Source organism: Gemmobacter denitrificans, assembly GCF_036964905.1.
In the GTDB taxonomy this organism is placed as follows: domain Bacteria; phylum Pseudomonadota; class Alphaproteobacteria; order Rhodobacterales; family Rhodobacteraceae; genus Gemmobacter; species Gemmobacter denitrificans.
On sequence record NZ_JBALHR010000006.1, the window covers coordinates 1 to 56,401 of the forward strand.

Annotated in this window: 55 protein-coding genes and 3 pseudogenes (1 of these 58 cut by a window edge); 15 read left to right on the forward strand and 43 right to left on the reverse strand. The window is 61.9% G+C overall.

Annotated elements, in window-relative coordinates; translation table 11 throughout:
• From V6590_RS11230 to V6590_RS11250, 5 genes are all read right to left on the reverse strand, one after another.
• Positions 1 to 2,333 (reverse strand): VirB4 family type IV secretion system protein (locus V6590_RS11230; protein WP_335422971.1); only part of this gene is annotated, 2,333 nt, incomplete at its 3' end.
• The gene (locus V6590_RS11235) at positions 2,323 to 2,589 is read right to left on the reverse strand and encodes a VirB3 family type IV secretion system protein (protein WP_335422973.1); all 267 of its coding nucleotides are present in this window, start codon (positions 2,587 to 2,589) and stop codon (positions 2,323 to 2,325) included. The genes V6590_RS11235 and V6590_RS11230, both read right to left, overlap by 11 nt.
• Before the next feature lie 15 nt (positions 2,590 to 2,604).
• A complete protein-coding gene (locus V6590_RS11240) occupies positions 2,605 to 2,904 on the reverse strand; it encodes a TrbC/VirB2 family protein (protein WP_335422975.1) in 300 nt (99 codons plus the stop codon).
• Between the two features lie 12 nt (positions 2,905 to 2,916).
• Positions 2,917 to 3,525: a lytic transglycosylase domain-containing protein gene (locus V6590_RS11245; protein ID WP_335422977.1), complete on the reverse strand. Its 609-nt coding sequence runs from the start codon at positions 3,523 to 3,525 to the stop codon at positions 2,917 to 2,919.
• Positions 3,506 to 3,847: a hypothetical protein gene (locus V6590_RS11250; protein ID WP_335422979.1), complete on the reverse strand. Its 342-nt coding sequence runs from the start codon at positions 3,845 to 3,847 to the stop codon at positions 3,506 to 3,508. The genes V6590_RS11245 and V6590_RS11250 overlap by 20 nt, the downstream gene beginning before the upstream one ends.
• 401 nt (positions 3,848 to 4,248) lie before the next feature.
• Here V6590_RS11250 and V6590_RS11255 point away from each other — a divergent pair, with 401 nt between their 5' ends.
• The 3 genes from V6590_RS11255 (at position 4,249) to V6590_RS11265 (ending at position 6,145) form a co-directional block, all read left to right on the forward strand.
• Positions 4,249 to 4,449, forward strand: a complete 201-nt coding sequence (locus tag V6590_RS11255; protein ID WP_335422981.1) for a hypothetical protein — start codon at positions 4,249 to 4,251, stop codon at positions 4,447 to 4,449.
• Positions 4,446 to 5,084: a hypothetical protein gene (locus tag V6590_RS11260; protein ID WP_335422983.1), complete on the forward strand. Its 639-nt coding sequence runs from the start codon at positions 4,446 to 4,448 to the stop codon at positions 5,082 to 5,084. Before V6590_RS11255 ends, V6590_RS11260 begins: the two co-directional genes overlap by 4 nt.
• A gap of 218 nt (positions 5,085 to 5,302) precedes the next feature.
• A complete protein-coding gene (locus tag V6590_RS11265; protein ID WP_335422985.1) occupies positions 5,303 to 6,145 on the forward strand; it encodes a hypothetical protein in 843 nt (280 codons plus the stop codon).
• Positions 6,146 to 6,489: 344 nt separating this feature from the next.
• Here V6590_RS11265 and V6590_RS11270 read toward each other — a convergent pair whose 3' ends face one another.
• The 3 genes from V6590_RS11270 to V6590_RS11280 all read right to left on the reverse strand — a co-directional run bounded on the left by V6590_RS11270 (position 6,490) and on the right by V6590_RS11280 (position 9,014).
• Complete coding sequence (locus tag V6590_RS11270) at positions 6,490 to 6,753, reverse strand: hypothetical protein (RefSeq protein WP_335422987.1); 264 nt, start codon at positions 6,751 to 6,753, stop codon at positions 6,490 to 6,492.
• A 34-nt stretch (positions 6,754 to 6,787) separates the two neighbouring features.
• Positions 6,788 to 8,164 (reverse strand): aldehyde dehydrogenase family protein, encoded by a 1,377-nt coding sequence (locus tag V6590_RS11275; protein ID WP_335422989.1) that lies wholly within the window; start codon positions 8,162 to 8,164, stop codon positions 6,788 to 6,790.
• A 76-nt stretch (positions 8,165 to 8,240) separates the two neighbouring features.
• Positions 8,241 to 9,014, reverse strand: coding sequence for an SDR family oxidoreductase (locus V6590_RS11280; protein WP_335422991.1), 774 nt, complete (start codon positions 9,012 to 9,014; stop codon positions 8,241 to 8,243).
• A gap of 98 nt (positions 9,015 to 9,112) precedes the next feature.
• On the opposite strand from V6590_RS11280, the gene V6590_RS11285 reads away from it, so the two are divergent.
• Positions 9,113 to 10,072: a LysR family transcriptional regulator gene (locus tag V6590_RS11285; RefSeq protein ID WP_335422993.1), complete on the forward strand. Its 960-nt coding sequence runs from the start codon at positions 9,113 to 9,115 to the stop codon at positions 10,070 to 10,072.
• A 316-nt stretch (positions 10,073 to 10,388) separates the two neighbouring features.
• Here the strand turns inward: V6590_RS11285 and V6590_RS11290 are convergent, their stop codons facing one another.
• The 9 genes from V6590_RS11290 to tnpB (V6590_RS11330) form a co-directional block, all read right to left on the reverse strand.
• Complete coding sequence (locus V6590_RS11290; protein ID WP_335422995.1) at positions 10,389 to 13,025, reverse strand: molybdopterin-dependent oxidoreductase; 2,637 nt, start codon at positions 13,023 to 13,025, stop codon at positions 10,389 to 10,391.
• Complete coding sequence (gene nirD, locus V6590_RS11295) at positions 13,025 to 13,360, reverse strand: nitrite reductase small subunit NirD (protein WP_335422997.1); 336 nt, start codon at positions 13,358 to 13,360, stop codon at positions 13,025 to 13,027. Before nirD ends, V6590_RS11290 begins: the two co-directional genes overlap by 1 nt.
• Positions 13,357 to 15,783 (reverse strand): nitrite reductase large subunit NirB, encoded by a 2,427-nt coding sequence (nirB, locus tag V6590_RS11300; protein ID WP_335422999.1) that lies wholly within the window; start codon positions 15,781 to 15,783, stop codon positions 13,357 to 13,359. The genes nirD and nirB overlap by 4 nt, the downstream gene beginning before the upstream one ends.
• Before the next feature lie 5 nt (positions 15,784 to 15,788).
• Positions 15,789 to 16,589 (reverse strand): ABC transporter ATP-binding protein, encoded by an 801-nt coding sequence (locus tag V6590_RS11305; RefSeq protein ID WP_335423001.1) that lies wholly within the window; start codon positions 16,587 to 16,589, stop codon positions 15,789 to 15,791.
• Between the two features lie 6 nt (positions 16,590 to 16,595).
• A complete protein-coding gene (gene ntrB, locus V6590_RS11310; RefSeq protein ID WP_335423003.1) occupies positions 16,596 to 17,480 on the reverse strand; it encodes a nitrate ABC transporter permease in 885 nt (294 codons plus the stop codon).
• A gap of 11 nt (positions 17,481 to 17,491) precedes the next feature.
• Positions 17,492 to 18,781, reverse strand: a complete 1,290-nt coding sequence (locus tag V6590_RS11315) for a CmpA/NrtA family ABC transporter substrate-binding protein (RefSeq protein WP_335423005.1) — start codon at positions 18,779 to 18,781, stop codon at positions 17,492 to 17,494.
• 270 nt (positions 18,782 to 19,051) lie between these two features.
• On the reverse strand, positions 19,052 to 20,227 hold the full coding sequence (locus V6590_RS11320) for a CmpA/NrtA family ABC transporter substrate-binding protein (protein ID WP_335423007.1): 1,176 nt from the start codon (positions 20,225 to 20,227) through the stop codon (positions 19,052 to 19,054).
• Positions 20,224 to 20,805: an ANTAR domain-containing response regulator gene (locus V6590_RS11325; protein WP_335423010.1), complete on the reverse strand. Its 582-nt coding sequence runs from the start codon at positions 20,803 to 20,805 to the stop codon at positions 20,224 to 20,226. Before V6590_RS11325 ends, V6590_RS11320 begins: the two co-directional genes overlap by 4 nt.
• Before the next feature lie 313 nt (positions 20,806 to 21,118).
• Complete coding sequence (gene tnpB / locus V6590_RS11330) at positions 21,119 to 21,505, reverse strand: IS66 family insertion sequence element accessory protein TnpB (protein WP_335423012.1); 387 nt, start codon at positions 21,503 to 21,505, stop codon at positions 21,119 to 21,121.
• Between the two features lie 242 nt (positions 21,506 to 21,747).
• Here tnpB (V6590_RS11330) and V6590_RS11335 point away from each other — a divergent pair, with 242 nt between their 5' ends.
• The 3 genes from V6590_RS11335 (at position 21,748) to tnpC (ending at position 24,090) form a co-directional block, all read left to right on the forward strand.
• On the forward strand, positions 21,748 to 22,122 hold the full coding sequence (locus V6590_RS11335; protein ID WP_335423013.1) for a transposase: 375 nt from the start codon (positions 21,748 to 21,750) through the stop codon (positions 22,120 to 22,122).
• Entirely contained in the window at positions 22,119 to 22,472 is a 354-nt protein-coding gene (gene tnpB, locus V6590_RS11340) for an IS66 family insertion sequence element accessory protein TnpB (protein ID WP_335423016.1), read from the forward strand. The genes V6590_RS11335 and tnpB (V6590_RS11340) overlap by 4 nt, the downstream gene beginning before the upstream one ends.
• A 79-nt stretch (positions 22,473 to 22,551) precedes the next feature.
• Entirely contained in the window at positions 22,552 to 24,090 is a 1,539-nt protein-coding gene (gene tnpC / locus V6590_RS11345; protein ID WP_335423018.1) for an IS66 family transposase, read from the forward strand.
• Positions 24,091 to 24,102: 12 nt separating this feature from the next.
• On the opposite strand, the gene V6590_RS11350 is transcribed toward tnpC, so the two are convergent.
• From V6590_RS11350 to V6590_RS11365, 4 genes and pseudogenes are all read right to left on the reverse strand, one after another.
• Positions 24,103 to 24,366: a transposase gene (locus V6590_RS11350; protein WP_335423020.1), complete on the reverse strand. Its 264-nt coding sequence runs from the start codon at positions 24,364 to 24,366 to the stop codon at positions 24,103 to 24,105.
• 276 nt (positions 24,367 to 24,642) lie between these two features.
• On the reverse strand, positions 24,643 to 25,326 hold the full coding sequence (locus V6590_RS11355) for an NnrU family protein (protein WP_335423022.1): 684 nt from the start codon (positions 25,324 to 25,326) through the stop codon (positions 24,643 to 24,645).
• A gap of 70 nt (positions 25,327 to 25,396) precedes the next feature.
• Positions 25,397 to 25,642, reverse strand: a pseudogene (locus tag V6590_RS20940) (transposase); the annotation flags it as partial.
• Between the two features lie 207 nt (positions 25,643 to 25,849).
• Positions 25,850 to 26,618: pseudogene (locus V6590_RS11365) on the reverse strand (transposase).
• Between the two features lie 29 nt (positions 26,619 to 26,647).
• On the opposite strand from V6590_RS11365, the gene V6590_RS11370 reads away from it, so the two are divergent.
• Entirely contained in the window at positions 26,648 to 26,872 is a 225-nt protein-coding gene (locus V6590_RS11370) for a cytochrome D1 domain-containing protein (RefSeq protein WP_335423024.1), read from the forward strand.
• 260 nt (positions 26,873 to 27,132) lie between these two features.
• Here V6590_RS11370 and V6590_RS11375 read toward each other — a convergent pair whose 3' ends face one another.
• The 22 genes and pseudogenes from V6590_RS11375 to V6590_RS11480 all read right to left on the reverse strand — a co-directional run bounded on the left by V6590_RS11375 (position 27,133) and on the right by V6590_RS11480 (position 48,077).
• The gene (locus tag V6590_RS11375; protein WP_335423025.1) at positions 27,133 to 27,876 is read right to left on the reverse strand and encodes a cyclic nucleotide-binding domain-containing protein; all 744 of its coding nucleotides are present in this window, start codon (positions 27,874 to 27,876) and stop codon (positions 27,133 to 27,135) included.
• 76 nt (positions 27,877 to 27,952) lie between these two features.
• Positions 27,953 to 28,378: a transposase gene (locus tag V6590_RS11380; protein ID WP_335423375.1), complete on the reverse strand. Its 426-nt coding sequence runs from the start codon at positions 28,376 to 28,378 to the stop codon at positions 27,953 to 27,955.
• A gap of 286 nt (positions 28,379 to 28,664) precedes the next feature.
• Positions 28,665 to 28,899 (reverse strand): annotated as a pseudogene (locus tag V6590_RS11385) (IS5/IS1182 family transposase); the annotation flags it as partial.
• Between the two features lie 532 nt (positions 28,900 to 29,431).
• Entirely contained in the window at positions 29,432 to 29,836 is a 405-nt protein-coding gene (locus V6590_RS11390; protein ID WP_335423027.1) for a c-type cytochrome, read from the reverse strand.
• A gap of 11 nt (positions 29,837 to 29,847) precedes the next feature.
• On the reverse strand, positions 29,848 to 30,753 hold the full coding sequence (locus tag V6590_RS11395) for an FAD:protein FMN transferase (protein WP_335423029.1): 906 nt from the start codon (positions 30,751 to 30,753) through the stop codon (positions 29,848 to 29,850).
• Between the two features lie 4 nt (positions 30,754 to 30,757).
• Positions 30,758 to 31,330: a nitrous oxide reductase accessory protein NosL gene (locus V6590_RS11400; RefSeq protein ID WP_335423030.1), complete on the reverse strand. Its 573-nt coding sequence runs from the start codon at positions 31,328 to 31,330 to the stop codon at positions 30,758 to 30,760.
• A complete protein-coding gene (locus tag V6590_RS11405; protein WP_335423032.1) occupies positions 31,327 to 32,148 on the reverse strand; it encodes an ABC transporter permease in 822 nt (273 codons plus the stop codon). The genes V6590_RS11400 and V6590_RS11405 overlap by 4 nt, the downstream gene beginning before the upstream one ends.
• Positions 32,148 to 33,047 carry an ABC transporter ATP-binding protein gene (locus V6590_RS11410; RefSeq protein WP_335423034.1) on the reverse strand — a complete coding sequence of 300 codons (900 nt, stop codon included), beginning with the start codon at positions 33,045 to 33,047 and terminating at the stop codon, positions 32,148 to 32,150. The genes V6590_RS11405 and V6590_RS11410 overlap by 1 nt, the downstream gene beginning before the upstream one ends.
• Positions 33,013 to 34,341, reverse strand: coding sequence for a nitrous oxide reductase family maturation protein NosD (locus V6590_RS11415; protein WP_335423035.1), 1,329 nt, complete (start codon positions 34,339 to 34,341; stop codon positions 33,013 to 33,015). Before V6590_RS11415 ends, V6590_RS11410 begins: the two co-directional genes overlap by 35 nt.
• Before the next feature lie 2 nt (positions 34,342 to 34,343).
• Entirely contained in the window at positions 34,344 to 36,287 is a 1,944-nt protein-coding gene (nosZ, locus tag V6590_RS11420) for a TAT-dependent nitrous-oxide reductase (protein WP_335423040.1), read from the reverse strand.
• Between the two features lie 29 nt (positions 36,288 to 36,316).
• Complete coding sequence (locus tag V6590_RS11425; protein ID WP_335423377.1) at positions 36,317 to 38,506, reverse strand: 4Fe-4S binding protein; 2,190 nt, start codon at positions 38,504 to 38,506, stop codon at positions 36,317 to 36,319.
• Positions 38,506 to 38,973: a hypothetical protein gene (locus tag V6590_RS11430; RefSeq protein ID WP_335423042.1), complete on the reverse strand. Its 468-nt coding sequence runs from the start codon at positions 38,971 to 38,973 to the stop codon at positions 38,506 to 38,508. Before V6590_RS11430 ends, V6590_RS11425 begins: the two co-directional genes overlap by 1 nt.
• Positions 38,974 to 39,073: 100 nt before the next feature.
• Positions 39,074 to 39,313 (reverse strand): hypothetical protein, encoded by a 240-nt coding sequence (locus V6590_RS11435; RefSeq protein WP_335423043.1) that lies wholly within the window; start codon positions 39,311 to 39,313, stop codon positions 39,074 to 39,076.
• Positions 39,297 to 40,874, reverse strand: a complete 1,578-nt coding sequence (locus tag V6590_RS11440) for a cytochrome D1 domain-containing protein (protein ID WP_434063254.1) — start codon at positions 40,872 to 40,874, stop codon at positions 39,297 to 39,299. The genes V6590_RS11435 and V6590_RS11440 overlap by 17 nt, the downstream gene beginning before the upstream one ends.
• A complete protein-coding gene (gene nirJ / locus V6590_RS11445) occupies positions 40,849 to 42,063 on the reverse strand; it encodes a heme d1 biosynthesis radical SAM protein NirJ (RefSeq protein ID WP_335423044.1) in 1,215 nt (404 codons plus the stop codon). The genes V6590_RS11440 and nirJ overlap by 26 nt, the downstream gene beginning before the upstream one ends.
• 3 nt (positions 42,064 to 42,066) lie before the next feature.
• A complete protein-coding gene (ahbB, locus tag V6590_RS11450; RefSeq protein ID WP_335423046.1) occupies positions 42,067 to 42,552 on the reverse strand; it encodes a siroheme decarboxylase subunit beta in 486 nt (161 codons plus the stop codon).
• On the reverse strand, positions 42,549 to 43,022 hold the full coding sequence (locus tag V6590_RS11455) for an Lrp/AsnC family transcriptional regulator (RefSeq protein WP_335423048.1): 474 nt from the start codon (positions 43,020 to 43,022) through the stop codon (positions 42,549 to 42,551). Before V6590_RS11455 ends, ahbB (V6590_RS11450) begins: the two co-directional genes overlap by 4 nt.
• A complete protein-coding gene (gene ahbB / locus V6590_RS11460; RefSeq protein ID WP_335423050.1) occupies positions 43,019 to 43,996 on the reverse strand; it encodes a siroheme decarboxylase subunit beta in 978 nt (325 codons plus the stop codon). Before ahbB (V6590_RS11460) ends, V6590_RS11455 begins: the two co-directional genes overlap by 4 nt.
• A gap of 4 nt (positions 43,997 to 44,000) precedes the next feature.
• Complete coding sequence (locus tag V6590_RS11465) at positions 44,001 to 45,140, reverse strand: cytochrome D1 domain-containing protein (protein WP_335423052.1); 1,140 nt, start codon at positions 45,138 to 45,140, stop codon at positions 44,001 to 44,003.
• On the reverse strand, positions 45,137 to 45,451 hold the full coding sequence (locus tag V6590_RS11470) for a c-type cytochrome (RefSeq protein ID WP_335423055.1): 315 nt from the start codon (positions 45,449 to 45,451) through the stop codon (positions 45,137 to 45,139). The genes V6590_RS11465 and V6590_RS11470 overlap by 4 nt, the downstream gene beginning before the upstream one ends.
• Positions 45,444 to 46,235 carry a uroporphyrinogen-III C-methyltransferase gene (gene cobA / locus V6590_RS11475; protein WP_335423057.1) on the reverse strand — a complete coding sequence of 264 codons (792 nt, stop codon included), beginning with the start codon at positions 46,233 to 46,235 and terminating at the stop codon, positions 45,444 to 45,446. Before cobA ends, V6590_RS11470 begins: the two co-directional genes overlap by 8 nt.
• Positions 46,236 to 46,313: 78 nt before the next feature.
• Positions 46,314 to 48,077, reverse strand: a complete 1,764-nt coding sequence (locus tag V6590_RS11480) for a cytochrome D1 domain-containing protein (protein WP_335423059.1) — start codon at positions 48,075 to 48,077, stop codon at positions 46,314 to 46,316.
• Positions 48,078 to 48,207: 130 nt separating this feature from the next.
• Here V6590_RS11480 and V6590_RS11485 point away from each other — a divergent pair, with 130 nt between their 5' ends.
• The 7 genes from V6590_RS11485 to V6590_RS11515 form a co-directional block, all read left to right on the forward strand.
• Positions 48,208 to 50,229 (forward strand): 4Fe-4S binding protein, encoded by a 2,022-nt coding sequence (locus V6590_RS11485; RefSeq protein WP_335423061.1) that lies wholly within the window; start codon positions 48,208 to 48,210, stop codon positions 50,227 to 50,229.
• Positions 50,226 to 51,425, forward strand: coding sequence for an NnrS family protein (locus V6590_RS11490; protein WP_335423063.1), 1,200 nt, complete (start codon positions 50,226 to 50,228; stop codon positions 51,423 to 51,425). Before V6590_RS11485 ends, V6590_RS11490 begins: the two co-directional genes overlap by 4 nt.
• Positions 51,422 to 52,312: an FAD:protein FMN transferase gene (locus V6590_RS11495; RefSeq protein WP_335423066.1), complete on the forward strand. Its 891-nt coding sequence runs from the start codon at positions 51,422 to 51,424 to the stop codon at positions 52,310 to 52,312. Before V6590_RS11490 ends, V6590_RS11495 begins: the two co-directional genes overlap by 4 nt.
• A gap of 75 nt (positions 52,313 to 52,387) precedes the next feature.
• Positions 52,388 to 52,843, forward strand: coding sequence for a c-type cytochrome (locus V6590_RS11500; RefSeq protein ID WP_335423068.1), 456 nt, complete (start codon positions 52,388 to 52,390; stop codon positions 52,841 to 52,843).
• Positions 52,844 to 52,854: 11 nt separating this feature from the next.
• Positions 52,855 to 54,219 (forward strand): cbb3-type cytochrome c oxidase subunit I, encoded by a 1,365-nt coding sequence (locus tag V6590_RS11505; RefSeq protein WP_335423070.1) that lies wholly within the window; start codon positions 52,855 to 52,857, stop codon positions 54,217 to 54,219.
• Between the two features lie 5 nt (positions 54,220 to 54,224).
• A complete protein-coding gene (locus V6590_RS11510; RefSeq protein ID WP_434063255.1) occupies positions 54,225 to 55,031 on the forward strand; it encodes a CbbQ/NirQ/NorQ/GpvN family protein in 807 nt (268 codons plus the stop codon).
• A gap of 8 nt (positions 55,032 to 55,039) precedes the next feature.
• Positions 55,040 to 56,401: the 5' portion of a nitric oxide reductase activation protein NorD gene (locus V6590_RS11515; RefSeq protein WP_335423075.1), read on the forward strand. It continues 597 nt past the right edge of the window; 1,362 of the gene's 1,959 nt are visible here — the first part of the coding sequence; the start codon lies at positions 55,040 to 55,042; its stop codon lies off the right edge, out of view.

Sequence of the window (56,401 nt, forward strand, 5' to 3'; positions counted from 1 at the left end):
AATCTGGGCCGCGCGGCATACTCCGTGCCGAAGGCATTGAGCCCCGCCTGACCGCCGCCAAGCGCCGTCAGCAAAGACCCGAGCGCCTTCAGATCGACATTGAGAACGGTCGAGCCGCGTGGTGACCGCGACAGGACCAGACGCTGGCCCGGGATTGGGTTCAGGACGAAATCCAGCTCGCCATCTGTCAGCCGGAAACTGTCATAGTCGCTCGATGCCGCTTCGCCATTCGGGAATAGGATCTGGTTCGGCAGCGCTTCCAGGATCGACCGGGCTTTCGAGCCGCGGATCTGGCTCGGGAACTGGGTCATCATCACGACGACCACGTTCTTCTTCCGGGCCGTCACCAGCCATTCGGCGAGCTTCTTCGCGAAATACTCGTCGTCGAGAACCTTCCAGGCCTCATCGATCAGGATCAGCGTCGGGCGTTTTTCTTCGATCAGCATTTCGATCCGGCGGAAAAGATAACCGAGGATCGCGGTACGTTCGGTTCCAAGATCGAGGATCTCCGTCAGATCGACGGCCGTCACATCATGGCTGGCGAAATCCACCACCGGCTCTTTGGCCTCGCCGAAAATCCAACCATAGCGGCCGTCCGGCCCCCATTCGCGGAGGCGCTGTGCCAGATCGAGGCCGTCACCGACATCGCCGAAAAGTTCCTGGAACGATTGGAAGTTGCGCAAGCCCTCGCGAGCCTTGCCGTTCTGGGCGATGGCGGATTTCAGGGCCTCGGATTGCAAGGGTGTCATCGGACCGGAGCGGGATTCAAGAAGGGCCACCAGCCAGTCGAGAAGCCAGGCTTCCCCGCGCTCTCCGGCCTCGGTCGCGAGTGGGTTCAGACCCGTCGGGCGGCCCGCGCGCACCTCGGCATAGCGGCCGCCAAGGGCATGTACGGCCATTTTGAGACCGGCTTCCTTGTCGAAGATGATCGTTCGCCCGCCTGCCCTTTGCGCTTGGGCGGCAAGGAAGGCGACGGTCGTGGTCTTGCCCCCACCGGATTTGCCGAGAACGAGGGTGTGGCCATTGGTCGGCTCTGCCGTGGGGTCACCCGGTTCATGGAAGCTGAAGCGATGGAGTGAGCCCTGCAGCGTCTGAAACGCCGCAATCGGTGTCGCCCAGGGCAGACGCGCCTTTTCCGTACCAGTATCGGCGGCATGAAGGGCCGCCATGTCCGCGAAATTGATCGACGACACTGTCATGTCGCGCGCACGGTAATCCATGTTACCGGGATGCATGGCAAAGAAGGCCGCTTCGAGCGCGGTCACTTCGCGCACGAGCCGCATGCCATTCTGATGTGCGATACCGCGAATGCGGGCAACCTCGGAGTCGAGCGCCGCTTCTGTTTCGGCAAAGACAGTGATGGTCATTTGATGGAGGCCAAAACCCAGCGTACCGCTTTCGGCCTTGTCAGCAGCTTCAAAAAGCTGTGCTTCGATTGTCGCGGCGATGTCCTCGGAGGCCCGCATTTGCGCAACCCGACGCTTTACCCGCTCAGCAATGCTGCCGCGCTCGATGGGCGTGTAGCTGTGGCTGATGATCGTATCCTGCGCGGCCCCAAGTGCGTCCAGCATTCCCGGCCAGGTCGCATTGGCATAGGATTTGACATAGAGGACAGCGGCAAGTTTCGGGTGGTGGGCCGCACCCTCTTCTATCTCGACAACGCCCTTGCCAAATTGCACCGACGCCCCTGCGGCATCTTCCGCCAGAAGGCAATACGGGCTGCGCGGATGTTCCCGCAACTCGCCGGTCAGAAGCGAGGCGTAGAAGCCGACAAGGCGTCCATCACTGATCTTCATCCTGCGTGTCGTGATGCCAAGACCGGTCTCGAGGATGGAGGCCACCTCGCGCAGTTCTTCCAGACGGCGGGCGGTGTCTTCGCCCCAGACCCGGGCCGCAGCCTTGCCGAAGAGCGGAACAGCCAGCGGCGTCCCTTGTCGCCGGACAACAGTCAGGATCAGAACTGAGTCCTGCAGGTTGCGACGAGACAGCTCCTGAACCCAGGCCTTGTCGATGTCGGCCGCAAAGCTCGTCCCCTTGATTGGCACGATCCCGGTTTCCGCGGGTCGCATCATGCGGTGCAGATAGAAGGTGAAACGCTCGTCGAGCGTATCCAGCAGATGCGCGAAGCCGGCACGAAGGGCTGAGACCGCAGCCATACCGGATGTGATGCCGTCGATGCCCGTCACTTCAATCGACAACATCAGCGCGTTGTCCCGCGTGCGGACAACCTCGTCATCAAGCTCGATGACGTAAGGAAGATGGGCATAGATCTTCGGGCTGGCCAGTATCAACCGCCCTGCCCTGCCCCGCGCCCCTTCCCGTTCAAGAAACATGGCGCCGCCTCCGGTTCAGGATGGCCAGCGGCGTCACCTGCATCATGACGGCAAAAACGTGATGCCCGTTCGGGTTCACCTTGGTGGCAATGCGTGCGAGCCCGTACCAGATGGGGGCGGTCAGAAACCACCAGACTGGCTTGAACAGGATGAAAGGCAGCACGGTCATCGCCCCCACTGCCATGGCATAGGGCATTGGCAAGCCGAAGAATTTGGCCTGACGGGAAAGCCCGAGGATGACCGCGCTTTTCTCCAACGCTCCGACCTCGCCTCAGCTGAAAGATGAGCGCAGGTTGGCAACGATGGCGGGTCCCGCGAACACGAGGAAGGCACCGACCACCACCAGCGCCACCCAGGCCCAGGAAATGCGGTTGAAAGCGGCTAGGAAGCCGGTCACCACGAAGGCAATCCCGAAGAAGGCCGTTGCCAGCGTCCCCCGGAACGAGTCCAGCAGACCCGTGGCCACTTTCTCGGCCTTCGCGAATTTTACCTGTGCCAATGCGGGGTCCGCATGGATGGCCAGAGCCAGCCCCGCGGCCAGCGCGAGGAGAACGAGATGGGATTTTTGCATGGGGTCCTTCCGTCAGGTATCCGCAAGTATGCGGTCATAGGCCGCGAAGACCCGTCCGATATGCGTCCGGGTCTCGCGATAAGGGGGGATGCCGTTATACCTGCGGACAGCCTCCGGCCCGGCATTGTAAGCCGCCAGAGCCAGTTCGAGGCTGCCGAATGCGGCCAATTGCTCCAGGAGGTAGCGTGCGCCACCATCGAGGTTCTCGATCGGATGGTCCGGATCGACGCGGAGATATCGTGCCGTGCCCGGCATCAGTTGAGCAAGACCGATGGCCCCGGCATGGCTGACCGCGCCTTGCGTGTAATTGCTCTCGACCTTGATCATCGCCTGAAAGAATGCGGCCCATTCGGCAGGTGACAGATCAACCGCATCAAGGGCAGGGTCATCCTGATACCGGGCGGCGACCATGCGGATGGCCGGCAAGACCTCCGACACCGCCGCGTCGGCCATCAGGCCGGGGGCATTGATTGCCCGTTCCGGCTTCGTGGCAGCTTCCTTGATGTTTCGTCGGGCAGGCACAATGAGCTTGCCCTTGCCATCATAGCGCAGGACGGCGGCATGCGCGGTGCCCAGATCCGTCGCGGACCCCTGCCCCGCCTCATCCGTCCAGCGGATCACTTCCGCCCGGGCGGCTCCGCATGCTCCGCCGGACATCGCCAACGACAGAAGGCACATCGAGATGATCGAGGTTGAGCTTGCCGAAGGCGAGGCCGAACATGCCAATGGGCGAGCTGACGATGCGCTCGCGCGCCAATGCCGTGACCAGCATGAAGCGCTCACCCGAGGCATTGACGACATGAAAGAGCCATTCGCCGGAGAACCGCCCCTCGGGGTCCGGCGCGGATACACACTCGATCTCAACCGTCGCTCCTTCCGTTGCCGCCATCTTGCGGAAATCGCGTTCCAGCAAGACCGGCAGAGTTCGCCTTTTCATCGACATGGGGTCCCCTCGGGTTCGATCCGTCACGGATCGTTGTAGCCGAAAGCTTTCCGTGCAGCGATGCCTAACAGAAACTCTGGCGCATACAATGCGAAAATGACAAACACGATAAAATGGGCAAGCATCGCCATCCACAGCCCGTCTCGGCAGCATGGACGGTTGCGCGCTGGATGACTGCGAAAGGATCAAGGGTGTCAATGAACTCAACTGAGCGGCAGGCCACGCGCGACCCGCAAAACAAGGGTCCATGCGTGATCTCGTGGCCGTCAATCCATCTGCGGTTCACGCATATATCAGGCGCGCTTCGGGTCGTGTCTAAAGCAGCGGCATGCACATTGATCGGATCAGTCGCTGCCCCCGCACAACCTGAGGTGATTCGCTGTCAGCCGCCTGATGCGCCGATGATCGCGCTCCCGGTCGAGGTCCTGGCCGAGTACCGCACAGAGATCGCGGCCGAGTTCGAGGCTTACTTCGCGTCGGTCTCGGTGCATATCGCCTGTCTTGATGAAGAGCGCACCCGCGCAATGGAAGAGGCCCGTTCTGCGACGGAGGCCTACACCCGCCTCCTCAGCTCCCCCCCTGTCAGAAAGGACCTCCCGTGAAACTTCGCCTCCCTGCCCTGCTCCTTGGTCTCGGGTTGTCGATCGTCGCGCCCGCACCGGCCGCGGCCTATCCGGTCGACTGCGCGATCCTCCTCTGTCTCGCGGGGGGCTGGCCGTCCTCGACCCAATGCGCCCATGCGCGCGCGGTCTTCATCCGCCGCATCACACCCTGGCCGATCGAACCGCCGCTGCAAATCTGGAACTGTCCGATGCGGGCGACTGTCCGAGGTGCGGCGAGGCCCTTGGCGCGTCTGTTCGACATCTCTGCACGCGGTGATCCGCTGCCGCGCCCGGCAGAGCCGGGCGCATCTTCGGAGCTACATCTTGCTCTGGATCGGGCAGATATCGACATCTCCGATCCGGCGTTTGACGTTGTACGGTCGATCCGCGTGTTCGAGATCACCCACCAGCAACGCCGCAACAGAGAGGGCGACTGCAAGAGCTGGAGCCGCGTGTATCTGGGCAGTTATGGTGCCCAAGGCGACTACAGCCGCCGCCCGAGCAGCCTGTCCGCTGTTCCGGCAGCCTCAGATCTCGCGATACCGGCAGATTGCTCCAGCTACCGGCACAGGTCCGTCTTCGTCGAGTGGCGCGATCATGAAGGCCGCTACGGGCATGAAGAGGTTCACTACTGAGAACCTGACCTATCGCCACCCCCCGGGAAACCAACGAAAGACCCAGGCCTCAAAAACAGAAACGACGCCAGACCATAGGCCCGACGCCGCACTGATTTCTTCTTGGTCGTAGAAACCTAGCGCGCAGCTTGGACCCGTTCAACCGGCAAATGCCTTTGCCGGATCGAAAACCAGCACGCCTGATGGTCAGGTGTCGGCCCAAGACGGAACGACACATCATGGAACTCACGACCGGTGCCATTCTGCGCCGCATCACCGAAACACCACTTTCCACGGCGGCTCACAAGCTTGCGACGATCATCCTCGACGGCATCGCCTGGAAGGATGGCTACAACGGGCTTGACCGCGGAACGGCCGCCTTCACACTGGCGCATCTGGGCCAAAAGATGGGGGTGTCGCGGCAGCATCTGGCGGCGCTCCTCGCCGAACTTTCGGCATCCAGTCTGGCGCTTGTTCGCTGGAAGCCGAATGGCAAGTTCGCGCCCTGGCTGTTCAGGTTTGGGGGAAAAGACAATGTCGATCCTCAGGCAGATGTCGTGTCAGCCTCAGACGACATATCACTATCTAGTAAGACTAAGAACAAAACTATCTTTGCAGGTAGGATCGAGATTGATTCTGGGACCAACGTCTACAGAACGCCGTGGGCGGATCTGATTAAGGCCGCGAAAGCGTCCCTCGCTTGCTGGAACGTCGATACGCAGGTCATCTGGGACCGCTTCCTTGCCTTCAACAGTGCGCGCGGGAATGCGGCAGTGCCAGCAGGGTTCCTCTTGGGATTCATGCGCAAGTGGCGAACGTCACCAGATGCCGACTGGAAGACAGATAAGCATGCGGTGCCGGAGCGTGCATTGGCGCCGGAAGACTTGGAACTGCATCGGCTGATTGCGGCAGCACCAAGCAAGAATAGAGGGTTCCACGCAGCCGACCTGTGCCGTCGTATCGGGCAGGAATCTTACAATTCACGCGTCCTCGAGACCATGCAACGATTTGGCTGCATGCGGTTCGCGGCGACGCTCGCGGTTCATGGGCAGGCCGTCTTGTCGGGGGAAATCGCAAAATGACGTTTCAAGATCATAACGTGACACTTCAAATGTGACCATCATTACACTATTTTTGCATGCTGCATAGCCCCTGGTAATTAGGCGGTCCCATGGGGTTTTGTGTGTCCTGTGAACGAAAAGTCCAATTCATTTGCATTGAAGTGGTGGTAAGCTGCTTTCATCGCGGCCATAAAGTAAGCAAAAAACAAAAGCGTTAACTCACGTACCGACCGCGCGATAATCTGGTTAGGTTTTGAGGCCCGACGACTGAAGATACTCGGCGGCCTCAAAGCCTGCGAATACTTCTGCAAAATCTGAACATCAGAGCCGACCCGAACCACTCAATGCCAAGAATGAACCCTTCTTCAGCCTTTCGAAAGATACAAAATTGCACCGAAGGCTAGTGCTGTCGGAACCGCGAGTACAATCAGCAAGACCGGCAATTCCTCCGCCATGCTGTACCCCGCTTTAGTCACGCCCACCCACATGTTGGTCAATGAAACGCCTGCCCAGACCGGCATAAACCACTTTAGGGCAAGCGCGATGTCTGCTGCGCCCTGGCCCCAAAGACGCCCGAAGAGGGCAAACACGGCCATAAGCAATGCGCCGCCACACAGAACCATTGCCATATGCATGCAATTTCTCCCTTTGTTGTTTCTGGCATTAGCCGAAGACACTGAGCGACTTGGCAATGTCCTTTCCTGCATAGGGTGGGAAGACATCCAGATCAACATCTGGATTTCCGATCAGCATGGCTTTTCTGTTGCTAAGCGCGTCAAATCCCGCCTTGCCGTAGTATTTCCCCATACCGGATGCACCCACACCACCAAATGGCAAAGTATCGATCCAGCAATGGAGGTTCGTCTGGTTCACGCAACCACCACCAAATGAAAGGCTTCCAAGTATTTTGTCGACCACAGCTTGATCCTTGGAGAAGATATAGGTTGCCAATGGCTTCGGCATCCGCTTGATCGTCATCAGCAAGGTGTCAATATCGTCATAGGTCAGGACAGGCAGAACCGGGCCAAAAATCTCTTGCTGCAGCGCAGGATCGCTCCAATCTGATGGATAGAGAATTGTCGGCTCCACATAACGTGCCGCGATGTCCGATCGGCCGCCAATGACAACCTTGTCGGGTAGAATATAAGACGCAACACGAGCAGCATCATGCGTGGTTATCATCCTCGCAAAATCGGGGCTTTGCTGTGGGTCGCTGCCGTACATCCGCCTAATCGAAGTCTTGAGGTGCTCGACAAACAGGTCTGCCACGCTTTGGTGCACACAGACAAACCCTGGCGCAATACACCATTGCCCGGAAATCGCATTATGCCCCCAAGCAATCCGATCAACCGCAATTTCAAGATTCGCCGTTGCATCCACGATTGTCGGGTTTTGTCCACCCAGTTCAAGGATGACTGGTGTCAGGTGTTCTGCTGCGGCCCGCATCACGACCTTGCCCACGGCTGAACTGCCCGTGAAGAATATGAAGTCGAAGGGGAGTTCGAGAAGTTCTGTTATCTCGGCCCGTCCGCCCGTGACGACTGTCACATTTTCAGGAGAAAAGTATTGCGGAACCAACTTCTGAAATAGCGCCGCAGTTGCTGGTGTGGTGTTGGCCGGTTTCAGGACCACGGTATTCCCCGCGGCTAGTGCAGCAATCGCCGGATCGAGCAACAGCAGGATTGGTGCGTTGAAGGGGCCGATCACGAGTGTGACGCCATACGGTTCCTTGTAAATCACACCTCGATTGCCTGTAGCCTCAAGCCCCTTGGGAATTGCTACCGGTTCGGGTGCTATCAGGCTTGGTAAATTGTCGCGGTAGTATTTTATGACACCGGTCGGTACCGATATCTCGAACATCTGTTCAAAGGGAGGCTTGCCAAAGTCCGCATACAATGCGGCGCACCAGTCATCTTTGTTTTCGAGCAACATACGCTCCATCCGATCAAGTTGCTCGAAGCGCCAATCCAAGGATTTGGTGGTGTCAGACAGAAAATTTTCGCGTTGCGCATCAAGAAGGGATTGGAAGCGGTTTGACATAGGGCACCTGTATTTGCTGATAAAGGGAACATCGGAACAGGGCGGCCAGAACTATTCTCTGACCGCCCTCAGACAATTACTTCGTCGTATAGCCGCCGTTCACTAGGATGGTCTGTCCGGTCATCCACCAACCTTCGGTAACCAGAAACCGCACCCACGGCACGATATCTTCAATATCGGTCAGGCCGGTCTTGGAGAAAGGTGAGAGCGCTGCAGCGGATTTGTGATAGGCTTGTGCCTCCGGCGTTTCCTGACCATAGAAGAACGAGGTATCCATCGGCCCAGGCCCGATGGCGGTGACTGAAATGCCTCTCGCACCGAACTCTTTCGACGCAGCACGTGTGAAATGTTCAACCGGAGCCTTGGTGCCCGCATAGGTGGCATAGAAGGGAGTAAAGGCACCCAGAAGTGACGTGACCAGAGTGCAGACCGCACCATTGTCATTCACGGCCTTGCCAGCTTCCTTCAGGAAAAAGAACGCGGTCTTGCTGTTGACTGCACTCATTTCGTCGAATTCCGCTTCAGTCGTCTCAGTCAACGGCTTTTTCAGAACCTTTCCCACCGTATTGATGGCAATGTCCGGGCGCCCGAAAGCGGCCGTCGCCTTGGCAAAGAGGTCTTCCATGGCATTGGCTGAGGTCAGGTCGGCCTGAATGGCGATGGCATCCGCACCTGCCGCCTTCACGGCAGCCACGGTTTCGGCGGCGGCGGCCTGTGTTGCCGCGCTGTTGAAATGCACGACAATTGCCTTGGCGCCGTGCGCAGCAAAATCGCGTGCGATCAAGCCACCCAGGTTCTTCCCTCCGCCTGCGATCAGAACGGTTTTGCCGGTAATGCTGCGATTGGTCATCGTGATCTCCAGAACATTTAACGATGATCTCAAAGTATTGTGCTCCTGTTCTGGATAAACGTATGTTCTCTGTCATCATATGTCAGAGAATCCGACCAATGGACCGCATTGATCTCTACCGCATCTTTGTTCGTGTCATCGAAGCCCGAAGCTTCACGCGGGCGGCGGACACCTTGCAGTTGCCACGTTCCAGTGTTTCAGCAGCCATTGCAGAGCTCGAAGCCCGGCTGGGCACCCGCCTGTTGCATCGCACAACGAGGACCGTCACTCCCACGGATGAGGGCGAGATGTTTCTGGAGCGATGTCTGCCCTTCCTTGCGGATTGCGACGAGATGGAGACCATGTTTCGAAGCGGCGCCCGAAGGATGGAAGGGCGCATCCGTGTAAATGTGCCCGGACGAATCGGGAGACTGATCGTTGCCCCTGCGCTGTCCGAATTTCTTGAACAATGGCCCGGCCTGCAGATCGAACTGGGAGTAACGGATCGGGCCGTTGATCTGGTCGGTGACGGTGTGGATTGTGCTCTGCGCGTGGGCCCCCTCGCTGACTCGCGGTTACGAGCACGCAAAGTCGGTGACATTCAACAGATCAATGTCGCGAGTCCAGCTTACCTGGCAAGATACGGTAAGCCCCGGTCCCCTACCGAACTGGATCAGCATTGGCAGGTTGCCTATGCATCGCCTTCAACCGGTAGGATCGACGATTGGGAATGGATGGCTGTCGGCAGATTGCACAGCCGACCTGTTCCCTGGAAGGTCAGCACAAACAACGCAGAAGGCTATATCGCCGCTGCACTTGCCGGACAGGGGCTGATCCAGATCCCGGCTTATGATGTGGCGCTCCATCTGGCTGCCGGTGAGCTGATCGAGGTCATGCCTGAGGCGCGTCCAGGACCACTGCCAATGCATTTGGTCTTTCCCGCTTCTCCGCGCACCCCTCCCAGAGTGTCGATTTTTGTCGGCTGGCTGGAGGCAATCTTGAAAAGAAAGCTAATGATAAAAGGACAAAAGACTCAGCAGGACCTTGATGACGGCGCCGCCCAGATCAAGCGGTCTTGAGCTTACAGAATGCGCCGGCAGCGGATGCGTTGGTTGGCCGAAACGATCATCAAACACTTGGCGTACTATTCTACCCCCATCCCCAGTCTACACCACTAGGGTTCCGGTCTTGACCCCTAAGGTTCTCGCTTCATACGAAGCGACGACCCAGCCGCTATACGTATCCTCAATGGCCTTGACGGCGACTGGCGGCCCTAGGCAGCGGACCGTTCGCAGGGTCAGAGAGTCCACCGCATAGGGGCAAGCACCGATCAGAGTGATCTTGCCAAGGTCTCACCTGCAGCCGAGACGATATACGACAGACGGTCTAGAATTTTCATTCTGCTGCCTCGCGTTGGATGTGGCGATGGAGCAGCGCCGCAAGTTCGGGGCGGCAGGAGCCGCAGTTCGTGCCTGCTCCAAGCACCTCTCCCAAGGCTTGCAAGCTCAGCGCGTCGCCCTCCGCGATAGAACGCAAGATGGTGTTCAATCCGACATTCATGCAGGCGCAGACCGTAGGCCCGGGATCGGGCTGATCGGCACCGGGCCGGCCAGCCAGCGCGCCACCTTCTGCGGCCCCCAGCAGGGAGGCAAGATGACCTCGCGCCAGAAGGACCGGGTCACGTGCTACAAAGACGGCACCTTGCAACTGGCCCCTTTGGGCGATGGCAAAGCGATGTGTGCCGCGCGCGAGGTCTGTTAGGGTGGTCGTAGGCGGTGCGCCGAACAACTTTGTAGCCCACGCCGCCCAATCTTCCGGGGCATGGGCCCCGGCGAGTTCCAGTTGCGCTCCACCGTTGACAGAAGCCTTGGCCCAATAGTCGCAAGCGGGCATCAGATCCCGCTGCGATATGGCAAAGCCATACCAAGCCGCAGCAAACGGCCTGATTGCAACCGGGGTGGATTTGCTGGCCGGCTGGCCCGAGACGGGGTCTGTTACCGGTGCGACCAACGCATCGACGCGACCGGAAGGTGCGGTTTCACCCGTCCAGTGCATCGGCGCGAAGGGCTGGCCGGGAGCCACGGCATCGCTAATCATTACTCGCAGGATTGCACGGCCTTGCGGGCTGGTCAGTTCTGCCAGCGTTGCGGGAGCCAGGCCAACACGCGCTGCATCAGCAGGGTGGATTTCGAGATACGGCTCGCCAAGATGCTGCGACAGACGGGGGGCCATGCCAGTTCGGGTCATCGTATGCCACTGGTCACGGATGCGGCCGGTGTTCAGGCGGAAGGGATGAGCTTGCGTCACCTTTGCAGGCAGCCGGGCGGTGACGGGGACCATCCGACCGCGCTCGTCGGGGGTGTGAAACCGCCCGTTGCCAAAGAACCGCCCCCCCTTCTGCGCCGCCTGTGGCCAGACCACAGGGGCCAACTCCTCATAGTCGGCCCCTCGCAGACCCGAGATGTCGAAGTCGCTGCCAAGCGTACCCGCCACACCTGAAAGTGCGGCATGTTCGGCGAAAATCTCGGCAGGCGAAGCCCATTCGAAGCCGGAAAACCCCATCCGCCGGGCCACTTGCGCCAATTGCCACCAATCAGGGCGCGCCTGCCCCGGTGCAGGCAGGAAGGCGCGCTGACGGCTGATCATGCGCTCAGAGTTGGTGACTGTGCCATCCTTCTCTCCCCAGGCTGTGGCGGGCAGCAGGACATCGGCCAGACGGGCGGTGTCGGTCAGGGCGAAGGCATCGCTGACCACCACGAAGTCACAGCCCGCAATTGCTCGCGCCACACGATCTGCATCGGGCATGGAAACGGCGGGGTTGGTGTGCAGGATCCACAGCGCCCTGATCCGGCCGTCCTCGGCCGCGCGGAACATGTCCACGGCCTTTAGCCCCGGCCTGTCGGCCATGGTCGGGCAGGCCCAGAACCCTTGGACCGCCGCGCGATGGTCGGGGTTCTCCAGCTCCAGATGGCAGGCCAGCATGTTGGCCAGCCCGCCTACCTCGCGCCCGCCCATGGCATTGGGCTGGCCGGTGACCGAGAACGGCCCCATGCCCGGACAGCCGATGCGACCGGTAGCTAGGTGGCAATTCAGGATCGCGTTCACCTTGTCGGTACCACTGTCCGACTGGTTGATGCCTTGGGAATAGACGGTGACAACCTTCTCGGTTCCCGCCCACAGCGTGAGGAATTGATCCAGAACTGCGGGCGACAGCCCGGTATCGGTCACGTCGCTGATGCGCGCGGTGGCAAGGGCGGCTTCCAGCCCCTGAACATTTTGCAGGAATGCTGTATTCAGATGGCCATTGTCCGCCAGATGGCTCAAAAGCATGTTGAAGAGATGCGCGTCTGCTCCCGGTGCAAGTGCCAGATGCAGGTCCGCACCTTCGCAGGTTGCAGTGCGGCGTGGGTCAATAACCACGATCTTCGTGCCGCGGGCCGCCTTTGCCGCCATCAGCCGCTGGTGCAGCACCGGATGGCACCAAGCCAGGTTCGACCCGACCAGCACTACCAGATCGGCCAGATCCAGATCTTCATACTGCCCCGGCACCGTATCCGTCCCGAAGGCGCGGCGGTGCCCTGCAACAGATGACGCCATGCACAGACGGCTGTTGGTGTCGATATTGGCGCTGCCGATGAAGCCCTTCATCAGCTTGTTTGCAACATAGTAATCCTCGGTCAGCAACTGGCCCGAGACATATAGCGCCACCGAGTCTGGACCGTGCATCGCAACGGCCTGGGAAAGTCGGGTGGCGATCAGGTCCAGCGCCGCGTCCCATCCGGCTTCTGCCCCGTTGATGCGCGGCGCGAGCAGGCGCCCATCGGTTGCCAGGGTCTCGCCCAAAGCCGTGCCCTTCACGCACAGGCGCCCACGGTTTGCCGGATGATCCGGGTCTCCGGTGACGGTGACGTTGCCCTTGACGTCGGAAGCGACAAGAACACCGCAACCCACCCCGCAATAGGGGCATGTCGTCCGGGTGCCTGACACGCCTTCTTGTCGCGATGTGCGAAAGATCGCGGGAGATACAGGCATTACGCGGCCGACCGCCGCCGAAGAAATTCAGCGTCCAGCAGCACCCGACCAGCTTCGATCCGCACCGCGAACCGGCGCACAGCCCCCTCGTCCACCCCGATCGAGAGACCGGTCGTGAGGTCAAACACCATCGCATGCAGGGGGCAGGTCACTGACGTACCATGCACGATCCCTTCGGACAGCGGGCCACCCTTGTGCGGGCAGCGATCATCGATGGCAAAAATCTGGTCGTCTGCGGTACGGAAAATGGCAACGCAGCCTTGTGGGGTCTTCACCACCCGGGCCCCCTGACGGGGAATGTCGTCCAGCGCGGCAATGTCGATGAAGCCGTTCATTCTGCAGCCCTCAAGGTCAGATCAGCCACCGGGGCCCAGTCGGCCGGGGTTGTGGCGAGTTCGGCCCATGGGTCGGTCTGATAGATCGACTGACTTACCATGAACCGGTCATACAGCGCCCGCCGTGTCACTGGATCAGCAACCTGCTCCTGGCACCAGTCAAGCCCAACCTTGGTGACCCATTTGTAAATGCGGTGCAGGTAGCGGGCGTTTTCGCGGTAAAGCTGCGTGAAGGCCGCTACCACCTCAAGCACCTCGGCCTCACTCGTGGCTTTGTACAAGAACTCGGTCTCCTTCACGTCCATCCCTGCAGCCCCGGCCACGCTGATTTCATAGCCACTGTCCACACAGACGACGCCAATGTCCTTGCACGTCGCTTCGGCGCAGTTGCGCGGGCAGCCGCTGACGCCAAGCTTCACCTTTGCCGGCGTCCACGATCCCCAGAGAAGCTTCTCCAGCCTGATCCCCAGCCCCGTCGAATCCTGCGTGCCGAAGCGGCAGAATTCTGACCCCACACAGGTCTTCACCGTGCGCAGTCCCTTGGCATAGGCATGGCCCGAGACCATACCGGCTGCGTTGAGGTCAGACCAGATCGCAGGCAGGTCTTCCTTGCTGACGCCCAGCAGGTCGATCCGCTGGCCACCCGTCACCTTGACCATGGGCACATTGTACTTTTCCGCCGCATCGGCAATGGCGCGCAACTCGGCCGGGCTGGTCACCCCTCCCCACATGCGCGGGACGACCGAATAGGTGCCATCCTTCTGGATGTTGGCATGGTTTCGCTCGTTCACAAAACGCGACTGGCGGTCATCAATGTATTCGGTTGGCCAGTCCGAGATCAGGTAGTAATTCAGCGCAGGACGGCAGGAGGCACAGCCCCCGACCGTCTTCCATCCCAGCTCCTGCATGACCGCGGGGATGGACTTCAGCTTCATAGACTTGATCAGCCGCCGCACGTCTTCATGTGTGTGGTCGGTGCATTTGCACATCGGCGGATTCGTATTGGCGGTGAACCCGTCTCCCAACGTCAGCGCCATGACCTGCTCAACCAGATTTGTGCAGGTGCCGCAGGATGCACTTGCCTTGGTCGTTGCGCGCACGGCATCCAGTGTCATGGCACCGCCAATGATTGCCTCTATGATCCGGCCCTTGCAAACGCCGTTGCAGCCACAAATTTCCGCCTCAGGCGGCAAGGCTGCAACGGCTGCCAAAGGGTTTGCGGATGCCCCCCCCGCAAAGGCAGGACCGAAGATGAGCGTATCGCGGATATCGGACACATCCTTCTTCTGCCTGATAAGGTCGAAGAACCACGACCCGTCAGCAGTGTCGCCATACATCACAGCGCCGATCAGGTGGTCACCTTCCAGGATCAGCCGCTTGTAAACCCCGCGCCCCGGATCGCGGAAGACAATATCCTCGCGTCCCGGGCCTTCGGCGAAGTCGCCCGCGCTGAACAGATCGACCCCTGTCACCTTCAGCTTGGTCGCCGTCTGCACAGGCTTGAACGCGGCGTCCTGCCCCAGCAGAGTCGCAGCCAGTACCTTGGCCTGATCGTAGAGTGGCGCCACAAGCCCGAACAGCTGCTTGTCATGCTCCACGCACTCTCCCAGTGCAAAGATTGCCGGATCTGAGGTGCGCATCTGGTCATCTACGGTGATCCCGCGCCCAACCTCGAGATGCGCGTCATTCGCCAGACGCACTTCCGGCCGGATGCCCACGGCCATGCAGACCAGGTCAGCCGGATAGACCGTGCCGTCTTCCAAAAGCACTGCCTCGACGTGATCCTTGCCAAGAAGTGCCTTGGTCGCGCCCTTGCAATGAATGCGGATGCCACGGCTTTCGAGGTCCTTCTGCAACAGATACCCCGCCGCCGCGTCCAGCTGACGCTCCATCAGGTGGCCCATCAGGTGGATCACCGTGACCTCGGCCCCTCGTGCCGCCATGCCAGCAGCCGCCTCCAGCCCCAGAAGGCCACCGCCGATAACCACCGCCTTTGCACCTGGATGACTGGCCGCAATCATTGCGTTGGTATCTTCCAGGTCGCGATAAGTGCAGACGCCTTTCAGTTCCTTCCCTGGGACCGGGATGATGAACGGGGCCGATCCCGTGGCGATGACCAGCGCGTCATAGGGAACCCCGCCCTGCGCAGAATACAGCACCCGATTGTCCCGGTCGATCTTGACCGCAGCCTCGCCAAAACGGCAATCGACACCATGGCTTTCGTACCAATCCGCGTCATGCGTGACGATCTGCTCATAGGTCTTCTCGCCCGAGAGCACCGGCGAAAGCATCAAGCGGTTGTAATTCCCGCGCGGTTCGGCGTTGAACAGCGTGACGTCGAAATCACCGCCTGCGTCAAAGATGTGCTCCAACATCCGGCCCGAAGCCATGCCCGCGCCGATCACGACAAGTCTCTGTTTCATATGGCTTACTCCGCCGCTTCGACAAAGCGGTGACGTTCATAGAGGAACCGCAGAACCGCCTCGCGGGCGCGGACGTAATCGGGGTGGCTGGCCAGCGCGATCCGGTCGCGCGGGCGGGGAACTGCGACGGGAAGCACCTCACCGATGGAAGCGGCGGGGCCATTCGTCATCATCACGATCCTGTCTGCCAGCAAGACAGCCTCGTCCACGTCATGGGTAATCATGATCATCGTGTTCTTCAGCCGGGCGTGGATATCCATTACCGCGTCTTGCAGATGCGCGCGCGTCAGAGCATCCAAGGCACCAAACGGCTCATCCAGAAGCAGGATCTTCGGCTCCATCGCCAGCGCCCGCGCGATGCCCACCCGTTGCCGCATCCCGCCTGAGATTTCACCTGGCCGCTTGTCGGCGGCATGGGTCATCTGCACGAGGTCCAGGTTCTGCATGATCCAGTCATGCCGCTCTGGCTTGGACTTGGTGCTGCCAAAGACCTTGATCACCGCCAGCTTCACATTGTCATAGACCGAAAGCCAGGGCAGCAGGCTGTGGTTCTGGAATACAACTGCGCGGTCAGGCCCGGGGGCGTTCACTTCACGCCCCGCCAGCTTGATCGCGCCAGTCGTAACCTCGGTTAGCCCGGCGATTAGGTTCAGAAGCGTGGATTTGCCGCAACCGGAATGGCCGATGATCGACACGAACTCGCCCTTGTCGATCGTCAGGCGGATGTCGGCCAGAACCTCGGTCGTCTTCGTCCCCTTCGAGAAGCTTTTGAAAACGCGATCGATCTTGAGATAGCTTTGATCCATGACCCCTTACTCCGCCGTGCCACGAGAAACGACGCGCCCGATCCAGCCCACCAGCCGATCCAGGATGAACCCAGTCACCCCGATATAGACCAGCGCCACAATAATGTCGGTCAGACGCGAGGAGTTCCACGCATCCCAGATGAAGAAGCCGATGCCCACACCTCCGGTCAGCATCTCGGCCGCCACGATTGCAAGCCAAGATAGGCCGACACCGACGCGAAGGCCGGAAAAAATGTAAGGGGCTGCCGAAGGTATCATGATCTTCCAGAAAAACTCCACCTGGTTCAGCCGCAGAACAGCCGCCACGTTGCGGTAATCCTGCGGAATGGCCCGCACGCCGGCTGCCGTGTTGATGATGATCGGCCAGATCGCAGTGATGAAGATCACGAAGATCGCCGAGGGTCGACTGTCCATGAAGGCGGCAAGACTGATCGGCAACCACGCCAGCGGCGGCACCGTGCGCAGCACCTGAAAGATCGGATCGAACCCCCGCATCATCAGCGCCGATTGCCCCAACACCGCGCCGATCAGCACGCCAACCACCGCCGCAAGGCCAAAGCCATAGGCCACCCGCTCCAGCGAGGTCAGGACACGCCAGCCCAACCCTATGTCCTGGGACCCATAGACGAAGAACGGGTTGACGATAAGCTCGCGGCTCTGCTCCCAGACATCGGTGGGGGCGGGCAGGCCCGAACCTCCGCCGGAGGAGGCGACCTGCCAGATCACCAGAAGCACGATCAGCACCACCACAGGTGGGGCAATGCGTTCAGTAAGGACCCTGCCCGGGGTAGCCAGCCGCTGCCGTGGCCGTGCGGCCACGGGCAGAGATAGGACCTGCCCTGCCGGTGGCGCAGCAGGAACTTCGCGGGGTTTCAGCGCAGTCACAGCCATCGCCCCGCCCCTTATGCCATGGCCTTGATCGACAAGCTGTCGAGATAGGCGTCCGGGTTCGCCGGATCGAAGCTCTTGCCGTCGAAGAAGGTTTCTACACCCCGGCTGTCACCGAACGCAGAGGTGTCGATGCCCAGACCCGCTGCCGCCAGCAGCCAAAGATCGCTGCGGTTAGTCGCATCAACCGTGGCCTTGGTGTCGAGGTCACCAGGGAAATAGCCCCAACGTTTGTTTTCGGTGATGAACCAGCTGTCCAGCGACTTCCACGGGAAGGACGTCGCACCATTGCGCCAGAAGGTCATCGCCAGAGTGGGATCCGAGACCTTCTTGCCGTTGCCATAGTTGAACTCGCCCTTGATCCGGCCGCTGATGTCGTCAACCGGAACATTGTACCACTGACGGCGGCCGATGATCTGGGCCATCTCGTCTTTGTTCGCGGCGTCCTCGCACCAGATTTGCGCCTCCATCACCGCCATCATCAGCGCGATGGTCGCATTCGGATTCGCATCGACCCAGTCGGCCCGCATGCCCAGCACCTTCTCGGGGTGGTTCAGCCACAGCTCGCCCGTTGTCGCAGCCGTATACCCTATCCCCTGGTTGACAAGCTGCTCGTTCCACGGCTCGCCGACGCAGAAGGCCTCCATATTGCCGACCTTCATGTTGGCTACCATCTGCGGCGGCGGCACAACGATCAGGTCAACGTCCTTGCTCGGGTCGATTCCTCCCGCCGCAAGCCAGTAGCGAATCCACAGATCATGCGTACCACCCGGGAAGGTCATCGCCACCGGCACTTCCGCCCCCGAAGCCTTTTTGGCAGCAAACACATCCTTCAGGGGCGCGCTGTCCAGCCCGACACCCAAGTCGGCATAGGCCTGGGTGACCGACAAGCCCTGGCAGTTCTCGTTCAGCCCCAGAAGCGTGTACATCGGCAGCGGCTGGTTATTCTGCATCACGCTGCCGGTGGTATAGAGATGTACCTTTGGCCGCAGGATATGGCCACCGTCGATCCCGCCATTGGCTGCGCCCAAGGCCATATTGTCGCGCGTGGCACCCCAGCTGGCCTGCTTTTCGACCCGCACATCCGGCATCCCGTACTTGGCGTAGAACCCCTTCTCCAGCGCGATGATCAAGGGAGCGCTGTCGGTCAGGGCGATGTAACCCAGCGTGCAACCAGTCACTTCCGGTACGGAGGTCGCAGCCCAGGCACCGCCTGGCAAGGCAAGCTTTGCGGCAGTGACGGTAGCGGCAAGGCCAGTGGCGGATTTCATGAAGCTGCGACGCGAGGGTTGAAGAAGGGTCATCGGGCAAATCCTCTGGCAGGTGCCCCGAAGCGGGGGCTTGGGCTGGGGTCAAACGCAAAAAGCCACCGCAATCGCCGACAATGGTCGGGATCGGTGGCGTCGTTGCCGTGTCGGGTAACCGCATCCTTGCGGTGTCAGGCGCTGCAGGGCTTCGTTGCCTTGCGCTTGATCTGACGGTGCCTGACCTCATCTGGACGGTCAAGCGCTGCAGTGCAGTATCGCGCTTGCAGCATCACATTTCCGCAAGGCAGTCGGGTTATGCCCAATTCTTCAGCGCAAGGCAAAAGGTGGCTCGAAGGTTTCACTATCAAAGAAGGAGTCAGGACCCAGAATCATCTGACCTTTTTCCGAAGCGACAGCGGTCGGATGCGCCATTGCGCCTTCTACCCGTGCCGAGGCTCCGGGCAGATCTGCCCCCGCAGCGCGCAAGTGTTGGCGAAAAAGGTCGGTTCGGAACACGCCCATCGCCGCTTCCATTGCCACCACCTCGTCCAGTCCATGATGTTGTGCGATCCGACGTGCCAATAGCGCCGCAAGGCTTCGCCAAGGGAAGTTCGCGGCCCCGGCATGAAAGCGGATGAAGTCTCGATACTGGCGAACCTCACCGGCTGCACTGATATGCAGCCGATCCATCAGCCCGCGTTCACTGAGTTCCGGCGGAAGATTCAGGTATTCGGGCCTGGACAAAATTTCTGCGGCTGTCGTCCGGTTCTCTGCGCCATCCAGCCAACGGCAGGCCCGCCAAACGGCCCGCATCAGCCTCCCTGTCTCGTCGGGCCGCGCCTCGGCAAAGTCGCGGGTCAGGACAAGACCCTTTTCCGGCGGCGAGGCCCATATCGCACGACCCGCCAGCAGTAGAACCCCTACCCCGCGTTCCACGGCATACGATGCCCAAGGTTCACCGACGCAGAAGGCATCCACCTCGCCTGCGGCAAGGGCATCGGCCATCCGGGGCGGTGGTACTGTGTGGATCGACATCCGCGCTGCCAGTTCGCTGCCCTCCAGCCAGCGCCGCACCAGTTCGGCTTGCGTCGAAAAGGGGAAGGGCACGCCAACGCGCAGCGCTCCGGGAACAGCCCCCGCTAAGGCATTCCGCGCGGCCAATGGGTCACCGAAGCCAAAACCGTGGCCCGCAGCCCGCATAACCTCGGCCAAAGCAGCGCTGACAGCAACAGCCTGACCGCCAACTGACAGCACCATGGCCAGATCGAACCGAGGATAGGCCGGGCCCAGCCCCAGAGCCTGCGCAATCGGCAGGGGCACCAGCATATGTGCCGCTTCGATCCCGCCCATGCCCAGCATGTCCCGACATTGCGCCCAGCTTTGCAGGCGGATCAGATCCAGCACCAATCCTTCCTCTGCGGCAAAGCCCAGTTCGGCTGCGACGAACAGCGGGGCTGCATCGGTCAGCGGCACATAACCAAGACGCAAAAGCTTAAGGCTCATGTCAGAAGCCCCGCTGCCATCACCAACTGCTGGGCGATATCCGCCATGCGGCGGTTTTGGTCCATCGCAGTCTTGCGCAACAGTGCGTAGGCCGCCTCCTCATCGATCCCCCGCGCCTTCATCAATATGGCCTTGGCCCGGTCGATGGTCTTGCGATCCTCAAGCGCCGCCTTGGTGGCAGCCAGTTCCGCGCGCATCTTGTAGAACATGTGGAACCGCGCAATCGCGGCATCGAGGATCGGCTTGATCCGTTCCGGCTGCAGCCCATCGACCACATAGGCCGACACTCCGGCCTCGATCGCTGCACGCGTCAGGTTTTCGTCGGACCGGTCCACGAACATCGCCACCGGGCGTTCCATCGGACCTGAAACCAACGCAAGTTCTTCAAGCACATCGCGCGACGGATCGCCCGCGTCGATCAGAACGATGTCAGGCCGCTGCTCTGCTATCCGCCGGGCTAGACCTGTCTCTTCTGCGATCACCGTGATCGAATGGTCGCCCGAGGACATAAGACCATCCACGATCCGCAAGGCGCGGTCGCGGTCGCGTTCGACAACAATGATGGACAGCCGTGCCATGTCGCAAAACCCTTTCTCCCAGTGCGGTGGCAAGGAACGGCAAGGACGCAACACCCGTCGCGCGCATGACCACGGAATTTGCGACAAGCGCACGATTTACAAGCAGGTGTATCGCCGTATGCAGGTTCTTTGAGCGATACACGAGTCTTGCAGGATCACCGGCAAACTCCATGCTCCGTCTACTCTCCGGCCCGCGTGGATCATGGCCTGCGCAACGCGCAGCAAGTCCGCAAGTTTGGTGTCGCTACAGATGTCGCTACAGATATAGATGTTCAAGGCCACCGACCGCACTCCCTCAAACATCAATCCAGGGTCAAGCTGCGAAGAACTGACTGAACTGATGCGGTGGATGCCTCCCTCTTCTCGGTTCCAACAAAACCACTTTGGCACACTCGATGCCGTCGGGTGGGGGCATCCACCGCATCAGTTCATGGTTCAACATCATGACCCCATCCTTGATCGCGGGCCAGGTGAAGGTCGAATCCTCAAGCCGCTTGTAGGCCATTACCAGGCCGGTGCCGTCCCAGTGGAGCAGCTTCAGCCTGTCCGCCCGGCGCGAGCGAAAGACAAAGACCGTCCCGGTGAATGGATCCTGGCGCAACACAGATGACACCAGCGCTGCCAACCCGTCATGACCCTTGCGGAAGTCGATGGGCTTGGTCGCGACCAGAACCCGCACCAGGTTGGACGGGAACATCATCGGCTGACCACCAAGGCATGCACGACCGAGGCAATCCGCTCCGCCGTGGCACCCGCTTCCAGACGGATCACTACCGCGCCCGCAACAATCTCGGGCCGGACTGCGGTGTCAGTCTCTCCATTCGGGGCTTCACCGTAAGCGCTGTCCTGACCCCACCTTCCTGCTGAATCCGTAAGCTGCGATGCGCCCTCGTGTGGAGATTTGCACGGGAGGTGTCAGTGGGAGTCCATCGGGAGCGCGGTATGGAGGCCGTTGGGTTTGTGGAGTTGCTGGCAGCTCCTGCAGCCAAGCGTCGGTGGTCTGACGAGGCGAAGGGTCGGATGGTGGCTGAGACGCTGGTTCCGGGCGTCACGGTGAATGAGGTGGCGCGTCGGCATGGATTGAAGGCCAACCACTTGTCGTCCTGGCGGACGCTGGCCCGGAAGGGCAAACTTGTTGTGCCCGAGGTTGTGGGAGCAGAGTTTGCAGCACCCGTTGCGTCGCCGATGGTGGTCCCGACAGTGCCAACGATGGCGTTGATTGAACTGATCATGGGGCCGGTGACGGTGCGTTTGGATGCGGCCACGCCTGCGGCACGGATCACGGAACTGGCGATGGCGCTGCGGGCCCTATCATGATCTTCCCGTCGAACCGTGTGCGGGTAATGGTGGCCACGAAGCCCATCGACTTCCGCAAAGGGCACGACAGCCTGGCCGCGATGGTGAAGAATGAGCTGCGCAAGGACCCGTTCACCGGGACGGTCTTCGTGTTCCGCGCGAAGAAGGCGGATCGTTTGAAGCTGCTCTACTGGGACGGCACCGGTCTGGTGATGGCCTACAAGCGACTGGAGGAGCATACCTTCACCTGGCCTGCCGTGACGGACGGGTTGATGCTGGTGAACCACGCGCAGTTCGAGGCGCTGTTTGCGGGTCTGGACTGGCGGCGGGTTCGGGCCATCGCGGCGAAGGCCCCCGAAGCCGTAGAATGAGCCATTCAAGGCTGCGGCAGGATGACTCAGTCGGCTCTTTCTAGAGGCATAGCCCATGGTGGTTTGGTAAAAACCGGCCATGTCGAAGACCGCTGACCTGCTTGAAGAAATTGCTGCGCTGAAGGCGATGCTGATCGCCGCGGACGCGCGCGACCAGCGCAAGGACGAGCGGATTGCACGGCTGGAAAAGCTGGTCGCGGCCTTCAAGCAGGCGATCTTCGGTCGGAAGTCGGAGAAGAGTGATCCGGACCAGTTCGAGCTGGCACTGGAAGATCTGGAAACCGCGATGGCAGTGATCCATGCCGAAGAGGATGCCGAGGATCGTGTGGCCAATCGCCCTGCCAAACCGCGTGCTGCCAACCGTGGATCGCTGCCCAAGCACCTGCCGCGCATCGAAGAGGTCATCGAGCCGGACAGCATGACCTGCGCTTGCGGTGGCTGCCTGCATTGCATCGGTGAGGACATCTCGGAGCGGCTCGACATCGTGCCCGCGCAGTTCCGTGTCATCGTCACCCGCCGCCCGAAATATGCCTGCCGCTCCTGCACGGATGGTGTCACCCAAGCCTCCGCACCGGCGCGGCTGATCCCCGGCGGCATGCCGACCGAAGCCACAGTCGCTCATGTGCTGGTCAGCAAGTATGCCGATCACCTACCGCTCTACCGTCAGGCCCAGATCTACAGCCGCCAGGGCGTCGATCTCGACCGCTCCACCCTTGCAGATTGGGTGGGTCGCGCCGCCTTCGAACTCCGGCCCGTCTACGACGCGCTGATGGCGGACCTGAAGCTATCAACCAAGCTCTTCATGGACGAGACCCGCGCCCCCGTGCTCGATCCGGGGGCGCGAAAGACCAAGACCGGATACTTCTGGGCGCTGGCCCGTGATGACAGACCTTGGGGCGGCGCGTCGCCACCAGGGGTGGTCTTCACCTATGCCCCCGGTCGAGGCGGGCAGCATGCCGAGCGGATCTTGCAGGGCTTTGGCGGCATTCTGCAGGTCGATGGCTATGCCGGATACAACCGACTTATTGCAACGGACCGGATCGGTCCGGGCATCCAGCTTGCCTATTGTTGGGCCCATGCCCGACGCAAACTGATCGAGATCACCCGCACCGGTCCCGCACCGATTGCCGAGGAAGGCGTGGCCCTCATCCGCGATCTCTACGCCATCGAGGCCGAAATCCGCGGCCGAGCCCCCATAACCCGACTGGCCGTCCAGCAGGATCGCTGCGCCCCGATCCTCGACCGCCTCGATGACTGGCTGGCCCACCACCGTGCCCGTGCGTCGGCAAAATCGCCCTTGGGCGAGGCGCTAACCTACATCGCCAAATACCGCGAGGGCCTCGGCCGCTTCCTGACCGATGGTCGCGTGGAAATCGACAACAACTCCGTAGAACGCACCATCCGCCCCATCGCCCTAAACCGCAAGAACGCTCTCTTCGCGGGCCACGACGCCGGAGCCGAGAACTGGGCCGTCATCGCCTCGCTGATCGAGACCTGCAAAATGAACGGTGTCGAGCCTCATGCGTGGCTGTCCGCCACCCTCACCGCCATCGTCCAAGGCCACAAGCAGAGCCAGATCCACTATCTGCTCCCGTGGAGTTACGCCGTCACGGTGTGATCGGCACACCGCTTACGCTTCACCAACCGGGCCGACCATCAGTGCCGCAAACTCAACCGGATCCTCCGGCGCAGGCAGCACCAGCCGCCCTTTCCGCGCCAGCGTTCGCCACGACGACACATGGTTTGCGGGCAAGCCGTGCCGACGCGCCACTTCGTTGACCGTCGCGCCGGGCAGCAGCGTCTCAGCGACCACCCGCGCCTTCACCTCATCCGGCCACTTCCGGTTCCGGCGGCCGCGGCCACCAACCGGGAGAACCTCCAATGTAGCCTCCATGGAGAAACTCCGTCCTTATCTTCACTGTGCTCCAATGAGACAATCAGGACAAAGGCTGGAAGGTGGGCGCCTGGCGCCGCTTACCATTAAACAATGGGTTGACAGCGATCATGAGAGCAGGCTGCTGAAAAAGGATTTTGAACCTGCTCATCGACGAAAAGTGTTTCGGTTTCCGCCCAGAAGAGCGAGAAACCCACGTCCTGCACGGCGTTTCTAGGCGGATTTCCCAAGTTCTGGCATTCGGCCGAGGAGCCCAAGCACTTTTTCAGCAGCCTGTTAGACCCCGGGCCAAAAACCGATCATCTGTTCATGCAGATGCCACAAGACGGCCCAAGTCACCAGCGCAAGCAAGCTGCGCAGCACTGGCGGCGCCCCCTGCGGTCGCCAGCGGCCCCCAATCAGCGCAAGCCCCGGCACAGCACTGGTTCGCGCGGTTAGCCGTGCCCATTCTTGCTGGCCCATGGCAGCGCGGCGGCGGTGCTCCACCATTGAGATGCCAATAAGGGCCATTGCCAGAAACGGCGCAAACAGCATGACATGGGCCAGATCCCCATTCGGCAACAGATGCAGCCCCGCCCAAAGCGCCAGTGACCATAGCAAGGGCTGGCGTGTTAAGCCGGCAACCCCCGGCCTGTCTGGATTGAAACCAGCGGTCCGCCCTTCAAACGCAAATGGATTGGCGGCCCCGATCCCGAAAACCGCAAGCGCGATTGCCAACGGCATGCCAAGATTGATTACCCAGCGGTGCCAAGTCTGCTGATCCCACAATGGTACGAAGGGGGCACGTTCTGCCGCTGAGATCAACCACCACAGCAGCAGCACGGAAATCAGAGAAAATCCGATTGCATAGCCGTGTGGCCCCATCACAGACAAAAGCCGGGCTCTCACGCCAGGGGCCGCTGGAATACGATGCGACGCCAGAAACACTATCATGGCACAACAGAACTCAATCCACTCCATCGCACGCCTCTCCCTTCAGTGGGTGGAGTAGTCCCCCCATTTTTGTGGGAGCTTGGTCGGAGAATTTGTGCGTCAGTTCTCCAGTATTCGCATGCAGCGTCTTCACAACAATAATCAGCTCAAGCTCAGCTTTCAGGGCCTCCGCAAACTCCCTTGTTGGGCCCTCAAGCATCTGATCTCTCCATTACTTGATCTGGTTCAGGTGAGCGTCGAAATTCTGCACCAACTCGATCAACGTCTTCTCGCCCTTGATCGCCACCACCGCCACTTTCGCCTTGAATGCCGGGCTTTGGTTCCGGTGCAATCGTGTTGCCATGGTCTTCTCCTCGCTCGCAGCATCATGCCGCGCTTCCGCAGAAAATCCACTTATCCCGGCTGTTCGGGTTTCCGCAACCATCTCTGTGGGCTGATGTCTTTAGCGGGCCAAACAAGGGGCAGATGCACATCATCGACAAGCAAAACCTTGAGGTGGTGAAGGTGATGTGGCAACCTCCCCATTTTTGACGGGGTGCATTCGTAGAACTTACGCGGCCATCTTCAGTTTCTGGGCGGGTGTGATGCCGCCGATGCCCATGTTCGGGCGGTCGTTGTTGTAAGTCCAGAGCCATTGCGTGGCGAAGTCCTGTGCCTCCTCGATGGTTTCGATGATGTATTGGTCGAGCCATTCACGGCGGACGGTTCGGTTGTAGCGCTCGATGCCGTCGGGTGGGGGCATCCACCGCATCAGTTCAAAATGCGTCTGGCGCGCTTCAGCCGTTTGCGGGGCTTGATCCGCAGGTTCAGTTCCAGCGCGCAATAGATGCGATAGACGCGCTTGTGGTTCCAGGGATGGCCTTTGACGTTGCGCAAATGCAGGAAACACAGGCCAAACCCCCAGGTCTTGCGGGCATCGGTCAGCCCGACCAGCAGGTCAGCGATCTCTTCGTTCTCGTCCTTCAGCTTCGGGCTGTAGCGATAACAGGTCTCGCTGACCCCGAAGGCCCGGCAGGCCAGCGCAATGCTGACCCCGTGGCGCGCCACCGCTTTCTCGGCCATCTCGCTGCGTTGAGACGGCCGCGTCATTTTTTTCCGAGAGCCTCCTTCAGCAGATCGGCCTGCATGCTCAGGTCCGCATGCATCCGCTTCAAGCGCCGGTTCTCTTCTTCCATGGCCTTCATCTGGCTGATCAGGGACGCGTCCATGCCGCCATACTTGGCGCGCCACTTGTAAAACGTCGCGCTGCTCATGCCATGCGCCCAGCTCAGCTCGGCCACCGGCATCCCGCCTTCGGCCTGCCGCAGGATCGCAAGGATCTGCGTCTCAGTGTATCTCCTCGTTCATCTTGGCGAGAAAATTCTACTTTTGCAGCCCATTACTTTCGGGGGGGATTACCCTGTCCCCCAAACCTGACGGGACAGTCGCGCATGCCGAATTCACCCACGATGGTTGCCGCGCGCTGTTCTCGATCTCAGAGATGGACGGGGCAGTGATCGTCTATGATACCGCCACCCAGACCGGGCTGCACCGCCTGCCGATGGTGAAACCAGCAGGAAAAAATAATTACTGACGCAAGGTCAACTTCGAAGATGGCACCGGCAGTTGAGACGCGAAGAATCGCGGAACGGCGCGACGGCTTTGGCTGATCGTGTAGCCCTTTGCCACTACTGCCGCCACTATCAGCCTGTGGCTGCTGGGATTGATGGGCACTAGGCTGGGTCTGCCTGCCGTGTCGCTCGTAGCGGCGATAAGGCATTCACTGCCGCTCAGCCTGCTTGCAACCTTTGCCACCCGAAGCCGGATCTCAGGGTTGATCGCCAAGGCAGAGGTTTAACTCGCAACACCCTGTGGAAGACTGACCCCCGCAGTCGCTCCGCCGGTGTCGGGTCCATCGATCAGCGGATCGGGCGGCACAAATGCCTGCAACCGCGCCATATCGATTATGGTCACCTGCTGCCCCTTTACCTGCACCCCCACCTCGTCCAGCGTTCGGATTGCACGGGACAGGTTTTCAGGAGTCATGCCAAGATAGGATGCGATCAGGCGCTTTTCCACGCTCAGCGTAAAGCGCGCAATTCCCCCAAGATTGCGTGACTGCTTCAGCAGGTAGGCGGCGATCCTCTCACGCGAATTGCGCAGTTTCAGGCACTTGGCATGGCGCACAACTGCCCGGTAGCACCCCGCCAGTTCGGTGATGGTGGACACCGCGAATTCCGGGTCGCGCCGGAACACAGCACGCAGATCAGAAGCTGGCACCAGCAACAGGCGCGATCGTTCGAGCGTGCGCGCCGACATCAGATAGGGGGCATCCTTGATACATGCCGCAAGAATAAATGTGCCAATGGGATTGACGACTGCCATGGTGCATAATCTGTTTTCCCAGTTGGCATAAAGCTCCACCGATCCCTCAAGCACCACATGCAGGAAATCCGCAGGGTCGCCCTGACGGATCAGTTCCATTCCGGCCGGGAAAGTTTGGGCATAGGCACCCTGGACCAGCTGCTCAAAGCTTACTTTAAGCATGTCGCGAAACAGGGGCAGGTGGCGCACCTCTGCTATATCGTGGGGCCTCATCGATATCTCCGTTCAATGGATACACATGTCAATCATCGATGAGAAAATTGTCAATTGAACCGCCCGCCGAACCCGTTCATAAAGTCGAATTGATACTCATTAGCAACTGTATCTGTAAGCCCGTCGCAGCGGTCCATTTTTGACGGCTCTTGCACGGCGCATCAGCGATGGTGACCACCTTTCTGGCGACAGGTGTGATGGTGACCTTGTGCGGTTTTCCAGCCTTGCGGAGGCGATCTGCAAAGGACTTCAAGCTTGGGTTGTGATGTGCCGCGACCAGCGCCGCCTGGAACATTAAATGCCGCAGGGCACGGCGACCGCCTGCGATGGCCCGTTTTACGCGAAGGGTCCCTCTGTCAGGCGCGACAGGTGCCAATCCAGTGAGTGCGGCAGCCTCTTCGTCAATGATGGTACCGATCGCGAGCATTTCAGCGATCAGCAGTGTGTTGGCAACCGGGCCGATTCCTAGGACAGAGCAGAGTATACTGGCGGTCTCCGACAGGCCACGCTGCCCATGGCGGTCAACCGCCCGCCATTGTCTACTTCAACGCAACCCAAACCGATAAGCAGGTGCAGGAAGTAGCTTAAACAACCCCGGAAACTGTCCAATAATTGGGGCTTAGCTCACACATCCAGTCCGACAAACAGCTTCACCCCGAAGTCCTCCCGATAGATTGGATACGGGAATGGCGCCAGCTTGCCCTCAATATTGGAACGGTAACGGGCGCGTCGCAGCGCAGTCCCCGCCGTAGCATTTCGTTCTCGCATCATAGAAAAAACATAATGATTGCGACGCGCCGACAGTCCTTCAGGCGCCCGAACATGATCTCGATGCGGTTGGGGACGTTTCTAGCGGCGCTTGTCGTGCCTGATGGGATTGCCACGAGACTTCCTGACGGGGATGCAGGGCTTGATCCCCTTGTCTTTCAACGCTTCCCTGAACCAGTCGGCATTGTAGTCCCGGTCGGCCAGAAGCCACTCTGCCTTTGGCAGGCTGCCCAGCAGGGCCGCTGCGCCGGTGTAGATGCGCTTCCTTGATTGCATGACGGTGCTTGTGGAAGATGAGGCCGCTGACGTGCCCGCGCTGGTCCGGCAAGAGTGCTAGGACATGCAGGCGCGAATCACCGAGCGCCCCGCGAAACTCAAGGCGCTGGCCAGCCGATCGGACACGGCGCGCCGACTCCAGATCATGCCAGATATGGGACCGATAACGGCCGTCGCGGTCGAAGCGTTTGGACCCGAGATGGCACAGTTCAAGACGGGGCGCAATGTCGCGACTGGGTTGGCTTGGGCGGCCATAGATTCCGCTGTGCAACTGGCCGTCACGAATGATAGCGCACAAGCCGACAAAGCTGGTCGCGATCGCGCTGGCCAACAAGGGACTTGAGTGGTCTCCTTAGGCCATGACCTCGGCAACCGCATGGCCTCTTGATGCCAATACGTCGACCTGCCCGAGCTTGGCGACGATCTCCCTCTCCTCTGGGGCATTCCGTTATCCTCCAGATAGCTCGGGAGCCATACCGCATGGCGACCTACTTTTCAGGAGCAGACCAGTTCACTTCAGTGTCGCTAGGTAAGCAGCCATATCCTCGCCACCCTTGGTCAACTTGAACGTCATCTTGGTTTTCGCCTTGTCGTCGCCCGTGACCCTTCTCAGAAATGCGCCCGGATCGGCCACATACTCGGCGATCTGCGCCTCGTCCCAAACGATGCCTTTTTCCTTGGCCTCAAGGATACCGTCACCGTATTTGAAATCGGCCGACGAGGCGACCGGCTTGCCGACGATGCCGAAAAGGTTCGGGCCGGTCTTGCCGCCCTTCTGGATCTCGGTGCCATCGGCACCGATGATCGAGTGGCAGGCCTTGCATTTCTTGAAGTCAGCCTCGCCCTTGGCGGCATCGCCGGCAAAGGCCGGGACGGTCAGACAAAGGGAAAGAACGGTGGCTACGCGCAACAGCATGGCATTTCCTTTCATGCGGGCAAGAGGGATTCGATTTTGACATCGGCGAAGTGGTCGCAGACGGCGTCTGCCTCGGCCTTGACTTTCGTCAGGCAAAGGGCGGTTGACAGCGCGTCGGCCAGTGCGGCCTGCGGCGCCGTGACGGAAACGGCACGCCAGGCCGCGCGCTCGGGCTGGCCGGTGCGCGGATCAAGGATATGGCCAAGGCGGCCCTCGGGGTCGAAGGTCGTGCCCAGCGGGGCCGATGTGGCCAGTGCCCGTCCCCGCAACCCGACCTCGCCGCCTTGCGCCAGCTTGACGGGCCAGACCCCGCCGTCGGGCTGGCCACCAAGGGCGCGAAACTCGCCCGTATCGATCAGGATGTCGGTCAACCCCTCGGCTTCAAGCAGCGCGGCGACGCGATCGGCCACAAAGCCTTGCGCGATGCCGTTCAGCGTCAGCGCCATGCCCCTCTCCACCGAGACAGCGTCGGCTTCTACGCGCACCCGACCCCACCCGGTCAGCGCCAGTGCTTCTGCAAGCTCGTCTCCGGCGATCCGGCGCCCGGCAATCGCCGCTTCGGCATGGGCCTCCCATAGCCGCTGCACAGTCGGATCGAACAGCCCGCCACTCGCTACATGGACCGACCCGGCCAGCGTCAGACACTCCAGCAACTCAAACGGCGGTGCATCCAGCCGGCCCGTGGCATTCAACCGCGCCAATGCGCTGTCGGGACGATAGAGGCTGAACACCCCTTCCAGGCGGTCGATCTCGGCCGCGGCGCGGGCGGTGATCGCGGGCGCGTCAGGATGGGTGATCCGGATTGTCGCGCGTGCCCCCAAGGCGGCACCGCTCCAGACATGGGGTGAGGCCATCGTCCGGCGCGGAAGCGCGACAGCCGCCGCCGAAATGGTCAGGAATCTGCGCCGGTTCAACATGGTCTTACCCCTCGTTTCGCTGCGACAGGGCGCGCAGGCGGTCTTTGAAATCTTCGTCATCCGCGGAATCACCTACGGGATCGACATCCGCAACCGGTGCGATCACCGCAGAATCCGGCACCTCCGCCAGATCCATCACCGTCCCGCCATGCTGATCTGCAAAGTCTCTCGCGGTGGCGGCATCAGAGAATGGCACCAGTTCGGGCGCGCCCATGCCCCCCTCGCGCGCGGACCCCACGACGAAATGCGCAGTCTTCGCGTCGATCCAGTTCGCGGGTCCGGGCACCTCCCATGTGGCGCCGGGGGCACCCATGTCATTGACCCATATCGCAAGAATGGTGTGGCTTTGCTCAGGCAGGCGCGAATAGGCGATGGCGTCGCGTACTTGGCTGAAGAACAGCGGTGCGCCGGGTAATCCTTCGAGATGCACCTGTGCCTTGGGGCCGGGGTGCTCGTTCAGGTTCATCTGGCAATAGTGCCCGATGGCCTCGTCGGTCAGCGTGATCGGATCGACCGCCTGGGCGACCTCGTCGCGGCAGGCCGCCAGCATCAGCACCAGGATCAGCGCGCGTTTCATGGTGTCACCTTGCGGAAGGCGGCCGTGGCAAGGGCCAGCGCGACCATTGGCCAGGCCAGAATCGACAGCGCCGATTGCCAGATCGGGATGGCCGCAGCCGCTCCGCCGACACCCGAGGCCGCAGCCGTCGCGTCAGATGCCGAAAGGTTGAACAGCCGGAACGCATCGGCCGGATTGGCCAGCAGCGCGACCGGGAACAGATCGGTGGTGAACCAACCGCCATCATCGGCGACGACCGCCGCCAGCAGCCCAAGGTCATAAAGAACCACCAGCCCCAGCCATAGCCCGATTGCCAGCCCCGCCGCCCCCGATGGCCGCCGCGCCAGCGCCGAAAGCGCATAGCCCGCACCAAGGAAGGTGGCCCCCAGAAGGACCGAGGTCCAGCCAAGCCGCCACAGCGCCGGAAGGCCCGCCACCGCAGCAGGATCGACCGCCAGCGCCGCCGCCGCCGCGATGCCATAGCCCACGCCCACCGCCAGCGCGAGGATCGCGACATGGGCCGCGAGCTTGCCCAGAACGATCTCGATCCGTGCGACCGGATAGGTCAGCAGCAGGGGCAGCGTGCCGCGTTCGACCTCTCCGGCGATGGCGTCAAAGCTCATCAGCAGGGCCAGAAGCGGCACCAGATAGACGGAAAGCGAGGTCAGCGAGGCGACAGTCACCGACAGCCGGTCAACGCCCAGACCGCCCGTCGGCGCCGAGCCTGCGGCAGAAAGGACCAGCGCGAACAGCGCCATCAACACAATGGCGATGGCAACCCAGCGGTTGCGCAGCGCAATGCGGAATTCGGTTCCCGCAGTCGCAAGGACACGATCCATCATTGCCCCTCTCTCTGGCTGAAGTGGCTGTAGATGTCTTCAAGGCTGGGCGGGATCACGTCGATATCGACCACATCCGGGCCAAAGGCGGCGATGCGGGCCAGCGTCGAGAGCTTGTCCTCTTGCGCGCAGGTCAGATGCAGCAGGCCGCCCGCGTCGATCCGCGCGCCCGGCAGGCCGGCAGCGATCGCGCTCGCATGGCCGTTATGGGCGGTGACGGTCATCGCGACCGGCAGCGAGGCCACGCGGCGCAGATCGGCCAGAGTACCCTCGGCCACCAGACGACCGCGCGCCAGGATCAGGATATGGTCGGTGCGCGCCTCGACCTCGGTCAGTGCGTGCGACGACAGCAGGATCGCCGCCCCCTCGGCCGCGAGCCCGTCAAGCAGCGCATAGAAATCACGCCGGGAGACGGGGTCGAGCCCGCTGGTCGGCTCGTCCAGAACCAACAGCTTTGGATGCCCGATCAGCGCCTGCGCAAGGCCCACACGCTGACGCATCCCCTTGGAATAGGTGCCGATGCGCCGTCGCGCCGCATGGGCAAGCCCCACGCGATCCAGCAGCGCCAAGGCCTGCGCCGGTTTTTCGCCCCGCAGGCGCAGATAGTAGCGCAACTGCTCTTCGCCGGTCAGCGCAGGGTGGAATGCCGCGTTTTCCGGCAGGTAGGCCACGCCCGCGCGCGCCACGGCCGAACCCGGCGCCGCACCCAGGACCTCGACCGTGCCCGAGGAAGCCGGGATCAACCCGAGGATGATCTTCATCATCGTTGACTTGCCGGCGCCATTATGCCCCAGAAGGGCCACGCGCTGCCCTGGCGCCACCGCCAGCGACACATTGGTCAAGGCAGAAACGCCGTCGAACCGCTTAGTGAGTGACGAGATTTTCAGGGTCGATATCATCATATTCACCTTTTGCCCAACGACCCGCCGCCTCTGCCTCAGGGGCGAGCATTTCGGAGGGCACAGCGATGTCGAGCGGGGTCATCAGCGGGTGACTGTCCGTCACGCCACCGGGGAGTGTAGCGGGAAAGCTGGCTTGCGACCAGCGGATCAGTTGCACCGCTGGGGCGCCCGTGAGCAAGGCGACGGCAGGCTGCGACCACAGAATGTGGTCCATCAGGTCATTCGGGCGGAACACGCCATCGGCAATGCCGTCGCCGTTCAGGTCAAAGGCCGGATGGTCGGACCAAAAGTTCCCGCGCCCTTCGAAACTCCATTCGATATGGCGGGTGCCGACATATTTCACCTGCTCGCGGTTCGACAGGAAGGTGTTCCCGGTCAGCACATTGCGCTCTGACCCGGCGGTGAAATGCACGCCGATCCCACAGTCCTGAAAGCGGTTGCCGTAGATCAGGTTCTTGTGCGCATTGTAGATGAACAGGCATTTCTTCGTGCCCCCGCGTACGAGATTGCCTGACACATCGGCGCCGTTGGCATAGTTCAGCATCAGCCCGTGTTCGCGATCACCCAAAGACAGGTTGTTCAACACCTGCACGCGATCCGAAAACATGATGGCAAAGCCCAGATGGTTGCCGATGCTGATGTTGCCCGAAACCTCGGAGTCATGCGTGTACATGTAGTGCACGGCGAAGCGCAGGTCGCGGAAGCTGTTGTTGCGGTAGGTCCCCTTGCGCGAGGTGTTGGAAAAGATTCCATCGCGGCCAAAGCGGACGGAATTGCCCTCGACCACTGTGCCGGGGCTGTTCCAGATGTAGATGCCGTTGCCACGTTCGTTCATCCGCGCGTTCTGGCGCCCGATGATTTCGTTGTTCGCCACCCGCGCGTCGCGACCGCCATGCACGTCTATGCCGTGCATGTTGTCCTGCAGCAGCAGGTTTTCGATCACCGCACGGTCGGCGCCCTTCAGGATCTTCACGCCGGCGTCAAGTTGCTGGTTCATCGCCCCCGATCCAGTGACGGCAAAGCCCTGCAGCGTCACGTCGGGCGAACTGATGGTAATGACCGTGCCATGCCCCTGTCCGTCCACGATGGCGTCACGCGGTCCTTGCAGGGTCAGCGGCCGGTCGATGGTGACGGGACCAGTATAGGCCCCGTCGGTCAGCACAAGCACATCGCCGGGAGAAGCCCCGGCGATGGCGCTGGCAAGGCTACCCTGCCCCGGCGGGACATGCCGCTCCGCGGCCCCCGCCATCGGGGCGACAAGCAGTGCAAGGGCAAGGGCAAGCCGCTTCATGATCAGGCGCCCTTCGGTTCCACGAACATCCGGCCGCGCATCTCCATGTGCAGGGCATGGCAGAACCACTGGCAGTAGTACCAGTAAACACCCGCAGTTGCCGCAACGAAAGTGACCGACGAGGTCTGCTGCGGCCCGATCTCCATCGCGACGCCGTGGTTGCCCATGGTGAAGCCATGGGTCAGGTCGTCGATGTCGTCGAGGTTGGTGATGACCACCGTCACCTCGTCGCCTTCCTTGACCGTGAACTCCTCCAGCGCGAACTGCGGCGCCTGGCTCGACATATAGACGCGCACCTTGTTGCCGTCGCGGATCACGGTGTCCTGATAGTCATCCAGGTTCACCCCATCGGCTTCGGCCTGCTTGCGGGTTTCGGCCCACATCGCGTCCTGACGGTCCCAGACCGACTTGATGCCGGTCATCTTGCTGGCGTGCACGGCGATGGCGTCATGCGGCTCGGCGAAGGTCGGACCGTCGTGGATGACCACCATCTTGTCGCCCGAAATATCGATCAGCTGATCGTTTTCCGGCTTCAGGGGACCCACGTTCAGGAAGCGGTCCTTCGAGAATTTGCAGAGGCAGACAAGATACTTGCCATCGGCCTCCAGCGTCTCACCCATCGAGGTCTTGAGGTGACCCGGCTGATACTGCACATCGACCTTGTCGAGGATCGGATCGACCTTTTCACCGTTGAACGCCTGAATGGCCTTTTCGATGTTCCACTTGACCACCTGGCTATCGAGGAAGAGCGAGGTATAGACGTTGCCCTTGCCGTCAAAGGCGTTGTGCAGCGGCCCGAGCCCGAGTTCCGGTTCTGCCACAACGGCGCTGCGCGGATCGGCGTTGTCGGTGAACAGCGGATCGAGCTTCGTCACGTCGATCACCGTCACAGTCGGCGAGAGCTTGCCCCCGATGCAGAGGTGCTTCTTGTCCGGCGCCATGTTGCAGCCGTGCGGGTTGTTTGCGATCGGGATATAACGGGTGAACTGGCTGTTCGCCTCTTTCCGGCCGTCCAACACCTTGACGCCGTTCACCTCTTCGAACTTGCCGTCGGCGATGGCCTTTTCGATCTCGGCGATGTTGAACACGACCACATGGTCCATCTCGGAAGCGGTCATGTCCGCGAGGTTCATCCCCATTTCCGAGTTGTACGAGGTCGAGAAGGCCCACTTGCCCTCATAATCGGCATCGCAGTTGTCGAGGTTACCGGAAACCAGCACCTGCCATGCAACGTCCCACTTGTCGGCATCGACGGCGGTAAAGACGTTCACATAGGTCTTCACGTCAGCCATGGTGCTGCCGTCGTTCACCAGCGGCGCTTCATCCTCGCCGTTGCAGAACACATAGTTCGACCGCGGCCATTTCTGCGGACGCATGCCGTGGATGCCCTTGGCGTTCGGGATCTCGAGAATGGCGTCGCATTTCATCACGTCGGCGCGCACACGCGCCACGCGGGTATTGGCCTTGTCGTTCATGAACAGATAGCGACCGTCGTACTTGCCCTCGGTGTAGGACATGTGGACGTGATGCAGGTCGCCGTTGTCGTGGATCTTCTTGCCGTTGGCTTCCAGCAGCTTCTTGGTCTTGTCGGTCATCGTCCGCTGGTGGACACGGATCGATTCATTTGTCTGGCCCCAGCCGGTGGCCGAGCAGCGGTTGAAGACCGGAACGCGCATCAGTTCGCGCATGGACGGAATGCCAAGGATACGCATCTCCCCGGTCTGACCTGAGGACCAGAAGCCGTAGTATTCGTCCAGTTGCCCCGGCGCCACGTTGAAGCTGCCGGTCGAGGCATGAGCAGCACCCGTGCCCGCGACAGTCGCTACACCAAGCGCGCCAGTGCCAAGTGCCAGGCGACCGCCGACCGCGCCGGCGAGTGCCGCACCGCCGGCCGTGGCGCCAAGCAGCATGCGGCGGCTGATCCCTGTCTTGTTTTCGGTTTCCATGATGGAACTCCTTTCAGATGGAAGACTGTTTATCGGGCTGCGTTCGGGTGCCCCGTCGGGGGCTTGCCCAGGATCTCGGGGGCCGCGCCTACCGTCTCGCGCCGTTTCAGGCGTTTGATGACGACGGGGCAGATGGTTTTCGACTGGTAAAGCACCTGGCAATGCAGGCAGTTCACACATTCATTCGGGTTGATCTCGCCGGTCGGATGAATAGCCTGCACCGGGCACTGATTGGCGCAGGATTGGCAGGGGTTGCCACATTCCTTGTAGCGCTTCAGCCAGTCGAACATGCGGATGCGCGCCGGGATCGCAAGTGCCGCGCCCAGCGGGCAGAGGTAGCGGCAATAGAACCGCTCGACGAACAGCCCCGCCAGCAGCAGCGCGGCGGCATAGGCCACAAAGGGCCAGGCCCGCACGAATTTCAGGATGATCGCGGTCTTGAAGGGCTCGACTTCGGCCAGATGCTCAGCCTGCTCCACGCTCATCAGCGAGACGCCGAAAAGCCCAAGGAAGATCATGTACTTGACTGGCCAGAGCCGCTCATGCAGGCCCCAAGGCAGCATCCACTGCGGCACATGCAGACGCCGCGCGATACGGTTGGACAATTCCTGCAGCGCGCCAAAGGGGCAGAGCCAGCCGCAATAGGCCCCGCGGCCCCAGAACAGAAGCGCCGCCGCCACCGCGAACCAAAGGATGAAAGTCAGCGGGTCAAGCAGGAACGCCTGCCAGCTGAAGCCTGTGACCAGCGCACCGAAGAGCGCCATTAGGTTGACGACGGAAAGCTGCGCATTGGCGTACCAGCCAAGAAAGACAAGCGTCACCGTCAGATAGGCCATGCGGAACCAGAAGAAGGCGCGCGCATTGCGGGTCGCAATACTCTGGAAGAAGAACACCACCGTCAGGACCATCAGCATAACGCCCAGCACGACAATCTCGGCCTTGGACCCCAGCCAGATCTTCTTCCACAATTCGGCCTGTGCCGATCCTTCGTCCTGCGCCGCTGCGGCCTGTGCCACCGAAGGCTCGGCTGTGGGTGGCGGGGCGACGGCGCGCAGGTACTGTGGAGGCAGTTGGTAGCCCAGATCAAACGTCGTGAAGACCTTCTCGATCGGCCCGACCTCACGTTGGACCAGAAGTTGCAGACGGAAGGGCTTGGTCGGATCGAACCCGGTCTCGGCGGGGACCTTGAACAGATCCATCTCGGTGAAATCTGGAGTGCCTTCGGCGGCGATGCTGACAAGCCGCCGATGCATCTTGTCGCGGAAGCGCACCGCGACATCATCCTGAATCAGCACGATCCGGTCGAAAATGCCGCCGCGCACATAGCCTGAACCCTTGAAGCTGTAGAGCCCGCGCCCCGCAACCATGATCGCATGGTCGCCATCGGCCAGCCAACCCTGGAGGTTGGCGAAGTCCTGTTCGCCCAGCAGGGCCTTGCCGATCGCTGGCACCGAGACAAGTGCGGTCTGCATCTCGACAAAAGTCGTCTCCGGCGCCTCAGTCATCGCGCGTTCGGCTGCGCGCTTGTCCTCGATCGCCGCGAAGGCAGCGTTCACCTGGCCCACACCCAGCGACAGACGGCGCAGCGTGCCATCCCCCTCCATGGTTATCCAGTCGGACGGAGCCTTGGCCTCGGGGTTGAACTCGAACGCGGGCCCCGCGCTGGCGGCCTCGGGCGCAAGTCCGCCGAGGCCCAGCACGCGCGCCACCTTGAGCCCTGAGCGCACGATCGAATCGTCGATCACCATCACCGTGACTGTCGCGCCCGAGATGATGTCCACCTCATGGCTGGTCCCCCCCGAGTTTGCCTCGGCCACCAGATCGAGCCCGACATAGGCCCCGACCAGCGCCTTGATCTTGGCGTCCGGGATCCCGATCAGGACGATGGGTTCGGAATGCTTGACCAGTTGCACGCCGATGATCTTTGCATCAGCGTCAACGGCAACCATGGTGTGGATGGGTTTGCCGGAATAGCCGGTCGTTCCCACGAAATCTGATGTGATAAAGGCCCAGCTGATGGTCTCGCCGCCCTTCAGGACGGGTGCGACGGCGGCATCCTCGCGGATCGGGCCAAAAGCCTCGGCGCCCGGCACCAGATCGGCTGGCGGCACCTCGGACAGGAATTTGTCCAGAACCGTCGCGGCAACGGCGGGCGAAAGGGTTGCGATGGACAACCATACAGTCGCGGCGAACAGGGAAAGCAGACGGACAAGTTTCATCATCGGGCAACCTCGCTGAAGTGCCCGATGGGTCGCACGATCCATCCACGACTCACTTGACGAAACTCAAGCGAAACGAAGAGAGATCCGGCGACGTCGTCGATCCGGTTCACTTTGGCTTGGGGGTGGAGTGGGGGGCCGCGCGGCATCGGATAGAGCGCGCGATCGGGGCAAACGACTCGCCCGGCACCAAACGTGACAGTATGGGCCGAAAGGTCAGGGGCGGTCAGTGCGAATGCCTGCTGGAGAACAAAGGCATCGACCGCGGCAAGACAGCTTTGACACTTGCAGCATTCAGAGGCGGGCTTTGCGGGATTTCCGGTGACGTCGAGCAGGATCGTCTCGGCCCCGTCATCGCCGCAGATGACCAGTTCGGTCAGCGGACCGGACGCTGCCGCCGGCGTCGCCAGCGCCGCGCCGTATAGCGCAAGCGCCAACGACATCGACAGGGCAAGAAGGGCGCGCATCAAGGTTCGCATGTGGGGTTAGTGGACGGATTCGACTGGACTTGCCTTGACCAAGATCAATTCGACATCTTGAATGTCTATTTTCCGGGCATGGCGCTTATCAACGGGGCTTGCGGCCCTCGGCCTCGCGGATCAGGCTGCGGATCCAGACGGCAAAGCCCCGGGTTGCGGGTATGCCCAAGGGCAGAGACCAGATCAGGGCGCTGACAGGGGTAACGGCTGGCAGGCCCATCGACACGCCGATCAGACCCAGCAGGAACAGGTTGATCGCAACCGCCCCTGTGGCAAACGGCCACAGGATCAGTCCCAACTTCCACAGCGATTCAGTGGCTGGTGCCATCTTCGAAGGTAATCTTGTTCCAGACATTGTATTTCCCCGAAGGCTTGCGCATGGGCAGGCGCATCAACTCGGTCTGCGTTTTGGTGTCGAAGACGATCACGGCGCCATCATCCTCCCAGATGGAGACCAGCGCCCGGCTGCCGTCCTTGGTAAATTCGGTATGCGCGACAGTCTTGCCCGGCTCGGGGGTGATCACCTTGATCACCTCGAGTGTCTTCTTGTCGATCAGGTGCATCTCGCCCTTGTGCGGCCCGGTAAAGACATCGGCCCAAAGGTAGGGCGTTCCGTCATGGCTGCGCAGGAAGAAGCCCGGCCCACTGGTCTCGACCAGCTTCACAAGGCTCCAGTCCGTCATGTCGATGATGCTGATGCGCCCCTCGTTCAGATGAGGCACCGCCATGACCCGCCGCCCGTCGCGCATCCATGAGATGCCAGATCCCAGATGCGGCATACCCGGCAGAGGCAGGGTCGCAATCTCGCGACCGACATCGAGGTTCACCACAACGCCGGTTTCCCCTTCGCGGTTTGCGCCGATCAGGTTACGGTAGTCGGGGTCGAAGAAGAAATCATCAAGCGGGGCCGAGACGTCGATCCGGCGCCGGGCGAACAGGCCCTCTTCGGTGCCAAGCGCCTCTTTCATGTCAGCTTCGTGGCTGTGCACGAATCCGTCGTAAAATGGCCCCGCGACGGGGTTGGTCGCCACTTCCCATATCTCGGGCACGTCCTTCAGCGCCAGCACAAAGGACTGGCGCTCTGGCGCCTGATAGACCGCCGCTACACGAGAGGGTGTGCCGTCACGGCCCGCAACCTCGATCACCTTTGCAACCGACAGATCGTCGGTCGAGAGGATGGTCAGCGTCCTTGGCAGATAGTTGGCCACCGCGAGCCATTTGCCATCATGGCTCATCGCGATGTTGCGGCTGTTCAGCCCGGCACGGACCCGCCCCACCTCGTGCAGCGACCAGATGTCGTATTTCTGCACCCATCCATCGCGCGACATCACAAAGACGTAGCGCCCGTCGGGGCTGAACTTCGGCCCGCCATGGACGGCGAAGGGCGTCTCGAACCGGTCGAGCACCGCAAATGTATCTCCATCCAGCACCGAGATATGGCTGTCGCCGGTTTCGACCGCCAGCGTCACGTTCATCGGATCGGCCATGAACACCGGCGCCGTGGCGGGGGTATAGTCGTCGCGCAGGCTGCGCGTGGCCTCGATCTCGGCCACTCCCCAGACTGGCGCCTTCGCGAGCGGCGCGGATACATAGTCTGCCACAGCCGCGATCTCTGACGCAGACAGCGTCTGCGCAAAGCCCGGCATCTGCGTCATCGGGCGCCCCTTGGCGATCACAGCTTGCAGCTTTTCGCCCTTCAGACGGCCAAGACTTTCAGGGATGAGCGCAGGCCCGGTCCCGCCCAGCCGGGTCTCAGAATGGCATGCGGCGCAAAGGTCGGAAAAGATCATCGCCCCGTCCGGCGCCGCCCCGGCCGCCGCTGAGCAGGCCATCAGGACAAGCGCTGCACCGGTCAGGCGCAGGCTATGAGAACTGGTGCGCCGGATCATGGCTCTTTCCACGGAAGGGGGTGACAACCAGCCGCTCGGCCGCATCAACCCCGATTTCGGCATTGGTCATGTAGCAGGCTGGGTCCTCGGCCCAAGGATCGCCCGAGACCTGCAGCGCGCGGATGCGGGTGTTGCCGCCGCAGATGTCCTTGAAGGCGCAGTCGCCGCAGCGACCCTTCAGCGGGCGGGGCCGCTGGCGCAGGGTGGCAAGCATCCGGTCATCGCCGGTCCAGAGCGCGCTGAACGGGATCTGCTTCACCGATCCCACGGTATAGTCGGACCAGTAGGTGTCGGGATGCACCTTGCCCTGCGGGTCGATATTGGCAACGCCCAGCCCCGAGGAATTGCCCCCCCAGGCAGCCAGATGCGTCCGCACATGGGCGGCGCGTTCCGCATCGAAGTTCCGCTCGACCCATTGCAGGAAATAGACGGCATCGGCGTCGTTGTTGCCAGTCACGATCTCCAGCGGCTGATCCTGCGACACGGCAGACCATGCGCTGTCAATCAGCAGGTCCATCGCGTCGCGCGTGCGCCGGTGGGCGGTATCTTCTCCCCTGTGCTTGTCGCCGCGCCCGGCATAGACAAGATGGCTGAGGTAGAACTTGTCCACCTCCTCGCTGTCGCACAGGTCGATCATCGCGGGCAGCATCGAGGCGTTGTCCTCGGTGATGGTGAAGCGCAGGCCCACCTTCACGCCGCGCGCCTTGCAGGCCCGCACGCCCTGCAGCGCCTCGAAGTAGGCCCCATCGACACCGCGGAACCAGTCATTCATTGCCCCGATCCCGTCGAGCGAGATGCCGATATAGTCGAAGCCCAGCTCTGCAATACGGTCGATATGTTCGGCCACCTTGGTCCCGTTGGTGGAAAGTGACAGGTGGCGGAAGCCCAGGTCGCGCGCGCGGGTGGCAATCTCGAAGAAATCGAACCGGCTGAGCGGCTCGCCCCCCGACAGGATCAGGGCGGGGATGGCGAAACGATGCAGGTCATCCACCACCGCCATTGCCTGTTCATGGGTCAACTCACCCGGAAAGGGCACATCGGCGCTGGTCGTGTAGCAATGCCGGCAGCGCAGGTTGCAGCGGCGCGTCAGGTTCCAGATCACCACGGGCTTGACACCCCCGGCAGCGGCACGGCGGCGAACCGGGGTGGGCGCCACCAGCTCGCGCATGTACTGGGTCAGGCGGAACATGGTTCACGCTCCCTCGGAAAGGCGCATACCCGTCTTCTTCAGGATACGCGTGGAATAAAGCACGTCTGACCCGCGGCAGGATGTTCCAAGCAGGGCGGCGATCCCCGCGCGTTTCACCTCGACCTCGTCGCGGGTCTGGCCGTGGATCATGGCGAACAGGTTATAGGGCCAGTCGGGCAGGCTGCGCGGGCGCAGGTAGCAATGGCTGACGAAGTCGAGCGCGCCGACCCGGGCACCCAGCGTCTCGGCGTCCTGATCATCGACATCCCAGACGCTCATTCCGTTGGCGACCATGCCAAGCGCATAGTGGTTGGGCGCGATTGCGACGCGACGTATGACGCCTGCCTCCTGCATCCGCGTCACACGGGCGATCACCTCGGACTCTGGCAACCCCAGCCAGCTTCCGACCTCGGCAAAGGGGTGCGGCACCAGCGGCAAGCCGCTCGCCGTTGCGGCGATGATCTTGCGGTCGGTAGCGTCGATAATCATGCAGTGACCCGGAACCCGATGAAGAACTCTTTCAGTTTTGGAAAGAGGTGAACGTGCAAACCCGTCTCGGCCTCGATCCGCTTGGCCACCCGGGCGATCCCGTTCGGCTTTTCGCAAGCCAGCACGAACCACATGTTCAGATGGTGCTGACGTTCATAATTATGGGCCACCTCGGGATGAGCATTGACCAAAGTCATGACCTCGTCAAAGCGGGCGGCGGGCACTGCGATGGCGCAAAGGCAGAATGCGCCACCCATGGCAGCCGCGTCAAAGAAGGGCCCGAACCGGGTGATGGCGCCGATCTCGCGCAGGCGGGCGATCCGGGCAATCAGATCTCGCTCTGTCAAGCCAAGTGGTCCGGCCACCTCGTCGAAGGGGCTGTGTCTTATGGGCAGGCGATCCTGCAATGCGTTCAGAACCCTGCGATCCGTATCGTCGAGAGAGCCCGGGGGGAGGGGTGCGCGTTTCATGCGGCCTCCACCAGGCGGGCACCAGATTGCTTGAAACAGCGCGTGGAGAAGAGTACGCGGAGGGCTGCGCCCTGCAAGGCGGGTAAAAGCCGGCCAGCCTCCAGCACCTCAAGCGTCGCGTCGCGGCTCTTTCCGTGGATCATGCAATAAAGTGCATAGGGCCAGACGCCCGGCACGCGGCGGCGGCGATAGCATAGCGTCACACCCGCATGTCCGGCCAGCGCCTGCCCGGCCGCATCGATCCGCGCCTCGGGCAGGTCCCAGACGACCATGGCATTCGCAGTCCAGCCAAGCGGACGGTGACGCACTATCACCCCCAACCGTGTGATGATGCCGGCGGAAACCAGCAGGCCGATACGAGACAGAACCTGCCCCTCGGTCCGGCCAAGACGGTCGGCGAGGGCCGCATAGGGCGTCGGCACTAGCACGAAGCCCTGAGAGAGGGCATGCAACAAGGGGCGATCATCAGGGCGCAGCACTTCGGGCCGCGCCTCGGCGGTCACCCCCATGGCCCGTGGCAGGCCCGACAGGCGAAAGCCGAGATCAATATTGTACGCCCGCTCAAGCCGCAGATCCAGAAGTCGCAATCCCGTGGTCTTGCGGATACGCTCTAAGGATTGCGCCAACGCCCGCTCATCCGCTGCCGTCGCCACGAACCACAGGTTCCAGTCCGCCTCGCGCTGGTAGGAATGGTTCACGCCGGACTCGGCCCCAACAAGGGCCGCCACTTCCTCCAGCCGCCCTTTGGGCACAGCAAGCGCGGCAAGGGTCGAGGCACCGGCCGTGTTAGGACGGACGGTTGCGCCGACCCGCGCCACGGCGCCACCTGCCGACAGGCGGGTCAATCGGTCGAGAACCGCGCCCTCCTCCACACCAAGTTCAAGTCCGATCCGCGCAAAGGGACGCGGCTCAAGCGGGAATCCGCGCTGGAATTCGTCGAGCAGCCGTGTGTCGATAGTATCGAGCGCAATCATGGCCTTACAACCCCGTCTGATGCGCGCGGGCGGTGAAGAAGATACCCGAAGGCGCGACAGCATCGATTTCGGCCAGTTTTTCGCGGGTGCGGGTGTCGTAGACCAGCACCTTGTTGTCGTCGCGCGCGCTGATCCAGACCTCGGCTCCGCGCGGCGCAAACTCCATGTGCAGGATCGCCTTGCCGGGGTTCAGTGTGGCCACAACCTCATGGCTGCGGGAATCGATCACCTGCACCACGTCATTCAGAGGCGTGGCGAAGTTCACCCAGACATAGGGCGAGGCGGGCTGCGCAATGATGAACACGGGCTGGCCATGCACCGGCGTGCTTGCGACCTGCGCCTGCGTGTCGCGATCGACCCAAAGCACCTCGTGCCGGCCAACGGCGGGCAGCGCGTATTGCCCTTCGGTAAAGGCCCAGCTTTGCAGATGCGGCATCTTGTAGACGGGCATATCTTCGCCCGTCTTGCCGTAGCCAGTCAGGAACTTCTGCGGCACCGGCGCATCGGACCAAAGGTCAAAGGCCGTCACGCCCTTTTCGCCGAACAGCCCCACCAGAAAGGTGTGGGCGTCATCGGTCAGCACCGCATCGAACGGGTTGGCGCCCGCAATGCCGATCATGCGCACCGCCGGCTCCGCGCCCGAGAAGTCGCCCAGAAACACCTCGCCCGTGTCCCAGACCGCCCAGGCGAAGCGGCGTCCGGGCACGTCAACCAGGCCCACGGTCTTGCCTGCAGCGGGAATGTCGGCGACCAGTTCCAGCGTCTCGGCATCGAACACCTTGATCCCGCCGGGTTCATAGTTTGAAACCGCCACCAGCCGGCCATCGTCCGAGATCGCCCCGCCGATGGAGTTTCCGGCCTGCACCGTGCGGGCCACCACCTTGCGTTCAAGGATGTCGACCTTGGACAGCCCGCCGTCACGGCCAAAGACATAGGCAAAGCGTTCATCCGGCCCATAGGTCAGCGAGGCATGCGACAGATCGCCCAGCCCCTCGATCCGGCCGATGGCCGCGCGATCAGAGCGGTCAACAACGACAAGGCTTCCGTTGGCGCGTTCAATCACAAGGCCCAGATCACCCGTGGATTGGGCCAATGCGCCATAGGGCAAGCAGGACATCAGAAGGGCCGCGAACGCGTATTTCATTGCTTGGAGTCCTTGGTCTTGAGGTACTGGGCTATCCACAGCGCCTCGTCCTCGGTCAGAAGCGGGCGCCAGGGTGGCATTGCGGTGCCGGGAATGCCGTCGAGAATGATTGTGGCCAGGCCGTCGGGCTCGGCATGGGCCAGCGCCTCGGCGGTTAGCGGGCGTCCAAGCCCGCCCTTCAGCGTCAGCCCGTGGCACGACCCGCAATCCTGTGTCACCAGATGCTCCAGCGCGACCACGCGCTCGGGCGGGACATCGGCAATGGCGGGTGTGCCCAGCATCAAAAGCAGCAGGACCGATGTCCTAGGCATGGACCGCGACCCCCTGGGCCGCCCGTACCATGGCCTCGGGCCGATAAAGCGAGACGACATGGCCGATGATGAACAACACCGGCGCCTCGGGCCGGGCATCCGACACATCAGCGGCGATCGTCGCAAGCGTGGAGAGCAGCCGAGTCTCGCGCGGGGTGGTGGCCGAGGCGATGGCCAGCACCGGCAGATCGGCGGGCAGGCCATGGACCATCAACTGACGCGCGATTTCGGAAATGTTGGCCACGCCCATATAGACGACAAGCGTGGTCTCGGTGCTGGCAAGCGAGGGCCAGTCGAGATCCAGTTCGGCGTCGCGCGCGCGGTGTCCGGTGACATAGCGCAGGCCGGTCGCCAGACCCCGGTGGGTCAGCGGCACGCCGGTCGAGGATGCAGCCCCCTGGGCCGAGGTGATGCCCGGCGTATAGTCGAAGGGCACACCCGCGATGCGGCATGCCTCGGCCTCTTCGCTTCCCCTGCCAAAGATCACCGGATCGCCACCCTTCAAGCGGGCCACGCGCAATCCCTGCCGCGCGAGGTCCACGAGAATGGCGTTGATCTGCTCTTGCGGCACCGCGTGAAAGCCCGCAGTCTTGCCAACATCAAGACGTCGGCAGCTTTCGGGCACCAGCAACATGATCTCGGGGCTAACGAGCCGGTCGTGCACAACGACATCGGCCGACTGGATCAACCGCAGCGCCCGCAGGGTCAGAAGATCGGCTGCCCCCGGTCCCGCTCCGATCAGATGCACGCAACCCTGGGCGCGATAATGAGAAAGGTCGTTCATGGCTATCGGTCCCGACTTGCTGAAAGAATACCGTGAAAGGCCCCCCGGGCGGCGCACCGCCCGGGGATAGGTCAGGGATCAGTAGATGTCCTTCTGGGTATTCAGGACGTTGAACTTGCCGGTTGGAGTGATCAGGCGCGGGTCCTTGATCACCTTCTTCAGCTCAAGCGTCTTGTCATCGACAACGACGATGGCGCTTTCCTTGTCCTTGGCGTTCCAGACCGAGAACCAGACTTCGGTGCCGTCCTTGTTGAACTCGGGCTGCACGACGCGCGGCTGGCCATCCGGAATACCCGCCCATTCACCGATCGGCAGGGTCTTGAATTCGGGGTCCTTCTCGGTGTTACCGGTCATGGCCGCGATGTCGAAGACCGCCACGCTGGCCGAGATCTCGGCATCTGGGTTCAGCGTCGCATCGACGTAGAGGTGCTGGCTGTTCGGATGGGTCTTGATGAACAGCGAGCCGCCACCAAGTGCGTAGAAGGTATCGACGATCTTCCAGGCCTGGTCGGGATGCCCTTCCGGATCGGTGCCGATCAGCGCCACGCTTTCGTCGCCAAGGTGTGAGGTCGCCCAGACCGGACCGTGGATCGGGTGGGTGAAGTTCGCGCCACGGCCCGGGTGCGGGGTCTGGCCCTCGGTATCGACCAGCGCGGTCAGCTTGCCTTCCTTGGTGTCCACGACCGCGATCTTGTTGCGGGCGTTGGCGGCCACCATGAAGTAGCGGTGCGTGCTGTCCAGACCGCCATCGTGCAGGAAGCGCTCCGCCTCGATCTCGGTGGTCTTGAGGTTCTTCAGGTCTGTATAATCGACCATCAGGATCTTACCCGTTTCCTTCACGTTCACGATGAACTCGGGCTTGTAGTGCGACGCGAGGATCGAGGCCACGCGCGGCTCGGGATGGTAGACCTGCTCGTCATAGACGTTGCCGCGGGTCGAGACGATCTTCAACGGTTCCAGCGTTGCACCATCCATGATCACGTATTGCGGCGGCCAGTAGGCGCCCGCGATGGCGAGCTTGTCTTCCCAGCCCTCGAACTTTGACGTTTCAACAGAACGGGCCTCGATGCCAATCTTGATCGAGGCGACAGTGTCTGGCTTTTCCATCCACAGGTCGATCATGTTGACCAGCCCATCGCGGCCAATCACGAACAGATAGCGTCCCGAGGCCGAGATGCGGCTGATATGCACCGCATAGCCTGTGTCAATGATCGACACGATCTCATGCGTGTTTCCGTCGATCAGTGCGACCTGCCCCGCGTCGCGCAGCGTGACGGACATAATGTTTGCCAGATCGAGGCTGTTCATCTGCTTGGTCGGGCGATCCTCGGGCTTGACCACGACCTTCCAGCTGTTCTTCATTTCGGGCATGCCCCATTCCGGCGGGGCTGGCGGCTCAAGCAACAGATAGCGGGCCATCAGGTCGACATCGGCCTCGTTCAGCTCTCCCGAGGTGCCCCAGTTCGGCATCCCGGCAGGCGAGCCATAGGTGATAAAGCTGTGCAGATACTCATAGCCATTGACACGGGTGATATCGGTCGTCAGGGGCTTGCCCGTTGCGCCTTTGCGCAGCACGCCATGGCAACCTGCGCAGCGCTCGAAGTAGATCTGGGTGGCCTTTTGGAACTCTTCCTGAGTCATGACCGGATCGTCAGGCTTGCGGCCCGGGATCTCGACCTGCAACTGGCCCAGCGTGGTCATCGAGGGCTCATAGGCGGCGGCGGGGCCGTCAGCATGTTCCTTTGGCTTGTCCTGCGCATGAAGTGGCGCGGTCAGCAGGCCAAGGGCCAAGGCGGCACTGCCCCACAGAATCGTCCTGGCTTTGGGGGCTTGGCGTGTCATGGGTATCTCTCCGTTCAGCTGGTGAGGCTGCACACACATTCGCGTGATCGGTCGGGGCTGGCTTTGACTTTTGTTAAGGACCGAAAGGTTCCCGTCCGGCAGGTTGCCCTGGCTGCCCGATGGGATTCCGATGCGCGCACTCGCCCTCATTCTACTGGCATTTCTGATATCGCTGCGGGTCGCTGCGGCCGACGTCGGGGCTCTGGTCGCCGAGCGGGGCATAATGCCACCAACGCAGGCACAGGCAGCCGAACTGGCTGGCGTTTCCGCCCCTGTGCACATCCGTCGTATCGACGCGGGTGTTCCGGGGTGGGACGTGGTTCGTGATAGGCAGGTGGTCGCGTATATCGGCTCGACAAGGGAGATTGCCGGATCTGTCGGCTATTCCGGGTTACCGCTCGACGTGCTGATCGCCATCACCCCATCCGGACGGATCAGTGGTGCACAACTGGTCCAGCACAACGAGCCGATACTGACGCTGGGAATCTCGGATGAGGATATCGCAGCCTATGTTAGTGGCTTTGAGGGCCTTGAGCTTTCAGTGCCCAACGCAGCGACACCCGATGCGCCCGACGTCATCAGCCGCGCGACCGTCTCGACCGGGGTCATACGCGACGGAATCCTACGCACCGCGCGCACGTTGGCAGCGGGACGTGGCATCCTGGCCAGCCAAGGGATTGACCGGCTGACCTTCACGCCTCTCGACTGGGCTGGCCTAATTGATATGGGCGCTCTTGCCGAGGCGCGCGTCACGATGGACGAGGCCGCGCTGGCACTGGCGGGCGCCAAGGTCCCCGTTCCTCCAGGCGCGGGTGATTTCCTGCACCTTTGGGCAGGCATCCTGGATCCACCCACCATCGGACAGAACCTGTTGGGTCAGAAGGAATTTACCCGTGTGGTTGGTGCGCTCGGCTCGGGCGAGGCGGCCCTGATCGTGATGTCTATGGGCATGCAATCGCATCGGGGCACCGACTGGCGACAGAGCGGCCTGTTCGACCGCATGACAATCGTGCAGGGTGATACCCGGTGGCAACCCACCGCCGAGAGCTATCAGATGGTCAGGCGTCTGGCTTTGCCCAATGCCCCCGCGATGAAAGAGATCAGCGTCTTTGCGCTACCCGCCACCATCGATCCGAGCCGACCCTTCACTATCGACGTGCAGTCGCGACGACCCACGGTGAAGGGCAGAACCGTCACAATGGACACCCACCTTTCCGTCGCGCTGCCGCAGGCTCTCCTCACGGCCACAATGTCACCCGAGCCGCTCTGGAAGTTGATTTGGGCCGAAAAGTGGGTGCAGGCTGTGATGGTTGTGGTGATGCTAGTTGCCTTGACGGCAATCCTTTTTGCACAGGAGTGGATCACCCGCCGCCCCGCGCTATGGCGGACCGGCCGGCTGATCTTCCTGACCGGCAGCTTTCTGTTTCTAGGCATAGGACTGAACGGTCAGCTTTCGATCGTGCAGGTGGTGGCCTTTGTGCATTCGCTGCTGACCGGGTTCCGCTGGGAAACCTTCCTGATAGAGCCGGTGATCTTCCTGCTGTGGTCCTTTGTGGCGCTTGGTCTGCTTTTCTGGGGGCGCGGCGTCTATTGCGGCTGGCTGTGCCCGTTCGGTGCCCTGCAGGAACTGACGAATGCCGTCGCGGTGCGGTTGGGGGTGCGGCAGATCACCGTGCCGCAGGCGCTGCACGAACGGCTGTGGGTCATCAAATACACGTTGTTTGTCGGAATCCTAGCACTGTCATTCTACTCGATGCAAGACGCGCTGGTCGTGGCCGAGGTCGAGCCATTCAAGACCGCGATCAGCCTGCGCTTTGTCCGTGCATGGCCATTTCTTCTGTTCGTCGCGGCCATTCTGGGTGCGGGGTTTTTCATCGAGCGGTTCTACTGCCGCTACCTTTGCCCCTTGGGGGCTGGCCTCGCAATTCCCGCGAAGCTCAAGATCTTTGACTGGCTGAAGCGTCGCCCGCAATGCGGCCGCGAATGCCGGATGTGCGAAACGAAATGCACCGTCGGCGCGATTGACGCGATCGGGCGGATCAATGTGAACGAATGTGTCCTTTGCCTGCGCTGCCAGGTCATCATGAACGATAGCACGCTTTGTCCCGTGCTGAAGCGCCGTGCGAGGGCCATGGATGGAGTCCAACAATGACTGCGATAGAACGCCTTTATTCCGAAGGGTTCCGGGTCTTCTTTCTGTCTGCCGGTCTCTATGCCGTCATCGCAATGGGCGTGTGGGAAGCATGGCTTGCCGTTCAGGCTGCGGGCGGATCTCTGAATCTGCCCGCAGCGCCTGCCCCACATCTGTGGCATGCGCATGAGATGATTTTTGGGTACAGTGGCGCGGCTTTGGCGGGTTTTTTTCTGACCGCTGTTCCAAACTGGACTGGGGCGAAGGGGGCCCCACGACGATATATCGCGGCGGTCTGGTCCATCTGGCTTGCAGGGCGGCTCGCGGTCTGGATGTCTGGTCATATATCCCCGATCGCCGTTGCAGCAACCGATCTGGCCTTTGCGCCCTTCCTTGGGGCACAGATCCTTGGCCAACTTATCCGCAAACCCAAGCCGCAGCAGATGATCTTTCTGGTCCTCATTGCGGCATTCTGGATCGCGAACCTGATGGTGCATCTGGAGTGGCTGGGCCGTACGGATACGGAATGGGCTGGGCTACGGATGGGCCTGGTAACACTTTGCTGCATGATCATGGTGCTGGGTGGACGCGTGACTCCCGGCTTCACTCGAAATGCGATGGTGCAATCCGGGCGCGAGACCCATTTGCCTGTAAACTCGATAGCATTGGCGGCAGTTTCCATTGCCGCAGCGATGGCGCTGCCGATGACCTACCTTGTTTGCTTGCCTGACCACATCATCGGTGCGGTCGCCGTCGTTGCAGGGGTGGCCGGCCTTATCCGGGTCGCACTTTGGAAAGGGGTCTGGACCCTGGGTAAACCGATCCTGTGGACGTTACATTTATCTTACACGATGAACGCGATTGGGCTTCTGTTGCTTGGTCTTGCAAACCTTGGATTGGGGACAGAGATCGCAGCGCTGCATGTTCTCGGCATAGGCGCGGTCGGCGGCATGACGCTCTCCGTCATGTCGCGGGCCAGCCTCGGTCATACCGGGCGCCCGCTTATTGCATCGCGTCGGGTTGCGCTGGCCTATGCGCTGGTGCCACTCGCTGCGCTGACCAGATTTCTGGGTACCGCCTCGCCGGGTTTGCATGATCCGGCCGTTCTGATCGCAGGTGTGCTTTGGATTGCGGCCTTTGCGCTATACCTTGTGGACCTCTGGCACGTCTGGTGGGGGCCGCGCGTGCCCCGCGCGCCTGTCGGGAGCCCCCCATGATGAACCGCCGTCGTTTCATGGCGATCACCGCAGCCGTTCTGGCCGGGCCCGCCCGAGCCACCGAAACGGTCTGGACCGGCACGGGATTCGGCGCGTCGCTGGGAGTGCGGCTGGTGGGCGCGACCACCGCGCAATCCGCCCATGCCCTGCGTCGCGTAAAGGCCGAACTTTCCCGGCTGGACGCAATCTTCAGCCTGCACCGCGATTCGGCATTGACCCGCCTGAACCGGGATGGCCGGCTTGCCCATCCGCAGGATGACCTGCTGCAGGTGCTGCGCCTATCGGCGGATGTCCATCGGGCAACGGGCGGGGCATTCGATCCGACGGTGCAGCCGCTCTATCTTGCGCGGGCGAGCGGATGTGACGTGGCGGCCGCGAGTGCGGCCATCGGGTTTGGCCGGGTGCAGGTATCCGCCAGCGAAATCCGGCTCGACCGGGAACAGGCGCTGACGCTGAATGGCATTGCCCAGGGTTGGGCAGCCGACCGGATCGCGACCATCCTGCGCGGCGAAGGGTTTGATCGCGCGTTGATCGATACTGGCGAGATCGCAACCCTCGGCGGGCACCCGGACGGACGCGCCTGGATCGCCGCTATCACCGACCCGGAGGGCAGGCGGGTTGATATTGCTGCACTGACGGACCGCGCGCTTTCGACGTCCTCACCCATGGGCACCATGATTGGAGCGGGCCATCCCCATATCCTAGGGCCACAGGGTGAAACCGCCCGCTGGACCACGGTTTCGGTCTCGGCCCCACAGGCCGCACTGGCCGACGCGCTGTCCACCGCGCTTTGCCTGCTTGACAGGGAGGGTATCGACCGGTCGCTGGCCCATTTCCCCGATGCCCGGCTTGAGGTGGCATGCCGCAATTCCGTATTGAACGGTTGACTTTTGTTAAGGCCCGACTCTGCTGCCTTCTTCACAGAAGAGTGACTGCAACCGCTCAGGGAAGGACCGATCGCCATGCGCGAAGTCATGACCAAGAGCATGGCCCGGAACATCTTCTATGGCGGGTCACTGTTCTTCTTTCTTATCTTCGTGGGTCTGACGGCCCATTCGCACTTCTACATCGTCAACACCTCGACCGACCGCGCCACGCTGACAGAAAGCGTCGCGAAGGGTAAGGCGCTTTGGGAAAAGCACGCCTGCATCAACTGCCACACAATTCTCGGCGAAGGCGCCTATTTCGCGCCAGAGCTTGCCAATGTGATGACCCGTTGGGGCATTGAGCCGGGCGATCATGAAGGGGCGTTCACCGCGCTAAAGGGTTGGATGGACGCGATGCCAACGGGCATTGAGGGCCGCCGCCAGATGCCGAACTTCGCACTGACCGACGAAGAATACCGCGAACTCGCCGACTTCCTGCTGTGGACCAACACGATCCGCGCGCAGAACTGGCCGCCGAATGACGCGGGCTGAGGAGAACCATCATGAAATACCAAACGCAAAAGATCGCGCTGGCCTATTTCGCCGTTGCCATGGCGCTGTTTGCCGTGCAGGTCACAATGGGCCTCGTGCTGGGCTATATTTACATTTCGCCCAACTTCCTGGCCGAAATAATGCCCTTCAACGTGGGCCGCATGCTGCATACCAACAGCCTCGTCGTTTGGCTGCTGCTTGGCTTCTTCGGAGCCGCCTATTATCTGATTCCCGAGGAATCGGAACGCGACATCCACTCGCCGATGCTGGCCTATCTGCAACTGGCCATTTTCGTATTGGGGACCGCGGGTGTGGTCGTAACCTACCTCTTCAACCTCTTTGACGGCAACTTTGTGCTAGGCAACGAGGGGCGCGAGTTCATTGAACAGCCCCGCTGGGTCAAGGTGGGCATCGTCGTCGGCGCGCTGATCTTCCTCTACAACATCTCGATGACGGTGCTGGCGGGCAAGAAGACCGCGATCACCAACATCCTGCTTCTGGGTCTGTGGATCCTGTCACTGCTGTTCCTCTTTGCCTTCGTCAACCCCGACAACCTTGCGCTGGACAAGATGTACTGGTGGTACATCGTGCACCTGTGGGTGGAAGGTACATGGGAACTGGTGATGGCCTCGATCCTCGCCTTCCTGATGCTGAAGCTGACGGGCGTTGACCGCGAGGTGGTTGAGAAATGGCTCTACGTCATCGCCGCGCTCGCCCTCTTCTCGGGTATCCTGGGCACCGGCCACCACTACCTGTGGATCGGCACACCGGGCTACTGGCAGTGGATCGGCTCCATCTTCTCGACGATGGAGGTCGTTCCCTTCTTCGCCATGATGTCCTTTGCCTTCGTCATGGTCTGGAAGGGCCGCCGCGACCACCCCAACAAGGCCGCGCTGCTCTGGAGCCTTGGCTGCGGGACGCTCGCCTTCTTTGGCGCGGGGGTCTGGGGCTTCCTGCACACGCTGCACGGGGTGAACTACTACACCCACGGCACGCAGATCACCGCCGCCCATGGCCACCTTGCCTTCTACGGCGCCTATGTCTGCCTCAACCTTGCGATCATCAGCTATGCGATGCCGGTGCTGCGCGGACGTGATCCGTTCAATCAGGTCCTGAACATGGCCTCGTTCTGGCTGATGTCGGGCGGTGTGGTCTTCATGACCTTCACGCTGACCTTCGCGGGCACCGTGCAGACCCACCTGCAGCGCGTGAACGGCGAGGCCTATATGGACGTGCAGGACCAGCTCTGGATCTTCTACGCGATGCGCTTCGGCTCGGGCGTGGCAGTGGTCTTGGGCGCGATCCTCTTCATCTACGCCGTGACGATGCCCCGCAAGGAAGTCATCGAGCGCGGTCTTGAAACCCCTGCGGAGTGATGCAGATGGATGGAACCTTCAACCCGAAGGGGGCGGCTGACGCCCCCTTCTACCTGGCCCAGGGCGACGAATGCGATGTCTTCGCCGCCGCGGCCGCCTGCCGCCTGCCCGTGCTGCTGAAAGGCCCCACGGGCTGTGGCAAGACCCGATTTGTCGCCCATATGGCGGCACGGCTTGGCCGGCCGCTCTATACCGTGGCCTGCCATGATGACCTTTCCGCCGCCGACCTGATCGGCCGCTACCTGCTGAAGGGCGGCGAGACCGTCTGGATCGATGGCCCCCTGACCCGCGCGGTGCGCGAAGGCGCGATCTGCTACCTTGACGAGGTGGTCGAGGCCCGCAAGGACGTGACCGTGGTGCTGCATCCGCTGACCGATGACCGCCGCATCCTGCCGGTGGACCGCACCGGGGAAGAGCTCGAGGCCCACCCCGATTTCCTGTTGGTGGCTTCCTACAACCCCGGCTACCAGAACATCCTGAAAACGCTGAAGCCCTCGACCCGGCAGCGATTTGTCTCGCTGGAGTTCAGCTTCCCGCGACCGGAACATGAAATCCCCGTGGTTGCCCGCGAATCCGGCCTTGCCGAAGATCGCGTCCAGCCGCTGGTACGCCTTGCCGGCAAGCTGCGCGCCATGAAGGGCCAGGATCTTGAGGAAGGCGTCTCTACCCGTCTTGTCGTCTATGCCGCAACCCTGATCGCCGGGGGCATGCCGGTCGAACGCGCCATTCGCGCCGCGATGATCGAGCCCCTGACGGATGATGCGGATGTGAAGGCCGGGCTCCGCGATCTTGTGACAGCCGTTTTCGGGTGAGGCCGGCCATGTCACGGATCGAATTCGAGCCATGGGAACCCGAAGAAACCGTCGGGAAACTGTGGCACGCCTTTGCCAGCCGTCTGGACGCTGATCCCGTCCACGATGGAGCCCGTGTCCACCTCTCGAAGGTGGGCGGACGGCTGGCAGTCCTTTTCCGCGGTCTTGGCGGGGATCCGGCGGTCGAGATCAAGGCCGCCGCCGACGAGACCAGCCACCACCGGCTGTCGCTGCTGCGCCGGCTGGGCACCTGGGCTGAAGACACCCCGCGCGCCAGCTTTGATGGTGCCGCGCTGCGCCTGCCCGAAAGTCTTGCCGTCTTCCCCGCGCCCGAGGCGAATACCGCGCTCTATATCTGGCTTGCGGCGATCGCCGCCCATGCCGGCCCCATCCCCGACGAGACCGACCCGCTGCGCGCCGATCTGGCGGCGCTGGCCGCCGGTCAGGCCATGGTGCGCGACACGCTGCAGGACGCGCCCGGATTTCGCGCACTCTACGCCGATCTCTGCGCGGCGATGCTGGCCATCCGCCGCACACCGCGCCTGCCCCAGGCCGAGGCGACGCTCGAAGCGGTCATCCGCAACCTGCTGGGCGATCCCGTCCCGCTGTCCCGCCGCGCAGGTCTTCTGCGCGAGGCCATCGCCTCGGGCGACTTCCGCGCCATCCCGCGCGCGCCGCGCGGCTACCGACCGTTCCGTGGCGTTGCACTCTGGCCCGACCTGCGGGCACAGGGCCGCTCAGTTGCCAGCACGGTGGAAACACGTGAAACCGAAGGCACCCCCGAAGAGGGCGAAGGCAACAAGACCCGCCGCGCCCGTCGCCGCAAGTCCGATCAGGCCGAGCGCGACGACAGCTTCATCCTGCACAAGTTTGAGGCCATCCTGTCTTGGGCCGATTTCGCCAACCTGAACCGCCGCATCGAGGATGACGATTCCGAAGATGCCAAGAAGGCGACCGACGACATGGACGAGATTGGCCTCGGCCAGATCTCGAAGGCCCCCGCCACCCGCTTGAAATTGCACCTCGACCTTGCACCCGAAGACGTGGACCGCGAGGCGCTTTCAGGCATAGCTACCTATCCTGAATGGGATGTGCGCACTGCAAGCTACCTTCCTGCCCATGCTAGGGTTTTGCACAGCCGGATTGAAGCAGGCACCGCCACGTCCCCGTTTCGGGACGACCCGCGCGCCAAAGCACGCATCCGCGCCGTCCGCCGCCAGTTCGAGGCCTTGCGTCCCAGCCTCGTCTCGACTCCTGGCCACCCGGACGGCGACGAACTGGATACGGAGCGAGCAGTCCGCGCCCGGGTCGATCTTTATGCCTGCGGTGAAGGCACCGACCGGGTCTGGCGCCAGACCCACCCGGAGCGC

Bases quoted from the DNA above. Each gene is read 5' to 3' on its own strand.
- V6590_RS11240 (WP_335422975.1), bottom strand. From the start codon at position 2,904: ATGCAAAAATCCCATCTCGTTCTCCTCGCGCTGGCCGCGGGGCTGGCT.
- V6590_RS11250 (WP_335422979.1), bottom strand. From the start codon at position 3,847: ATGTCGATGAAAAGGCGAACTCTGCCGGTCTTGCTGGAACGCGATTTC.
- V6590_RS11255 (WP_335422981.1), top strand. From the start codon at position 4,249: ATGATCGCGCTCCCGGTCGAGGTCCTGGCCGAGTACCGCACAGAGATC.
- V6590_RS11265 (WP_335422985.1), top strand. From the start codon at position 5,303: ATGGAACTCACGACCGGTGCCATTCTGCGCCGCATCACCGAAACACCA.
- V6590_RS11270 (WP_335422987.1), bottom strand. From the start codon at position 6,753: ATGGCAATGGTTCTGTGTGGCGGCGCATTGCTTATGGCCGTGTTTGCC.
- V6590_RS11275 (WP_335422989.1), bottom strand. From the start codon at position 8,164: ATGTCAAACCGCTTCCAATCCCTTCTTGATGCGCAACGCGAAAATTTT.
- V6590_RS11280 (WP_335422991.1), bottom strand. From the start codon at position 9,014: ATGACCAATCGCAGCATTACCGGCAAAACCGTTCTGATCGCAGGCGGA.
- V6590_RS11285 (WP_335422993.1), top strand. From the start codon at position 9,113: ATGGACCGCATTGATCTCTACCGCATCTTTGTTCGTGTCATCGAAGCC.
- V6590_RS11290 (WP_335422995.1), bottom strand. From the start codon at position 13,025: ATGCCTGTATCTCCCGCGATCTTTCGCACATCGCGACAAGAAGGCGTG.
- nirD (WP_335422997.1), bottom strand. From the start codon at position 13,360: ATGAACGGCTTCATCGACATTGCCGCGCTGGACGACATTCCCCGTCAG.
- nirB (WP_335422999.1), bottom strand. From the start codon at position 15,783: ATGAAACAGAGACTTGTCGTGATCGGCGCGGGCATGGCTTCGGGCCGG.
- V6590_RS11305 (WP_335423001.1), bottom strand. From the start codon at position 16,589: ATGGATCAAAGCTATCTCAAGATCGATCGCGTTTTCAAAAGCTTCTCG.
- ntrB (WP_335423003.1), bottom strand. From the start codon at position 17,480: ATGGCTGTGACTGCGCTGAAACCCCGCGAAGTTCCTGCTGCGCCACCG.
- V6590_RS11315 (WP_335423005.1), bottom strand. From the start codon at position 18,781: ATGACCCTTCTTCAACCCTCGCGTCGCAGCTTCATGAAATCCGCCACT.
- V6590_RS11320 (WP_335423007.1), bottom strand. From the start codon at position 20,227: ATGAGCCTTAAGCTTTTGCGTCTTGGTTATGTGCCGCTGACCGATGCA.
- V6590_RS11325 (WP_335423010.1), bottom strand. From the start codon at position 20,805: ATGGCACGGCTGTCCATCATTGTTGTCGAACGCGACCGCGACCGCGCC.
- tnpB (WP_335423012.1), bottom strand. From the start codon at position 21,505: ATGATGTTCCCGTCCAACCTGGTGCGGGTTCTGGTCGCGACCAAGCCC.
- V6590_RS11335 (WP_335423013.1), top strand. From the start codon at position 21,748: ATGGAGGCCGTTGGGTTTGTGGAGTTGCTGGCAGCTCCTGCAGCCAAG.
- tnpB (WP_335423016.1), top strand. From the start codon at position 22,119: ATGATCTTCCCGTCGAACCGTGTGCGGGTAATGGTGGCCACGAAGCCC.
- tnpC (WP_335423018.1), top strand. From the start codon at position 22,552: ATGTCGAAGACCGCTGACCTGCTTGAAGAAATTGCTGCGCTGAAGGCG.
- V6590_RS11350 (WP_335423020.1), bottom strand. From the start codon at position 24,366: ATGGAGGCTACATTGGAGGTTCTCCCGGTTGGTGGCCGCGGCCGCCGG.
- V6590_RS11355 (WP_335423022.1), bottom strand. From the start codon at position 25,326: ATGGAGTGGATTGAGTTCTGTTGTGCCATGATAGTGTTTCTGGCGTCG.
- V6590_RS11375 (WP_335423025.1), bottom strand. From the start codon at position 27,876: ATGAGGCCCCACGATATAGCAGAGGTGCGCCACCTGCCCCTGTTTCGC.
- V6590_RS11390 (WP_335423027.1), bottom strand. From the start codon at position 29,836: ATGCTGTTGCGCGTAGCCACCGTTCTTTCCCTTTGTCTGACCGTCCCG.
- V6590_RS11395 (WP_335423029.1), bottom strand. From the start codon at position 30,753: ATGTTGAACCGGCGCAGATTCCTGACCATTTCGGCGGCGGCTGTCGCG.
- V6590_RS11400 (WP_335423030.1), bottom strand. From the start codon at position 31,330: ATGAAACGCGCGCTGATCCTGGTGCTGATGCTGGCGGCCTGCCGCGAC.
- V6590_RS11405 (WP_335423032.1), bottom strand. From the start codon at position 32,148: ATGGATCGTGTCCTTGCGACTGCGGGAACCGAATTCCGCATTGCGCTG.
- V6590_RS11410 (WP_335423034.1), bottom strand. From the start codon at position 33,047: ATGATATCGACCCTGAAAATCTCGTCACTCACTAAGCGGTTCGACGGC.
- V6590_RS11415 (WP_335423035.1), bottom strand. From the start codon at position 34,341: ATGAAGCGGCTTGCCCTTGCCCTTGCACTGCTTGTCGCCCCGATGGCG.
- nosZ (WP_335423040.1), bottom strand. From the start codon at position 36,287: ATGGAAACCGAAAACAAGACAGGGATCAGCCGCCGCATGCTGCTTGGC.
- V6590_RS11425 (WP_335423377.1), bottom strand. From the start codon at position 38,506: ATGAAACTTGTCCGTCTGCTTTCCCTGTTCGCCGCGACTGTATGGTTG.
- V6590_RS11430 (WP_335423042.1), bottom strand. From the start codon at position 38,973: ATGCGCGCCCTTCTTGCCCTGTCGATGTCGTTGGCGCTTGCGCTATAC.
- V6590_RS11435 (WP_335423043.1), bottom strand. From the start codon at position 39,313: ATGGCACCAGCCACTGAATCGCTGTGGAAGTTGGGACTGATCCTGTGG.
- V6590_RS11440 (WP_434063254.1), bottom strand. From the start codon at position 40,874: ATGATCCGGCGCACCAGTTCTCATAGCCTGCGCCTGACCGGTGCAGCG.
- nirJ (WP_335423044.1), bottom strand. From the start codon at position 42,063: ATGTTCCGCCTGACCCAGTACATGCGCGAGCTGGTGGCGCCCACCCCG.
- ahbB (WP_335423046.1), bottom strand. From the start codon at position 42,552: ATGATTATCGACGCTACCGACCGCAAGATCATCGCCGCAACGGCGAGC.
- V6590_RS11455 (WP_335423048.1), bottom strand. From the start codon at position 43,022: ATGAAACGCGCACCCCTCCCCCCGGGCTCTCTCGACGATACGGATCGC.
- ahbB (WP_335423050.1), bottom strand. From the start codon at position 43,996: ATGATTGCGCTCGATACTATCGACACACGGCTGCTCGACGAATTCCAG.
- V6590_RS11465 (WP_335423052.1), bottom strand. From the start codon at position 45,140: ATGAAATACGCGTTCGCGGCCCTTCTGATGTCCTGCTTGCCCTATGGC.
- V6590_RS11470 (WP_335423055.1), bottom strand. From the start codon at position 45,451: ATGCCTAGGACATCGGTCCTGCTGCTTTTGATGCTGGGCACACCCGCC.
- cobA (WP_335423057.1), bottom strand. From the start codon at position 46,235: ATGAACGACCTTTCTCATTATCGCGCCCAGGGTTGCGTGCATCTGATC.
- V6590_RS11480 (WP_335423059.1), bottom strand. From the start codon at position 48,077: ATGACACGCCAAGCCCCCAAAGCCAGGACGATTCTGTGGGGCAGTGCC.
- V6590_RS11485 (WP_335423061.1), top strand. From the start codon at position 48,208: ATGCGCGCACTCGCCCTCATTCTACTGGCATTTCTGATATCGCTGCGG.
- V6590_RS11490 (WP_335423063.1), top strand. From the start codon at position 50,226: ATGACTGCGATAGAACGCCTTTATTCCGAAGGGTTCCGGGTCTTCTTT.
- V6590_RS11495 (WP_335423066.1), top strand. From the start codon at position 51,422: ATGATGAACCGCCGTCGTTTCATGGCGATCACCGCAGCCGTTCTGGCC.
- V6590_RS11500 (WP_335423068.1), top strand. From the start codon at position 52,388: ATGCGCGAAGTCATGACCAAGAGCATGGCCCGGAACATCTTCTATGGC.
- V6590_RS11505 (WP_335423070.1), top strand. From the start codon at position 52,855: ATGAAATACCAAACGCAAAAGATCGCGCTGGCCTATTTCGCCGTTGCC.
- V6590_RS11510 (WP_434063255.1), top strand. From the start codon at position 54,225: ATGGATGGAACCTTCAACCCGAAGGGGGCGGCTGACGCCCCCTTCTAC.